General features: G+C 59.9%; 48 protein-coding genes and 2 pseudogenes (1 of these 50 cut by a window edge). 18 read left to right on the forward strand and 32 right to left on the reverse strand.

All coding sequences use genetic code 11. The features are described from left to right. From CQ009_RS11880 to CQ009_RS11895, 4 genes are all read left to right on the forward strand, one after another. Positions 1–1,567, forward strand: the 3' portion of a protein-coding gene (locus CQ009_RS11880) for a TonB-dependent receptor (protein ID WP_105706318.1). Its footprint begins 731 nt before the window's first position; 1,567 of the gene's 2,298 nt are visible here — the last part of the coding sequence; its start codon lies beyond the left edge, outside the window; the stop codon is at positions 1,565–1,567. 84 nt (positions 1,568–1,651) lie between these two features. After that, entirely contained in the window at positions 1,652–2,941 is a 1,290-nt protein-coding gene (locus CQ009_RS11885) for an FAD-binding oxidoreductase (protein ID WP_105706320.1), read from the forward strand. 25 nt (positions 2,942–2,966) lie between these two features. Beyond that, a complete protein-coding gene (locus CQ009_RS11890; RefSeq protein WP_105706322.1) occupies positions 2,967–3,524 on the forward strand; it encodes a helix-turn-helix domain-containing protein in 558 nt (185 codons plus the stop codon). Positions 3,525–3,546: 22 nt separating this feature from the next. Continuing rightward, positions 3,547–4,893 carry a glutamine synthetase family protein gene (locus CQ009_RS11895; protein WP_105706324.1) on the forward strand — a complete coding sequence of 449 codons (1,347 nt, stop codon included), beginning with the start codon at positions 3,547–3,549 and terminating at the stop codon, positions 4,891–4,893. 119 nt (positions 4,894–5,012) lie between these two features. On the opposite strand, the gene CQ009_RS11900 is transcribed toward CQ009_RS11895, so the two are convergent. After that, positions 5,013–5,429 carry a hypothetical protein gene (locus CQ009_RS11900; protein WP_105706326.1) on the reverse strand — a complete coding sequence of 139 codons (417 nt, stop codon included), beginning with the start codon at positions 5,427–5,429 and terminating at the stop codon, positions 5,013–5,015. Between the two features lie 60 nt (positions 5,430–5,489). Beyond that, a pseudogene (locus CQ009_RS11905) lies at positions 5,490–5,700 on the reverse strand (LysR family transcriptional regulator); the annotation flags it as partial. A gap of 146 nt (positions 5,701–5,846) precedes the next feature. Here CQ009_RS11905 and CQ009_RS11910 point away from each other — a divergent pair. Then, the gene (locus CQ009_RS11910) at positions 5,847–7,706 is read left to right on the forward strand and encodes an ABC transporter ATP-binding protein (protein WP_105706328.1); all 1,860 of its coding nucleotides are present in this window, start codon (positions 5,847–5,849) and stop codon (positions 7,704–7,706) included. Positions 7,707–7,766: 60 nt separating this feature from the next. Here CQ009_RS11910 and CQ009_RS11915 read toward each other — a convergent pair whose 3' ends face one another. Continuing rightward, entirely contained in the window at positions 7,767–9,065 is a 1,299-nt protein-coding gene (locus CQ009_RS11915; protein WP_064389946.1) for a carbohydrate porin, read from the reverse strand. 105 nt (positions 9,066–9,170) lie between these two features. Further along, positions 9,171–11,576: a glucose/quinate/shikimate family membrane-bound PQQ-dependent dehydrogenase gene (locus CQ009_RS11920; protein ID WP_105706330.1), complete on the reverse strand. Its 2,406-nt coding sequence runs from the start codon at positions 11,574–11,576 to the stop codon at positions 9,171–9,173. Positions 11,577–11,949: 373 nt separating this feature from the next. Here CQ009_RS11920 and solA point away from each other — a divergent pair, with 373 nt between their 5' ends. Continuing rightward, positions 11,950–13,128: an N-methyl-L-tryptophan oxidase gene (solA, locus tag CQ009_RS11925; RefSeq protein WP_105706332.1), complete on the forward strand. Its 1,179-nt coding sequence runs from the start codon at positions 11,950–11,952 to the stop codon at positions 13,126–13,128. Then, positions 13,125–13,904 carry a MetQ/NlpA family ABC transporter substrate-binding protein gene (locus CQ009_RS11930; protein WP_095112128.1) on the forward strand — a complete coding sequence of 260 codons (780 nt, stop codon included), beginning with the start codon at positions 13,125–13,127 and terminating at the stop codon, positions 13,902–13,904. The genes solA and CQ009_RS11930 overlap by 4 nt, the downstream gene beginning before the upstream one ends. A 43-nt stretch (positions 13,905–13,947) precedes the next feature. On the opposite strand, the gene CQ009_RS11935 is transcribed toward CQ009_RS11930, so the two are convergent. From CQ009_RS11935 to rfaH, 16 genes are all read right to left on the reverse strand, one after another. Continuing rightward, positions 13,948–14,850, reverse strand: coding sequence for a bestrophin family protein (locus tag CQ009_RS11935; RefSeq protein WP_064389959.1), 903 nt, complete (start codon positions 14,848–14,850; stop codon positions 13,948–13,950). Between the two features lie 100 nt (positions 14,851–14,950). Further along, a complete protein-coding gene (locus tag CQ009_RS11940) occupies positions 14,951–16,000 on the reverse strand; it encodes an acyltransferase (RefSeq protein ID WP_105706334.1) in 1,050 nt (349 codons plus the stop codon). Between the two features lie 123 nt (positions 16,001–16,123). Then, on the reverse strand, positions 16,124–17,590 hold the full coding sequence (locus tag CQ009_RS11945) for a family 16 glycosylhydrolase (RefSeq protein ID WP_105706336.1): 1,467 nt from the start codon (positions 17,588–17,590) through the stop codon (positions 16,124–16,126). After that, positions 17,587–18,642: a UDP-glucose 4-epimerase GalE gene (galE, locus tag CQ009_RS11950; RefSeq protein WP_105706338.1), complete on the reverse strand. Its 1,056-nt coding sequence runs from the start codon at positions 18,640–18,642 to the stop codon at positions 17,587–17,589. Before galE ends, CQ009_RS11945 begins: the two co-directional genes overlap by 4 nt. Positions 18,643–18,671: 29 nt before the next feature. After that, entirely contained in the window at positions 18,672–20,090 is a 1,419-nt protein-coding gene (locus CQ009_RS11955; RefSeq protein WP_105706339.1) for an oligosaccharide flippase family protein, read from the reverse strand. 13 nt (positions 20,091–20,103) lie between these two features. Then, positions 20,104–21,057, reverse strand: a complete 954-nt coding sequence (locus CQ009_RS11960) for a glycosyltransferase family A protein (RefSeq protein WP_105706340.1) — start codon at positions 21,055–21,057, stop codon at positions 20,104–20,106. A 17-nt stretch (positions 21,058–21,074) separates the two neighbouring features. Then, positions 21,075–22,388, reverse strand: coding sequence for an O-antigen ligase (locus CQ009_RS11965; protein WP_105706341.1), 1,314 nt, complete (start codon positions 22,386–22,388; stop codon positions 21,075–21,077). Continuing rightward, positions 22,385–23,497 carry a glycosyltransferase gene (locus tag CQ009_RS11970; RefSeq protein ID WP_105706343.1) on the reverse strand — a complete coding sequence of 371 codons (1,113 nt, stop codon included), beginning with the start codon at positions 23,495–23,497 and terminating at the stop codon, positions 22,385–22,387. Before CQ009_RS11970 ends, CQ009_RS11965 begins: the two co-directional genes overlap by 4 nt. Beyond that, positions 23,494–24,573, reverse strand: coding sequence for a glycosyltransferase (locus CQ009_RS11975; RefSeq protein ID WP_105706345.1), 1,080 nt, complete (start codon positions 24,571–24,573; stop codon positions 23,494–23,496). The genes CQ009_RS11970 and CQ009_RS11975 overlap by 4 nt, the downstream gene beginning before the upstream one ends. Before the next feature lie 2 nt (positions 24,574–24,575). Beyond that, complete coding sequence (locus tag CQ009_RS11980) at positions 24,576–25,280, reverse strand: WecB/TagA/CpsF family glycosyltransferase (RefSeq protein ID WP_105706348.1); 705 nt, start codon at positions 25,278–25,280, stop codon at positions 24,576–24,578. A gap of 12 nt (positions 25,281–25,292) precedes the next feature. After that, on the reverse strand, positions 25,293–26,633 hold the full coding sequence (locus CQ009_RS11985) for a UDP-glucose/GDP-mannose dehydrogenase family protein (protein ID WP_105706352.1): 1,341 nt from the start codon (positions 26,631–26,633) through the stop codon (positions 25,293–25,295). 71 nt (positions 26,634–26,704) lie between these two features. After that, complete coding sequence (locus CQ009_RS11990; protein WP_105706356.1) at positions 26,705–28,096, reverse strand: undecaprenyl-phosphate glucose phosphotransferase; 1,392 nt, start codon at positions 28,094–28,096, stop codon at positions 26,705–26,707. A 149-nt stretch (positions 28,097–28,245) separates the two neighbouring features. Next, the gene (locus CQ009_RS11995; protein ID WP_105706359.1) at positions 28,246–30,561 is read right to left on the reverse strand and encodes a GNVR domain-containing protein; all 2,316 of its coding nucleotides are present in this window, start codon (positions 30,559–30,561) and stop codon (positions 28,246–28,248) included. 2 nt (positions 30,562–30,563) lie between these two features. Then, entirely contained in the window at positions 30,564–31,097 is a 534-nt protein-coding gene (locus CQ009_RS12000) for a polysaccharide biosynthesis/export family protein (protein ID WP_064389972.1), read from the reverse strand. A gap of 12 nt (positions 31,098–31,109) precedes the next feature. Then, positions 31,110–32,294 carry an outer membrane beta-barrel protein gene (locus CQ009_RS12005; RefSeq protein WP_330219028.1) on the reverse strand — a complete coding sequence of 395 codons (1,185 nt, stop codon included), beginning with the start codon at positions 32,292–32,294 and terminating at the stop codon, positions 31,110–31,112. Between the two features lie 13 nt (positions 32,295–32,307). Then, complete coding sequence (rfaH, locus tag CQ009_RS12010; protein WP_105706362.1) at positions 32,308–32,844, reverse strand: transcription/translation regulatory transformer protein RfaH; 537 nt, start codon at positions 32,842–32,844, stop codon at positions 32,308–32,310. Positions 32,845–33,446: 602 nt separating this feature from the next. On the opposite strand from rfaH, the gene CQ009_RS12015 reads away from it, so the two are divergent. Beyond that, complete coding sequence (locus CQ009_RS12015) at positions 33,447–34,424, forward strand: NAD-dependent epimerase/dehydratase family protein (protein WP_105706365.1); 978 nt, start codon at positions 33,447–33,449, stop codon at positions 34,422–34,424. A gap of 97 nt (positions 34,425–34,521) precedes the next feature. Here the strand turns inward: CQ009_RS12015 and CQ009_RS12020 are convergent, their stop codons facing one another. The 4 genes and pseudogenes from CQ009_RS12020 to CQ009_RS12035 all read right to left on the reverse strand — a co-directional run bounded on the left by CQ009_RS12020 (position 34,522) and on the right by CQ009_RS12035 (position 37,951). Then, positions 34,522–35,520: an NADP-dependent oxidoreductase gene (locus tag CQ009_RS12020; RefSeq protein WP_105706368.1), complete on the reverse strand. Its 999-nt coding sequence runs from the start codon at positions 35,518–35,520 to the stop codon at positions 34,522–34,524. Positions 35,521–35,566: 46 nt separating this feature from the next. Then, positions 35,567–35,848 (reverse strand): annotated as a pseudogene (locus CQ009_RS12025) (alpha/beta fold hydrolase); the annotation flags it as partial. Between the two features lie 175 nt (positions 35,849–36,023). Further along, positions 36,024–36,812 carry an SDR family oxidoreductase gene (locus CQ009_RS12030; protein WP_064389977.1) on the reverse strand — a complete coding sequence of 263 codons (789 nt, stop codon included), beginning with the start codon at positions 36,810–36,812 and terminating at the stop codon, positions 36,024–36,026. A 38-nt stretch (positions 36,813–36,850) separates the two neighbouring features. Then, positions 36,851–37,951, reverse strand: a complete 1,101-nt coding sequence (locus tag CQ009_RS12035; RefSeq protein ID WP_105706371.1) for an alkene reductase — start codon at positions 37,949–37,951, stop codon at positions 36,851–36,853. Between the two features lie 149 nt (positions 37,952–38,100). Between CQ009_RS12035 and CQ009_RS12040 the strand changes: the two genes are divergently transcribed. Beyond that, positions 38,101–38,688 (forward strand): TetR/AcrR family transcriptional regulator, encoded by a 588-nt coding sequence (locus CQ009_RS12040; RefSeq protein ID WP_177430981.1) that lies wholly within the window; start codon positions 38,101–38,103, stop codon positions 38,686–38,688. A gap of 9 nt (positions 38,689–38,697) precedes the next feature. Here CQ009_RS12040 and CQ009_RS12045 read toward each other — a convergent pair whose 3' ends face one another. From CQ009_RS12045 to CQ009_RS12065, 5 genes are all read right to left on the reverse strand, one after another. Next, on the reverse strand, positions 38,698–39,702 hold the full coding sequence (locus tag CQ009_RS12045; protein WP_105706375.1) for an XdhC family protein: 1,005 nt from the start codon (positions 39,700–39,702) through the stop codon (positions 38,698–38,700). Positions 39,703–39,714: 12 nt separating this feature from the next. Continuing rightward, positions 39,715–41,067 carry a cytochrome c gene (locus CQ009_RS12050; protein ID WP_105706378.1) on the reverse strand — a complete coding sequence of 451 codons (1,353 nt, stop codon included), beginning with the start codon at positions 41,065–41,067 and terminating at the stop codon, positions 39,715–39,717. A gap of 17 nt (positions 41,068–41,084) precedes the next feature. Further along, entirely contained in the window at positions 41,085–43,337 is a 2,253-nt protein-coding gene (locus CQ009_RS12055; RefSeq protein ID WP_105706380.1) for a molybdopterin cofactor-binding domain-containing protein, read from the reverse strand. Then, positions 43,337–43,792, reverse strand: coding sequence for a (2Fe-2S)-binding protein (locus CQ009_RS12060; RefSeq protein WP_007915396.1), 456 nt, complete (start codon positions 43,790–43,792; stop codon positions 43,337–43,339). The genes CQ009_RS12055 and CQ009_RS12060 overlap by 1 nt, the downstream gene beginning before the upstream one ends. Positions 43,793–43,879: 87 nt before the next feature. Continuing rightward, positions 43,880–44,812, reverse strand: a complete 933-nt coding sequence (locus CQ009_RS12065; RefSeq protein ID WP_105706382.1) for an AraC family transcriptional regulator — start codon at positions 44,810–44,812, stop codon at positions 43,880–43,882. Between the two features lie 230 nt (positions 44,813–45,042). Here CQ009_RS12065 and CQ009_RS12070 point away from each other — a divergent pair, with 230 nt between their 5' ends. Next, a complete protein-coding gene (locus tag CQ009_RS12070; RefSeq protein WP_105706384.1) occupies positions 45,043–46,287 on the forward strand; it encodes an MFS transporter in 1,245 nt (414 codons plus the stop codon). A gap of 16 nt (positions 46,288–46,303) precedes the next feature. Here CQ009_RS12070 and CQ009_RS12075 read toward each other — a convergent pair whose 3' ends face one another. Then, entirely contained in the window at positions 46,304–46,765 is a 462-nt protein-coding gene (locus CQ009_RS12075) for a hypothetical protein (RefSeq protein WP_105706386.1), read from the reverse strand. 463 nt (positions 46,766–47,228) lie between these two features. Between CQ009_RS12075 and CQ009_RS12080 the strand changes: the two genes are divergently transcribed. The 3 genes from CQ009_RS12080 to CQ009_RS12090 all read left to right on the forward strand — a co-directional run bounded on the left by CQ009_RS12080 (position 47,229) and on the right by CQ009_RS12090 (position 51,224). Further along, complete coding sequence (locus CQ009_RS12080) at positions 47,229–48,566, forward strand: aromatic acid/H+ symport family MFS transporter (protein WP_105706388.1); 1,338 nt, start codon at positions 47,229–47,231, stop codon at positions 48,564–48,566. Positions 48,567–48,590: 24 nt separating this feature from the next. Then, on the forward strand, positions 48,591–49,853 hold the full coding sequence (locus CQ009_RS12085; protein ID WP_105706391.1) for a gallate dioxygenase: 1,263 nt from the start codon (positions 48,591–48,593) through the stop codon (positions 49,851–49,853). A 123-nt stretch (positions 49,854–49,976) separates the two neighbouring features. Beyond that, positions 49,977–51,224, forward strand: a complete 1,248-nt coding sequence (locus CQ009_RS12090; protein WP_105706393.1) for an OprD family porin — start codon at positions 49,977–49,979, stop codon at positions 51,222–51,224. Here the strand turns inward: CQ009_RS12090 and CQ009_RS12095 are convergent. Next, on the reverse strand, positions 51,199–52,434 hold the full coding sequence (locus CQ009_RS12095; RefSeq protein WP_105706395.1) for a LysR family transcriptional regulator: 1,236 nt from the start codon (positions 52,432–52,434) through the stop codon (positions 51,199–51,201). The two genes, CQ009_RS12090 and CQ009_RS12095, sit on opposite strands and share 26 nt — an antisense overlap. A 155-nt stretch (positions 52,435–52,589) precedes the next feature. Here CQ009_RS12095 and galB point away from each other — a divergent pair, with 155 nt between their 5' ends. From galB to CQ009_RS30195, 4 genes are all read left to right on the forward strand, one after another. Beyond that, on the forward strand, positions 52,590–53,324 hold the full coding sequence (galB, locus tag CQ009_RS12100) for a 4-oxalmesaconate hydratase (RefSeq protein ID WP_105706397.1): 735 nt from the start codon (positions 52,590–52,592) through the stop codon (positions 53,322–53,324). After that, positions 53,321–54,037, forward strand: coding sequence for a 4-carboxy-4-hydroxy-2-oxoadipate aldolase/oxaloacetate decarboxylase (locus CQ009_RS12105; RefSeq protein WP_105706399.1), 717 nt, complete (start codon positions 53,321–53,323; stop codon positions 54,035–54,037). The genes galB and CQ009_RS12105 overlap by 4 nt, the downstream gene beginning before the upstream one ends. A gap of 2 nt (positions 54,038–54,039) precedes the next feature. Further along, on the forward strand, positions 54,040–55,167 hold the full coding sequence (locus tag CQ009_RS12110; RefSeq protein WP_105706401.1) for a 4-oxalomesaconate tautomerase: 1,128 nt from the start codon (positions 54,040–54,042) through the stop codon (positions 55,165–55,167). A 342-nt stretch (positions 55,168–55,509) separates the two neighbouring features. Continuing rightward, positions 55,510–55,728: a hypothetical protein gene (locus CQ009_RS30195; protein ID WP_241091093.1), complete on the forward strand. Its 219-nt coding sequence runs from the start codon at positions 55,510–55,512 to the stop codon at positions 55,726–55,728. Between the two features lie 307 nt (positions 55,729–56,035). Here CQ009_RS30195 and CQ009_RS12120 read toward each other — a convergent pair whose 3' ends face one another. Next, positions 56,036–56,944, reverse strand: coding sequence for a LysR family transcriptional regulator (locus CQ009_RS12120; RefSeq protein ID WP_105706403.1), 909 nt, complete (start codon positions 56,942–56,944; stop codon positions 56,036–56,038). Between the two features lie 87 nt (positions 56,945–57,031). On the opposite strand from CQ009_RS12120, the gene CQ009_RS12125 reads away from it, so the two are divergent. Continuing rightward, complete coding sequence (locus CQ009_RS12125; RefSeq protein ID WP_105706405.1) at positions 57,032–57,544, forward strand: polyketide cyclase; 513 nt, start codon at positions 57,032–57,034, stop codon at positions 57,542–57,544. Positions 57,545–57,671 lie beyond the last annotated feature (127 nt).

The following is a 57,671-nucleotide window of genomic DNA, read 5'->3' on the forward strand; positions in this document are numbered from 1 at the left end:
GCGCTGGCTCGCCGATTATCATGAAGAGGATTCCAGCGCTGGCACGCGCTCGTTGTTCAGCACCGGGCCGACCATCAACGGCGTCAACCGTTATGAGCAACGCGCCGCCGCGGTCGGGGCGACGCTGGTAGACGGGCGTCGGGTCAATCTGGACGCCGATCAGAACGTCACGGTGTTCCAGGGCGGCACGTCACTGGAGGCGAACTGGAATCTGCGCAACGATTACACACTGACCTCGATCAGCGCTTATCGCTGGTGGGATTTCACCCCGCGCAACGACGATGAGTTGAACGTTGATGTGATGCACAACGTCGGGCAATCAGCGCGGGACAAACAATACTCCCAAGAGATCAGGCTGGCCTCGCCGGTTGGCGAACACTTCGATTACGTGCTCGGCGCTTATTACTTCCGCCAGGAAATGAGCAACAAGGTCTTCACCGATTACGGCCCGCTCGCGGACACCTGGAACGGCACCCCGCAAGGCGCGCTGAACAACGTCACCAGCGTCGGCCACGGCGATGTCGACACCGACAGTTTCGCCACGTTTGCCCAAGGCACTTGGCACCTGACCCCGGTTTTGGATTTCAGCCTCGGTGTGCGCGGCACTTATGAACGCAAACTGGCGCAGGTCACGCGCAACGCTCCGGTCGGAGGAGCCGGGGTCAGCGGCGCAGCAGCGGCTGCCAGGGCAGGGCGGAGCGGTGCTTACGATTCCGGGGATCTGAGCCTTTATAGCTTCAGCCCTTCGGCGCTGGCGAGTCTCGCCTGGCATGTCAGCGATGAGGTGCTGGCGTATGCCTCGTTATCCCACGGCGAGAAATCCGGAGGGGTCAATCTCAGTGTGGCGAGCGCGCCAGTCGCCGGGGCTGATTCGCTGTTGATCGGCAGCGAGCGGGCCAATGACGCCGAACTCGGCATAAAAACCACGCTGCTCGATCAGCGTCTGTTGCTCAATGCCAACCTGTTCTGGACCGTGGTGCACGGCTATCAGACCAACGCTTATGACGACGTCAATCTCACCAGTTACCTGACCAACGCCGGCACCGTGCGCAGCCGCGGTCTGGAACTGGACAGCAGTTGGCGGCCAATCTCGGGGCTGACGATCAACGTCAATGGCTCGTTCAACGACGTGCGCTATCTGTCTTACGACGAGGCGCCGTGCCCGGCGGAAGTCGCCTTGCGCCCAGGCGCGCCGGCCGCTTGCGATTTGAGTGGGCACGCGGTGGTCGGTGCGTCGAAATGGATTTTCAACAGCAATGCCAGTTATCAATGGAACCTGCAAAACGGCCTGCAGCCCTACGTCAATGGCAGTTACGCGTGGCGTTCCCATGCGGTCGGCACCGTCGATGATTCCCGCGAGGCGCAGTTGCCGGGCTATGGCCTGGTCAATCTGTCCAGCGGAGTGCGCGGCGATTGGGGCAAAGGCCAGTGGGACGTGTCGCTGTGGATGAAAAACGCCTTCGACAAGACGTATTACACCACGCTGTGGAATTCACCCAACGGCGCTTACACCGGGGTGTTGGGCACCCCGCGCACAGTGGGCATGACGGCGCGATATGACTTTTGACCGGAGCAACTGCGGGTTGCCTGCGTGAAATTATTTCTGTAGATTTTCATGAAATTATAAAAAGATGATTTCATGAGGTCGCGAATGTTTCAGCAGTCCAGCCAGCACGTCGACAGTTATTACGCTCATAGTTGCGCCGATATTCTGCGCGATCGGCCGGTTCTGGAGGGCGAGCAGAACGCCGATGTGGTGATTATCGGCGCCGGTTTCAGCGGGCTGCACACGGCGCTGCGACTGGCGCTGGCCGGTAAGCGCGTGACCGTGCTCGAGGCCAGCCGTGTGGCGTGGGCGGCCTCGGGGCGTAACGGTGGGCAGGCGATTCTCGGCTGGTCGTGCGATATGCCGCCGCTGGAAGCTGCGCTCGGCCATGAACGCGCCAAGCGTTTGTGGGACGGCATGCGCTGGGCGTCTGAAGAACTGCGCGAGTTGCCGGGTCGGCATGGCTTCGATTGCGACTATCGGCCAGGGCACTTGTGGACGTCAGTGATGCCGCGTCGGGTCAGTCTGCTGACCGAATGGCAACGCGAGGCCAGCCACAAATGGGGCCACGATGACTTGCAGTTCATCCCCCGCGAACAATTGTCCGAATGGGTCGCCAGCGATCGCTATCAGGCCGGGTTGTACGACCCGCACGGTGCGCACCTCAATCCGCTGAAACTTGCATTGGGCCTCGCTGCCGCCATCGAACAGGCCGGCGGGCGCATCTACGAACAAAGCAAAGCCTTGAGTTATTCGCGGGAGGGCGCTGGCTTCCGGGTCGTCACTGAACGCGGTTCCGTCCGTGCCGATGTGCTGGTGCTGGCCTGCAACGCTTACCTCGATGAACTCGACCCGCAACTGTCCAGTTGCATTCTGCCGGTGGGAACTTATCAAGTGGCCACGGCGCCACTGACATCCGAGCAAGTGTGCGCATTGCTGCCGAGTAACGTTTGCGTGACCGACAACCAGTTCGTCCTCGATTATTTTCGGCGCACCCCCGATAACCGCTTGTTGTTCGGCGGCGGCTGCACCTATCTGGGCGGCATGCCCAGGGATATCGGAGCGGCAACCCGGCCGTTTCTTCAGCGCGTGTTCCCGCAGCTCAAAGGCGTCGAGGTGGAATTCGCCTGGGGCGGGCACATCGATCTGACTCTTAAACGCACGCCAGATGTCGGTTGCGAGGGTAACCGTTACTGGCTGCAAGGTTATTCCGGTCATGGCGTGTTGCCGACGCTGGCCGCTGCGCTTGCAGTGTCCGACGCGATTCTCGGCAACACGGACGAATTGACCTTGTATCAGGGCCTGAGCAATGGTCGTTTCCCCGGCGGCAAACATTTCGCAGCACCGCTGGAGGCGATCGGCAAAGCCTGGTATCGCCTGCGTGACAGCATTTGAAGAGGCCATTTCTGGATACCCGACGATGAACAAGCAAGAAGAAATCGCCGCGCTGGCGATCCTCATCCACGACCTGCGCAAGCACAAGAAGTGGACCCTGAAAGAACTGGCCGACAAAATCGGTCGTTCGGTGGGCTTCCTCTCGCAGGTCGAGCGCGGCTTGTCGCGGCCCACCGTCGCCGATCTGACCGCGATCAGCGAAACCTTCGGCGTGCCAACCACCTATTTCTATAGTTTGCCCAAGCCTAAAGAGCTGCCGTGGGTTACCCGCCCGGACGAGCGCCGCACGCTGTATTACGCCAACGGCATCACCGACATTCTGGTGTCGCCGCAGATCCGCGCCTCGTTCTCCATGCTCGAAAGTCATCTGGAAGCCGGTGCGAGCAGCGGCGAGCGCCATCTGACCGACAGCTCGGAGCAGGGCGGTTACGTCCTCGAAGGCGAACTGACGCTGTGGCTGGGCGACGACGAAGACCCGGTCACCCTGAAGGCCGGCGACAGTTTCCAGTTCGACAGCCATACCCGCTGCCGCTACGGCAACCTCACCGAGCAGCTCACCCGAGTGCTCTGGGTCTATACCTGAGAATAATAAAAGGATGAACACGATGGACGCTGTCTGCGCCGGTTTGCTCGCTGAAGTACGTGCGTTTCGCCAACGCTACCCCGAGGTGCGTTATGTCGACCTGATCTCCCTGGACATTCCCGGGCACTTCTACGGCAAACGCTACCCGGTCGACATGCTGGAAAAAGTCGCCGCCGGCAGCGCCCTGAAACTGCCGCAAAACTGCGTATTGCTGGGCGTGCAGGGCGGTTTGTTCGAGATCGGCGATTACTGCTTCCACGACGGTGACCCCGACGCCGTGCGCCGTCTGGTGCCGGGCACACTCAAACCGGTGAGCTGGGAAGCGCAGCCCTTGGGGCAGATGCTGATCACCTCGGACGGCACTGAAAAACCGATCGAATTCGAACCCCGCGAAGTCCTCGCGCAAGTGCTCAATCGGCTAGCGCGCAAAGGCATTCACCCGGTGGTCGCGTTCGAACTGGAGTTCTACCTGTTCGATAAAAAGCTGCGCGACGGCCTGCCGCAATTCCCCCGCGATGAACTGAGCGACGACGCCGACGATCAGCCGAACATGCACATCGAACGCCTGTCACGCTTCGCCCCGGTGCTCGACGAAATGGTCGAAGCCACACGCGCCCAAGGCATCGACGCCACGGTGATCACCGCCGAACTCGGCCCGGGTCAGTTCGAAATCAACTTCGGCCACCTCGACGACGGCCTGCGCGCAGCGGACTGGGCCGCCTTATTCTGCCGCAGCACTCGTGGCGTCGCGCTGAAACACGGCTACCGCGCCAGTTTCATGGCCAAGCCGTATCTGCAGCACCCCGGCAGCGGCATGCATGTGCATGTCAGTCTGTACGATGCCGACGGCAACAACTTGCTGGCGGCCAACGAACAACAAGCGCTGCGCCACGCCATCGCCGGCTGCCTGGAACTGCTGCCACACAGCATGCCGATCTTCGCCCCGAACCAGAACGCCATGCGCCGCCTCGGCGGCACGGTGAACACCGCGACCAAAGCCAGTTGGGGCTTTGAGGATCGCGATGCGTGCTTGCGGATTCCCGAGTCGGATGAGAAGAACCTACGGGTTGAATATCGACTGGCGGGAGCGGATGCCAACCCTTATTTGGTCCTGGCAGCGATCCTGGTGGGCTTGGAGCATGGGCTGGAGGCGGGCAAGGAACCGATTGCGCCGCTGAACGAAGATCGCAACAGCGGCATTGATTTCCCCAGGGAAATGTTCGAAGCCGTGCGCGCGATGCAGCATCAGCCGCAGTTGCGTGAGGGATTGGGCGCTGAGTTCGTCGACGTGTATTGCGAGAACAAACGCCAGGATCATCTGGCGTTCATGCAGGAGATTGGGGCGCGGGAGTATCGCTGGTATTTGTGAGGCGGGGAGAAAGGGTAGGGTGAAATCGTCAGTGGTTGTTCTCGGCCACACGCAGCCATGCGAAGAATTTCCTTCGCCGGAAGGCTTAATTGGGAGTGTATGGGCCCGGCATGCCTGTCTCAGTCGCTGCCCATGCCTCTTTTGCGCACCCAATTGATCACCAGCAAAACCCCTGCCGCGATCCCTTGCGTCCCGCACATGACCCAGATCAGAGCTGTGTGAAAAAGGAACCAGGAACTCAACCCCAACAGCATTGACAGCACGACCCCCAGCAAAAGCAGTGGCAGGTACCGTACCGTGGGGGCGTCTTCCAGTGCGTCAGCGAAGATGCTCCAGCAGGCCCATTGTGAGTACAGGGCGAGAATCAATACCAACAGAACCCGCCACCCGCCTGTTATTGGTTCTGAAGTGAACACGGCGATCAGAAACGCGATGACACTCCACAGGGTAAAAACAAACGTGGTGCTGGCCGGCACGGTGTAGGCGGGAAGGGCCAGGGCGATCTGGATCAGCTTGAGAGTTTGCAGTCGAGTCATCACTACGCGCTCCTTGCGAGAACATTGAACAACGCCGATGGCTTGCGAAGTGACTATAGATCAGCGCTTCACCGGGTGCGTGCGTGCTGACGGTGTCACGAGATAAAGCCCGCCGCGCATCATGTGCCACTGTGGCAACAACGCGACCAGACGCCCGTCCGCCAGGCATTCACTGGCGATGAACTCGGGAAGTTCGGCGAGGGCCGAGCCGTCCAGCAAGGCTGGCATAAGCGTCAGCGTTGGTCGCCCGCAGCGGACCGTCAGTGAGCACAGTTGTGTAGCGCTCACATACCTTACAGTTGTACACGAGCCAATCATCGGCCGTGTTGAACACACACACACACACACTTTTTCACAATGACCTCCTACCCACCAATCAATGGCAAAATCCCCCTTTGATCGGTTTGGAGACCCCACATGCTTCGTCTATTCGAACGAAGACTCGACCCTTTCCCTCCTGACGAGGTGCCGCCACCGCCCACCGGTCTGGCGCGGTTCCTCTGGGCTTGCACCCGTGGCGCGCGTGGTTATGTGCTGGCCTTGGCGCTGCTCAGTGCCGCGGTGTCGATTTATGAGGCGTGGCTGTTTTCCTTCCTCGGGCAGGTGGTTGATTTGCTCTCGACCTGGCAGGCCGGCGGGGAAGCGGCGGCGCAGGAGACGCGGGTGTTGTGGGGCATGGGCATTGTCATGGTGCTCAGTGTCGGACTGGTCGCGTTGCGCACCATGGTGCAGCACCAGATTCTGGCGATTAACTTGCCGTTGCGGCTGCGCTGGGATTTCCATCGGTTGATGCTGCGGCAAAGCCTTTCGTTTTTCTCCGACGAGTTTTCCGGTCGGGTCACGACCAAGGTGATGCAGACCGCTTTGGCGGTGCGCGATGTGTTGTTCACGCTGATCGAGATCCTGCCGGGGATCGGTGTGTATTTCATTGCGATCATTGCGCTGGCCGGCGGCTTTGCGCTGAAGCTGATGTTGCCGTTCCTCGCCTGGGTGATTTTGTTCGGGCTGGCGATGTGGTACTTCGTGCCGCGTCTGGGCAAGGTCGGGCAGGAGCAGGCCAATGCGCGGTCGATGATGACCGGGCGGATTTCCGATGCCTACACCAATATCACCACGGTGAAGCTGTTCTCGCACTCCAATCGTGAAGCGCATTTTGCTCGGGCGGCGATGGAGGATTTCAAGCTGACAGGGTTTCGCCAGATGCGTCTGGTCAGCCTGTTCGAGATCGTCAATCAGGCTCTGGTGGTGGCGTTGATCATGTCGGCGGGCGGTTATGCGCTGTGGCTCTGGCATCAGGGCGAGGTCGGCGCCGGTGCGGTGGCGGCCATCACGGCCATGGCGTTGCGCATCAATGGCATGTCGAACTGGATCATGTGGCAGATGACGTCGCTGTTCGAAAGCATCGGCACCCTGCACGACGGCATGGAGACGCTCACCCAGGGCACCAAGGTGCAGGACGCGCCGGATGCCGGCGTACTGAAGACGTCCGGCGGCGCGGTGACGTTCGACAACGTCAGCTTCAATTACAACGGCGAACGGCAGGTGCTCGATGGCCTGAACCTGAGCATCCGTCCGGGGGAAAAAATCGGTCTGGTGGGCCGCTCCGGTGCCGGTAAATCCACGCTGATCAACTTGCTGCTGCGCTTCTATGACGTCGACCGCGGGGAGATTCGCATCGACGGCCAGAACATCGCGCAAGTAACCCAGGACAGCCTGCGCAGTTGCATCGGCATGGTCACCCAGGATACGTCGCTGCTGCACCGTTCGATTCGCGACAACATTGCCTATGGCCGGCCCGATGCGACCAACGCGCAGATCCGTAGCGCGGCGGCCAGTGCGCAGGCCGATGAGTTCATCAGCCAACTCAGCGACCGCCAGGGCCATACCGGCTACGACACCCTCGTCGGTGAGCGCGGGATCAAGTTGTCCGGTGGCCAGCGTCAGCGTGTGGCGATTGCCCGGGTGATGCTGAAGAATGCGCCGATCCTGCTGCTCGACGAAGCCACCAGCGCGCTGGATTCAGAAGTCGAAGTGGCGATTCAGGAAAGCCTCGACGAGATGATGCAGGGCAAGACCGTGATCGCGATTGCTCACCGCTTGTCGACCATTGCAGCGATGGACCGCCTGATCGTCATGGACGAAGGGCGCATCATCGAACAAGGCACCCACAGCGAACTGCTGGAACGCAACGGCGTGTATGCGCGGCTCTGGCAACATCAGAGCGGCGGGTTCCTCGGTGAGGATCAAGGCGTGGCGGAGGTTCTGGATCAGGCCTGATGTTCGAACACAAAAAAACCGGCATTGCGCCGGTTTTTTTGTGCCTGCAAACCCGAGGGTTTACAGCGACGCTTTCACCTGCAGACCAAACACCAACGCATTGTCGATGTCCTGCCCGGAGAACGCGCCCGGCTCGATGATGTATTGCATGTTCGGACGCAGGGTCAGCCATGGCGTGGCTTGATAGCCGTAGCCGAGCTCGATCAGTTGTTCGGCGCTGTCCAGGTTCGGGAACGCGGCGCCATTGTCCAGCGCGGCGTCTTGCTGCACATCGCGGCTGCGCGGGTTCGGCACGGCGCGACCGTAGCCCAAAGCGACGGTGTCACGCGGGCGACCTTCGAACGGTTTATACAAAACCACGCCGGTGCCGTACCACTTGCTGAACGGCGAAGCCGCTTCGCTGGCCGCCGAGTACTGGCCGAAGGCATGCAGGCTGCGGCCTTCGGACGACTCCGAGCGCCACACGGCTTGATCGACCAACAGATAATGACCACCGCGACCGGACACTTCTTTACTGCTGCCGATGCGTTTCACGTCGGAGCTGTCGTAGTAGTAACCGACTTTATATTCACCCGGCAGCTCGCCCGCGTGCTTGTACACCAGCTCGATCGGCACCACGGTGCCGGTGGTGTGTTTCGGGCCCAGGTGCCAGGCACGGCTAGAGTTGCCGTTGCTCTCCGGATCGACGTTGAACGCTGCCACGCGCAATTGCCACGACGGCGACAGATCGTATTTCACCCGCACACCCAAGTGCGCGTTGGGGTAGTTGGTCCAGCCGCTGCCACCGGACATGTTCAGCGGGTGACCGCAGAAACCGGCGTTCATGAAGTTGCACAGAATGCCGCTGTCGAGGCCACCGAGGTCATTGCCCATGGCCATGTAACCGAGTTTCACGTTGAGCGCCGGGGTGAACAGGCTGCGCTCGTAGCTGAGTTCGGTCAGGCGCGTGTACAAGCCGCCGTAGTTTTCCTGGATCGGCAAACGGTTGCCGACCAAGTCTTCCGAAGCGCTGTTGCCGCGACGGTCATTGATCGTCAGTTGGACTTTACCGGCGTTGTCGAAGCCATACAGTTTGCTCAGATCGAACTGCACGCCGAGCTTGATGTTCTGCGAGTAGCGCGCCGAGCGATGCAGGCCACCGTCAGCGTTGTAGGCTGTTTCGCCGCTGTAATCGCCGGTGAACTTGATGCCTTGTTCATCCATCTGGTGACGCAAGCCACCCCAGTCGCCGGTCAGGGTGCTGCGGCTCAACAGATCGGCATCGTTGTCCGCCAGCGCGGGGAGGGTGGTGGTGCACGCGACGCCCAGCAACAGGCCTTTGAACAGGTCGGAACGGGAAAAACCAACAGCCGATAGCATGTAAATCTTCCTGCAGAAAACATGAGCAATAAGGGGGAAAGCAGCGCGGCACCCGAAGGTGCCGCGCTCGAAGCAAGCGTCCGCGCTTAACGTGGACGCAGTGGTTTACGGCAAGGCGTAAGCCATCACGTAGTCGCCGCGATCGGTCGACTGACGCGCGCCACCGGCGGTGATGACGATGTATTGCTTGCCGGTTTTCGGCGAAACATAGGTCATCGGGCCGCCCTGGCTGCCGACTGGCAGACGTGCTTTCCAGACTTCTTCACCGTTGCCGCTGTTGAACGCGCGCAGGTAGAAGTCCTGGGTGCCGGCGATGAAGATCAAACCACCTTGGGTCGACAGGGTGCCGCCGAGGGTTGGCAGACCAATCTTGATCGGCAAGTGCATGCGGATACCCAGTGGACCGGTGTCTTCAACGGTGCCGACCGGAACCTGCCAGGCGATTTTCTGGGTCTTCATGTCGATCGCCGTCAGCGTGCCGAACGGTGGTGCCTGGCAAGGAATGCCGGCTACCGACAGGAAGCGGTTTTTGTTCACGGCGTAAGGCGTGCCTTTCAGCGGAACGGCGCCCATACCAGTGTTCAGCGCTTCGCCACCGCCAGCGGCCTGGCCTTTGTTCTGCGACGGGATCATTTGAATCCACAGACCCAGGCGCATGTCGTTGACGAAGATGAAACCGTGTACCGGGTCAGTGGAGAGGCTGCCCCAGTTCATGCCACCCAGCGAACCCGGGAAGCTCAGCGATTTGTCCATGCCCGGCGCGGTGTACAGGCCGTCGTAGCGCATGCCTTTGAAGTCGATGCGGCAGAGCAATTGGTCGTACGGGGTGGCGCCCCACATGTCCGACTCGGTCAGGTGCTGAGCACCGATTTCTGGCATGCCCACCGATTTCGGCTGAGTCGGGGAGTACGGTTCGTTCGGGATGTTCGCCGCTTTCACCGGTACTTCTTTAACGTCAGTCAGCGGTTTGCCGGTGGCGCGGTCGAGCACGTAGATCTGCCCGGCCTTGGTGCCGATGACCAGCGCCGGAATGCTTTTGCCGTCCTTGGTGAAGTCGATCAGGCTCGGCTGCATCGGCAGGTCGAAGTCCCAGAGATCGTTGTGCACGGTCTGGAATACCCAACGCTCGTCACCGCTGGTGGCGTCCAGCGCGAGGATCGAAGCACCGTAGGTGTGATCGAGTTTGCTGCGCTCGACACCATAGATGTCGGTCGACGAACTGCCCATCGGCAGGAAAACCGTGTTGGTCGCCGGGTCATAGGACATCGGCGCCCAGCTGTTCGGCGTGCTGCGCACATAAGTGTTGCCTTCGGCTGGTGCGTTTTTATCCTGTGGGTTGCCCGGGTCGAACGCCCAGCGCATGGCGCCGGTGATCACGTCGAAACCACGGATCACGCCGCCGGGCATGTCGGTCTGCACGTTGTCAGCCACGCGACCGCCAACCACCACGGTGGTGCCGGCCAGCAGCGGAGCGGAGGACAACTGATAGTAGCTGTCCGGCACGTTACCCAGACCGGCCTTCAGATCAACCTGGCCGTTGTTGCCGAAACCCTGGCAGAACTCGCCGGTGTCCGCATCGACCGCGATCAGGCGGGCATCGATGGTGTTGGTCAGCAGACGACGCTGGCAATTGGCGGCCGGCGCAGGCTTGGCTTCGATGATCGACGAGTTGCTCGGCTGAGCAATCGCTTTGGTGGCGTCGAAATAGGCCATGCCACGGCAGCGCTGCCAGACTTTCGACTGCGCGTTGATCGCGTTCTTCCACAGCTCTTTGCCGGTGTCGGCATCCAGCGCAATCAGGTTGTTGTGCGGGGTGCAGATGAACACCTTGTTGCCAACCTGCAGCGGAGTGAGCTGGTCTTCGGCGCCGTTGCCATCGCTCTCGGCGACGTCACCGGTGTGGTAGGTCCACGCGACTTTCAGCTTGTCGACGTTGTTGCGGTTGATCTGGTCCAGCGCGGCGAAGCGGCTGCCACCTTCGGTATTACCGTAGTGCGCCCAGTCTTTTTGCGCCTTGTCCGGCTCGACCGGGGTCAGGCCCGGGCCGGTGCCGGTTGCGGCAACGGTCGGGTGCGCGACAAACATATTGCCGGCCGCGACAACCACGCCGACCGCCAGCACCGCCGCCACAGCGTAAGCGCCGCGACCGGCAACGCCACCGTTGGCACGCTTGAGCAGCGGATAGACCAGCGCCACGACCAGGCCGATCACGCTGAACATGAACAGGCGCGAGAACACCGGCCAGAACGCCAGGCCAGCATCGATCACTGCCCAGATCGCGGTGCCCACCAGGAACGCGGCGAACAACCACGCACCGGCAAGCTTGAAGCGCGCGATCAACAGACCGGAAACGGCCATGACCAGGCCACCCAGCAGGAAGTACCACGAGCCTCCCAGGCTGACCAACTTCACGCCGCCCGCAGCCAGCGCCAAGCCGAGCAGGGCGATGACGACGCCCAGCCCGATCAGAATGAATTTTGATATGCCCGAGAGGCGTTGACTCTGCTTCACGTTGAGTGTCCCGTTGAAATGAGACGCGCATTATATAGTTAGGTAACTACCTAGTTAAATCACAAATTTCAACGTGAAGCGTAGTTCGCGGATTCGACTCGCGCCTGAGGCGGTCTCAGATGCGGAAATGTCTGTCGAAATGCACACAAAAATTACGGTTCTGCCAGATTTGTTGTGAGTTTTGACAGATGCCTGAGGTCGTGTCCTCAGGCGTAAATCATTTTCTTCGGGTTGTAAATGCGACGAATAACCGCCCAATGTACCGAGACAGAGCGGTTGGCTGCTGCGTCGAGCTATATGGATATGCTTTTTTAATCTTGGAATTCGCCGTGTTTTACCGCTCAACTGGCGCCTTTTTGATAGGTGGCTATTGATGTCCGAGCGATGTGAGGTGTTGGTTCTGGGCTTGGGTGCCATGGGCGCGGCCACGGTTTATCAGTTGGCGAAAGCGGGGGTGAATGTCGTCGGCATCGACCGCCATCACCCGCCGCACAACCTCGGCTCCAGCCATGGCGACACGCGCATCACTCGGCTGTCGGTCGGCGAGGGCGCGCAATATGTGCCCATTGTGCGCAATTCTCATCGCATCTGGCGTGAACTTGAGGCGCTCACCGGTGAGTCTTTGTTCGAGCAATCGGGCCTGTTGGTGCTGACGTCGAGCGCCGAGTTCGATCCCGAAGATCCATCCGACTTCACCTTGCGCACCATCGGTCTGGCGCAGACTTACGGCATCGAGCACGAAGTCCTGTCCGCCGAACAGATTCGCCAGCGCTTCCCGCAATTCGCCAACGTGCACGACTCGGCCATCGGCTATTTCGAACCGGGTGGCGGCTTTGTGCGCCCGGAGCGCTGCATCGATGTGCAGCTCAAACTGGCCGAGCAACACGGTGCGACGCTCTACAAAGGCGAGACCGTCACCGGGATCAGCTCGAACGAGGAGGGTGTCACGGTCAACACGGACCGGCGCACGCTGTTTGCCAACAAACTGGTGATCAGCGCGGGCAACTGGAACGGCGAGTGGCTCGGTGAGCCGTATGAGAACCTGCTGAGTGTTTACCGGCAAAAGCTGTTCTGGTTCGAACTGGAAGAGAACGCCGGACTGGTCGGCCACTCACCGACGTTCATCTTCACCCACGGCCGCGGCGACGACAAAATCAACTACGGTTTCCCCGCGTTACCCGGCGAAAGCAGCATGAAAATCGCCACCGCGCAGTACCACACCTCAACGTCAGCGCAGGCCATCGACCGTACGGTTTCAGCGGCCGAAGCGCAGGACATGTATGAGCACCAGGTGCACAACCGCATCGCTGGCGTGACCGCGAAAGTCGTCAAGTCCGCCGTCTGTGCCTACACCGTGACCCCGGATCGCCATTTCATCATCGACGAGCATCCGTCGCTGCAACACACCCTGTTCGTCTCGGCCTGCTCCGGGCACGGCTTCAAGCATTCCGCCGCGCTCGGCGAAGCATTTGCCCAGTGGTGCATGCGCGGCTCGAGCGACCTGGATCTGACCTCTTTCTCCCTGAAACGCTTCGAAGGAAAACTATCGTGAAACGCGTCGCGCTCTCCGTAGCACTGCTGGTCGCCGCCATGGGCAATGCCTATGCCGAAACCCTGAAAATCGCCGTGGTGCCTGTGCCCCACGCCGAAATCCTCGAGTTTTTGAAACCGGAGCTGGCCAAGGAAGGGGTGACGCTGGATGTCAAAGTCTTCTCGGACTACATTCAACCCGACCGGCAGACCGATGAAGGCTTGCTCGACGCCAATTACTTCCAGAGCAAACCATATTACGAGGCCTACAAAAAAGACCGCCCGAGCAGCGATCAAGTGCCGATTGTGGCCGTGCACATCGAACCGTTCGGCGCCTATTCGAAGAAGATCAAAAACATAAGCGAACTCAAGGATGGCGCGACCATTGCCATTCCCAACGACCCGACCAACTCCGGCCGTGCGCTGCTGCTGATCGCCAAACAAGGCCTGATCACCCTGAAGGATCCCGACAACATCATGGCCACGCGCCTGGACATCGTCAGCAACCCCAAGCACCTGAAGTTTCAGGAACTCGAAGCGGCGATGTTGCCGCGGGTGTTGAATCAGGTCGACATGGCGTTGATCAACGCCAACTACGCGCTGGAAGCCAAACTGGTGCCGCACAAAGACGCGCTGTTTATCGAAAGTTCGGAGTCGCCGTACGCCAATTACCTGTACGTGCGTCGCGACAAGGCCAATGCGCCGGCGGTGCAGAAGCTCGGCGCGCTGCTCAATTCACCGCAAGTGAAGCAGTTCATTCTTGAGCGTTATCACGGCGACGTGGTGCCGGCGTTCTGACTCCGTCGGGAGCCGGCAGAAATGCTGACGGCTCCCGACATCTTCAAGCGTTCTCTTCAATCCGGCGCACGTCACCCAAAGAGTCACGCTGCATTGACTGCAGGTTCTTCTCGATGGTTTCGCACAACGCTTCCATCTGAATCTGGTGTTCGCTGTGGCGAAACGGGCTTTGCAGATCGGTGCCGATGCGTTCGATGGCCAGCAGCATGAAGCCGACCACGGTCGAGGCCAGCGGCGTAAACCAACCCAGTGACTCGACCAGGCCGATCGGCACGATCAGGCAGAACAGCGAAATAAACAGTCGTGGGAAATACACGTAAGGGTAGGGCAGCGGCGTATTGGCAATCCGCTCCATGCCACCCTGACTGTTGGAGAGGTCTACCAATGTCGACTCAAGCCGCGCCAGGCGAATGCTGTCCAGACGCCCGGCCTTGTACTCCCGGGCCAGCAGTGCCGCAGAACCGGTGAGGATGTCATTGGCGAAGTTATTGGTCGTGCCACTGCGGGCGAACTCGTCAGCCGGAATGAACGCCCGAACTTCCTCAGGGCAAGGCTGGCCTTGCAGATGCGCCGCGAGGCAATTCACATAGGCGACGTGGCGGCGTAACAGGGTCGATTTGACCGGATTGACCTCGCCATCGGGATCATCCAGCAGCGTCAGCACCTGGCGGGCGAAGCTGCGCGAATTGTTGATCATCGAACCCCACAGCGTGCGTGCTTCCCACCAGCGGTTGTAAGCGCTGCTGTTGCGAAAACTGATCAGCACGATCAATGCGGAACCCAATAACGTCAGGGGCATCAATGGCAGATTCAGCTTGGCGTTGAGGAACAGCATGAAGTCGACGGTGACGGCGATGTCCCAGAGCAGCAGCCAGAACAACGCCCAGCCGACATAGCCCAGAGTCTTGATGATCAAACGGTATTTTCTGACGATGGCTGCTTTCAAACGGAAACCTCATAGCGAGCGGTAAGCGTTAACGCCTTGACTCGGACGCTGTTTTCGCGGGAAAGGTTCGCTAAATCGCTTCAGCTTTCGTCGCCACGGGCTAATTAGCCCGGAGACGATTGAATGAAAATGACAGGGACCTTTTCATCAGTCTGGCCATCGGCGTTTCGATCTTTTCGTGAATGACATAGGACGCAGCGATCATCAAAGCCACGGTGCCCCACAGCAGCAGGTGCGCATTCACCGCCGGATAGGCCATGTTGAAGATGATGAAACCGATCATTTGATGGAGCAGGTAAAGCGGGTAGGTGAGGGCTCCCAGGGACGTCCAGTTCATTTCTCCGATGGCCGCTGTTTTGTTGGTTGCGATCAACAGGAAGGTCATGAAAAACACAATAATGACGCTGCCGATGATCGACGGATCGTACTCCGTCGCATATTTGCTTTCGATCGACTCGGCCCAGGTAATGGCGGTGAAGGTGGCCAAGGCCAATGCTCCCGCCACCAGGGCGATGCGGGGTTTTGTCATACCCTTTGCCCAGATCAGGTAGAACGTGGCACCGGCGATAAAGTAGGCCGCGTAATCGGTGATCAGTATCGAGCGCAGCTTCTCAAAAGCGAGGACTTCCGCGGTGGCCGACACCAGTAGCCACAGCACGAGACAGGGTTCGATTTTGTCTATTTTCTTCAAGGCCAGGAGAATCGAGATCATCAGGTAGAACTTGATCTCTACAAACAGTGACCAATACACGCCGTCGATGGGCGGGACGCCGAGCAGGTCGCCAAGGAACGTCATGTTGATCAGGTATTGATAAAGATCAGCGCTGAATCTGGGCTGCCCGAAAGCCAGTGTGATCAAAAACGTGAGCGTGCAGCACACCCAGAACGCCGGGCACAGGCGCACCACGCGGGAGATGAAAAACACCTGCAGATTGTTGCTCGAAGCGGTCATCAGGATGACAAATCCGCTGATCATGAAAAACAGTTCCACGCCCAGGTAGCCGTACTTGGCCACCTCGGCCAGCAGCGGATAGGGCATGACCGACATGTCGCCCCGCGCATAGCCGCGAAACGCGTAGTGAAAAATCACCACGGCGAGCGCTGCGAGGAAACGCAGCAAATCCAGCTCCTTCAGTCGTCGGTTGTTCATGTATGGGCGCTCCGGAGGTGTTAGCGCTGATCGAGAACTGACGACTCTGCCGAGTGAAATTCGACTCAAGGCGCAAGCTTTGGCAGCAGGAGGGCGTCGACTGTCCCTGGCTTGGTGTGACGGTTATGGACCGCGTTGCCACATGCGGATGTAGTCGACCTCGAAGGTGGACGGCAGATCAGCGTCATCGACCACGCCGAACCATTTCCACATGGCCTCACTGTCAAAGACGATTTGCATCGGGAAGAAGAAGTAGCGGTTCTTCGATTCCCTGACCAGCACGCCATCGACGTACCAGCGCAGGGTGTCGGGCTGCCAGTCGAAGCCGTAGACATGAAAGTCGCTGGCCAATCGCCAAGGGCTGATCCAGGTGCTGCCGTTGGCGATATGTTCTTTACTGTGCGGCGTTGCCCATAGGTGGGCATTCATATTGTAAGAACGGTCCGAGGCTGCGCCTTTGGTTTTACCGCCAATTTCAAAGATATCGATTTCGGTGGCGTTGTCCGTGAAGCCCGTCCACGCCAGCCAGAACGCGCTCGACGCTGCGGAGTTCATCGGTTTGGCGCGTGCTTCGTAGTAACCGTAGAAACCGCGTTCACGGGTACGGACCATGGCTGAGGTGTAATCCTTGAAGCCAAGCTCGACGTACTTCTGCGGCAAGGTTTCCTTGCGAAAGACAATGTTCAGGTTGCCGTTGCTGACGCTGGCATTGCGTGGGGTGAACAGCGCCGGTTTGCGCCCGAGCGATTCGTTGCCGATGGCATTGTTGACGTGCCATCGCGCGGGGTCGAGGGTGTTGCCGTTGAAGTCGTCGGACAGCGTCGTGTTGAATGCCCAGCGCCCGGCATTGGCCTGGTCGGACAGCGGCAGATAGGCATGCTGATGCGTCGGTACTTTGCCCAGTGGACCGACGCGGGTCCAGGTATCGGCATGGCTGGGGACGGCCACTGACCACTTGTGCGCAAGGTACTGGAAAGCCTGCTGACGCTCGGCGAGGGACGCAAACGGGCGGTCGTAAACCAGCACCTCGGCGATGTCGCCGCGAAAGTTTTCTGAAGTACCGACGGCATTGCGCCCGACGGCATACGGGCCGATCGGCACATCCTGCAGTTCCAGGACCGACACCGTCGGTTCATACGCGCTGGTTTGCGCCAGGCTGATGGCGAAGTTCGGCAACACGTTATCGTTGTCAGCGGTTTGCGCACGTGAACTGAACAACCGCTGCCACGGATCGACCCCGGCCTGTTCGGGCAATCGGCGGGACACGATCAACACCGTGACAGGTCCTTTTGCGCTACGAATGCTTTTGCCCAGAAACGCCGACCCACCACTGAAACGCACGATCGCATGGCCATTCACGGCATTTTCCAGGCGTTGCGGCTGTTCGGCACCTTCGTCGACCCTGGCGTCATGGGACTGGCCGGATTTATCGCCCCAGCGCTGCACACGGTTCTGCGCATTCAGGCTCAGGCTGGACGCATCGGCCGCGTCCAGCCACAGCACCAGCCCGGCAGTCGGCGGCGCGGGTGCTGCGTTGCAAGCCAGTGAAAGCCACAGCAGCAGCGCTGGCAGCGATCGTAAGAACATCATTTGAGGGCAAGCAGCGCTGGAATTTCGAAGGACGACTGATACCCCTGCGGATTGCACGACTGCCAGCGCCAGGCATCGACAATCATTTGTTGCAGGTCGCGTTGCGCGGTCCAGCCCAGCTCGCGTCCGGCCTTGGCCGGGTCAGCCCAGCACTTGGCAATGTCACCTTCGCGGCGCGGTGCAAAGCGGTACGGAATGCTGATGCCGGTGATGTCCTCGAAACTGTGGATGATCTGCAGCACGCTATAGCCAACCCCCGTGCCGAGGTTCCAGAAATGGATGCCGTGGTTGTGCTGCAACACCAGCAGTGCCTTGAGGTGGCCAATGGCAAGGTCGACCACGTGGATGTAGTCGCGCACGCAGGTGCCGTCGACGGTGGGATAGTCGCTGCCGTACACCGTGAGTTCCGGTATCCGGCCAATGGCGACTTGGGTCAGGCACGGCAGCAGGTTGTTGGGGCGGCCGCGCGGGTCTTCGCCGATCATCCCGCTTTCGTGGGCGCCAATCGGATTGAAGTAGCGCAACAGGCCAATGCTCCAGCGCGGATCGGACTCGCACAAATCCGTCAGCAACTCTTCGATCATCAGCTTGGTGCGACCATACGGATTGACCGGTTTACCGGTGCCGAAGTCTTCGGCAATCGGCGTACGGGTCGGCTCGCCGTACACCGTGGCCGATGAGCTGAACACCAGGCGGAAGACGTTGTTGCGCGCCATGGCCCGGCACAGGTCCAGCGTACCGGCGACGTTGTTGGCGTAGTAGTCGAGCGGTTTGCGCACGCTTTCGGCGACGGATTTGAGGCTGGCAAAATGCACCACGGCATCGATGTCGTAACGCTGGAAGATGTCGTCCAGCAGATCGGAATCACGGATGTCGCCCTTGATGAAATCGACCCGGGTCAGGGTCAGTTGCTCAAGGCGCGCGATGCACTCCTGACAGCTGTTGCACAGGTTATCGAGCACCAGCACCCGGTGCCCGGCATTGATGAGCGCCAAAGCGGTGTGCGAGCCGATGTAACCAGCCCCGCCAGTAATCAACGTGGTTTTGCGCATGGTGAGGTCTTCCTGTCTCAGGGACTGAATCAGCGGGCGGTGAAAACCGATTTGAATTCCTGCGGCCAGTGCGGGTGGATGAGGCTATACGCCACGGCGTAGCTCAACGCGCCCAGCGCGATGTTGCCGATCAGGTGCAGGTAGCCTTGAAAGCCCAGTTGCGGTGACACCAGCAGCACGGTCGCGGCCATGACCAGCGCGGCAATCACGCTGCGGTAATTGGCCTCGACAAACCGTCGCCAGCTGTAACCGATGGCCAGGTTGAGGCCGCGGATCTGCAGCGGCGTGATCAGCAGCATGCGCGTGAGCAGAGCGGCAGCTGCGGCCATGCCGCCATAAACGTTGCCGAGGCTGTAAACCAGCGCCAGTGCCAGAACCGTGGTGAGCACTTCCGCCTTGATCGTCAGGTGGCTGCGGTTGACCGCCACCAGTGCGGTGGTGGCGTACATCGCGGTGTTGCCGATGGCCGCCGTGCAGGCCAGCACTTGCAACAGAGGAATGGCGTCAGCCCACTTGGCGCCGAAGATCAACAGGATGAGGTCGTTGGCCGTGAGCGCGAGGCCAATGAACAGCGGCGTCAACACAAAGCCGCTGACGGCGGTCGAGTCGCCAATGATCCCGAGCAGGCGCTTGGGTTCCCCACTGCGTCGGGCGAACGCCGGCAGCGCATAACTCAGCAGGCCGTTATAAATCGCCGTGCGCGGCAGTTCGATGATGCGCATCGCCATGTTGAACATGCCGACTGCGTTCGCCCCGGCCGTCATGCCCAGCACCACGTTGACGCCGCGCTGCAAGGTTTGTGAACTCAGGGAATTGATGGCAACCGGCGCACCGGCCTTTAACAGTTCGCGCAAGACCGCCCGGTCGATGGCAAAGGCGATGCGGCGCCGGTCTGCACCCATCAGAACAATGATCGACACCCATTCCATGATCAGCGCCTGGGCAATCACCGCCCACGCACCCCCTCCGCACAGCGCCACCGCTATGCCGCCGACGCCGCCCGCGACTTTGCCCAGTAACGTGCGCGACGCGAGCATCTTGAAGTTGCCGCTACGGCGCATTTGCGCCACATAGACCCGCGCCATCATGGTGAAGAGGATTTTCACCGAGGCCACCGCCGTCAGCCATTGCAGCAGTGGGTCGGCTGTGTAGAGGAATGCCGCGAGCGAAATGATGACAATCGACACCAGGCTGACGAGCACCCCGGCCCAGAAAGCCGTGCAGATGTGTTTGTCTTCCAGCCGTTCAAGGCGTACCAGCGGATCTTCCAGCACCGATGAGTACACCAGGCCAATCAATTCGACGATGGCAATAATGATCGTGCCCACACCCAGCTCGGCCGGCGACAGCAGCTTCGCGTAGACGACAAAGGTGATCATCGACAGCAGGATCAGGCCGAATTTCTCGGTGAAGATCCAGCTCAATGTCACCAGACGGTGATTGGCCATGGCGGTTACCGATTCAATGAGCTGGAGTTGACGCCGTTGCCTTGCGCCACGTTCTGGCGCGGGCATAGAGATAGCGCAAGGTCGGTTTACCATTGGCGAAGATCAGCGCTTGCCAGGAACACTCGAGCATTCGCCGGTACACACCGAGCACTTGGTCATGCTCGCCGCGCCGGGAAAACGCTTCGAGAAAATCGGTGTGGTTGCTCAGGACGAAATTGATCCGTTGCTGCTGGCTGAGCATCTCGCCGTAGCGGGCGAGGTACACCTCAATAAAATGGATCTTGTTCTGGTAGTACTTCTTCGGTTGCGCGGTCATGTTGCCGCCGTTGACCGTGCGCTCCAGCAGTACCTGCGGCACTGTGTGGACCTCCCAGTGTTCGGCGATCCGCGTCCACATGTAGCGGTCTTCGGAGTAACGCAGGCTCGCATCGAAGCCACCGAGCTGCATGATCACTTCACGCCTGACCAGCGCAGTGGAAACGCCATTGACGACGTTGGCGTGGATGAAGTCGTAGAAGTGCCTGCCGCTTTTGCGCCGGTTGTCCAGTTGCCGCCGGCCGTCGCTGTAATTGACCTGCGCATAGCAGTCGATCAACCCCACCGGCCGCCCCTGACGACTGAGTTCTTCGTACAGGGCCAGTTGCAGTTCGAGCTTTTGCGGGTGCCACTGGTCATCGGCATCGAGCATCGCCACAAACGTCTCTTGCGAATGGCGCATGCCGTGATTACGCGCGCTGGCCTGGCCTTCGTTGGCTTGCTGCAGCAGCGTCAGGCGAAACGGCGCGACGAAGTCTCTGACCCGTTGTGGGCCGTCATCGGTGGAGCCATCGTCAATGACGATGACGTGATCCGGCAGGCGGGTTTGCCCGACCAGCGACGCCAATGTCTGCTCGATGCTGTCGGCGCCGTTGTACATCGGGATGACGACGCACACTGAATCCACGGAAGGGGAGGCTTGATTGGGCACGGGTGATTCTCCTTGGGTTACGCGTTGGCTGAATCGCGCGGCACTGCTCTGCCAGACACACGCTGACGCTGCGCTGCCGGTGAGGTTGCGGGGTAGGCCGCGAGGTGATGGCGGAAAGACAGGGCCAGGGTGCAGAACACCAGAAACTCGGCGGAGCGATAGTTGGGGATCACGTACGCCACATAATTGGTGACGGCGAACAAGCCGATGATCACCAGCGCACTGGCGCGAAACTGCGCCGTCTGGTTGGCGGTCACGGCGCGGTATTGCTTGAGCAGTGCTTCGCCGAACATCAGGGCCAGCGCGCTCAGTTGGATGATTCCGCCGTTGAGCAGGGTTTCGACGTAGCCGCTGTGGGCGTTACCGATATAACCCCAGCGGGTAATGAAACCATCGGCATCGGGGCTGGACCAGAAGGCGCCGAAGCCGTAACCCTTGAGGAACTGCCCGTCGATAAACGGCGCGAGCAGTTCCCAGATCAAGGTGCGGTCGGTCAGTGACGGGTCACGACCGGCCATTTCCAGCAGCACCGCGAAGTTGCTGTAGAGGAACAGGCACACCAGTAGATAGAGGAGGGTGCAGCCGAGGAACATCAGCGGCGAATGGTTGATGCGCAAACGGATCAAGGTCAGGAAGTACCAGTAGCTGATCGCGCCGGAAACAATCAGCGCCACCCCGGTCGCCGACTGCGCGAGCAGGATCGCGATCAGCGAGAAAAACGCACAGAACAGCGCCCAGTGATTGCGTCGGCGAATCATCGGTAGCAATAACAGGATGGCGATCGCGTTGAGCCGGGCACCGGCATTCTTTTCGGCAAAAATCCCTTTGAAGGCGCCGTCGCGAATCCCACCGGACAGGAACGCGACGTCAGGCATGACCACCGCCAGGATCAAACCGATCAACGCCGCCACGCCGATGGCGCAGCCGAGCATGAAGGTGATTTTTTCCAGCGAATAGTTGTAGGCAATGAAACCGGCGAAAAACACCATGCTGAGCATCGCGATAAAGCGCTTGAAACTCAGCATCGGGTCGTGGGACCAGCCGATCGAGGCGATGACAGAAAACATGAACAGCAACAAAAAGAAGTTGCTGCGATAAAAGGTCTTGCTGAGGAACACCTTGTTGCGGATGAAGAAGAATAACGGCACCAACAGCGTGATCAGCCCGCAGATCTGATTGGCCACGTTGCCTTCGAGGTCTTTATTGATATCACCGAAGCTGGCGGCTCCACCCAGACCAAGGACAAAGGTAATCACCTGGATGTAGAACAGCACGCCGAACAAGGTGAAGCCGTCGCGTAATGTCGAATACCTGATCGCCAGTGTGCTCATGATGACGGGCTCCCGATCAACGCTTTGAGGTAGGTCTGCACCGCGCTGGCATTGATGAACCGGGCGGCGGCCTCCAGGCGCAAGTGACGCTGAAAGTTGCGCGGTGTGGCCAGTTGCAGGGTGATCGCCTGCGCCAGGGCGAGTGGATCGTCGACGTCGACCAGCGGTGCGACCAGACCGCCGACGAGGATGTCTTGCGGGCCATGGGGGCAACGGGTTGCCACCACCGGCGTGCCCGTGGATAACGCCTCTACCAAAGCGTTGGGACTGCCTTCGAAGCGCGACGACAGCACGAAGCAATCGGCGGCGGCGACCTCTGCCAACGGGGCATTGGCATAGCCCGGCAGATCGAAACGCTCCGCCACGCCCAGTGCGCGCGCCTGCTCCAGTAGATTGGGCCTGAGTGCACCCTCGCCAAAAATGATCAGGCGGGCGCGGCTGTCCGGCAATGCCGCGAACGCGCTGATCAAGGTGTCGAAGCCTTTTTGCGGGGCCAGGCGACCCACGGCGACAATCACTGGGGCGGATTTTTCCAGCAGCCAGCGGTGGCTGGGCAGGCCCGGTGTTTTCTCGCGAAAGTCGTTGTCGAGCACCGGGTTATCGGCAATGGTCACGTCTTGGCGGCGGGCGACGGTGGTGTCGACCAGGTCCTGGGCAACACCCCGCGAGACACAGATCACCGGGTTGGGAATCAGCCGATACAGCAGCGGCGCCAGCAGGTACGCGACGCGCACCATGAAGTCGGGGTTGACGTGCTTGTCATGGGAAAAGGCATTGCGCTCGCTGACGTGCAGCCGTGCCAGCGTGCCGGACAACGCCGCCGCCGCAATCGCCACCACGTTGACGTGGGTAAGGGCTGCCAGTTGTGCGTCAAAGCGATTGGCCCGCAGAAATCGCGTAAGAGCCGGCACTGCACGGACGCTGCGCGGACTATTCAACTCAACCTTCTTCACGCGAGGGTCGAGGTGCGCGGCGTGAATGCCGCCGCCGGTGAGCATTAACAAGGTCACGTCATTGCCCGCGTCCACCAGCGCTCCGGCCAGGCGCGCCATCATTTTTTCAGCCCCGCCGGCGCTGAGGTCATGCAGGATAATCAGCAGCTTTTTCATTGATTCCATACCTGGTAATACGCCTGCGCCGCGTACTGGCTGGTGTACTGACGCAGGGTGTCGGTGAGTCTGGTTTCGCTGAAGGTGACGTCATCGCGTGGGGTCAGGCTGCGCAGCATGCCGGCGGCCAGCGCCGGTACGTCGTTGACCCTCACCAGTTGGCCAAGTCGGCCGTTGTCCAGCAGTTCTCTGGGGCCGGTTTCGCAATCGCTGGCCAGCACCGGCGTGCCCAGTGCCAGCGCCTCGATCAACACCGTCGGCATGCCTTCTTGCACGGAACTCAAAATGAACAGTCGGGCGTGCCGGAGCAGCGGATAGGGGTTGCTCAGGAATCCGGTGAAATGCACCCGCGGGGCAATGCCCAGACGGCGGGCCTGAGCCGTCAGTGCCTCGCGCAACGGGCCATCGCCGACGATCACCAGATCCGGCAGCGCTGCACTGCGCAGTGCCAGCGCGTAGGCCTCGAGCAAAAGATGAAAACCTTTCGGTTCGACCAAACGGCCCAGACCCAACCAGTAAGCGCCGGGCAATCCGCCGGGTAGCGGCGCCTGCGAGGCTTGAAACAGCTGATCGGTGACCACCGCATTGGGGCAATACCGGATGCGCTGCTGACCCCAGGGCATCAGTTCGATAAGCGTCTGACGCAAGGCATTGGAAACGGTGACGACCTTGCCGCTGCCACACAGGTACAAGCTGTAGAGCAAGCGCAGGCTGGCGGGACCGGTGTTCTGTTCACTGCAATCAAGGGTCGCGTGGCGGCAATAGATGACTTTGCAGACATGGCCCAAGGTGGCGAACCAAGTGCAGAGGTTGGCCTGCTCCTTGGCGGCAATCAGGTGGGTGACGCCTTCACGCTGTATGAGCTGGCGCAACAAAACGATCGACTTGAGCAAACCGACGAGACCGCTGCCGCCGCCGTTGAAGCGCTGCACATCGGGGGTGTCGGGCACGTCTGCGTTGATAACGAAAAAACTCACCCGGCGGCCGTCCTTGAGAAACTGCTCGGACAGCCGTTGCTGAACGCGCTCGACGCCACCGCCCAGCTTGAAATCCTTGAGGATAAAGAGGATGTGCATGGTCATTCCCCCACACTGATGGCGACTTTGTGCCGGGCGAGCATTGTCAGCAGGTGCAAGAAGTTGCTGGGGTAATCGACGAGGTAGCGTTTGATCGTATGCGGCTCGCGGTACATTCGATAAAACGCGCGCAGGTGCAGGCGATTGATCAGCGCCGGGTAGTATTGCCGCGTGGCCAGCGCTTCCTGACGGATGAAACCGCCACAGGTGAAGGCAACGCCGCGAAAGCCTGCGCGCAGGGCGTCCTGTTCGAACTGTTCTTGCAGCCCGGCGCCCAGGCCAACAATGAGAATGTCGGCGGCGCTGCGACAGATGTCCGCTTGAATGTCTTCGGCCTCGGCAGCGTCGAAATAGCCGTTGTGATAACCGGCGATGGTCAACTGCGGATAAAGCGCCCCGATCTTGACGATGAACAGCTCCAGTTCGGCCTGCCGGGCACCGACGAAGTACACGCGCTTGCCCAGTTGCTCGGCACTGCCGAGGACAAGATCAGCGATCGAGGTGAAGTCAAAGCTGACCCGGCCAATCGTCCTGCCGGTGACGCGCGACATGAAGGTCGACATCAGCATGCCGTCGCAGAAATAGGCGACGCTGCTTGGGGTCTGCGCGAAAACGCTGCCGATGGAGGCAAAGTTGATAAAGGAATAGGCCTGGTTGGCCTCCAGTAATTTCGCCGAGTAATGCCCGACCAATTCCAGCTTCAGCATGGCGCGGCTCCTTCAAATGACTGAAGGGGTTGGCCGCCCCACGGAGATGTAGGTGAAGCCGCGTTTGCTCAAACGCTGCGGATCGAACAGATTGCGCCCGTCGAAAATCAACGGTTGTTTGAGCTGCTGGCTGAGCAGATCAAAGTCCGGCGCGCGGAACGATTGCCACTCGGTGACGATGATCAACGCGTCGGCATTTTTCAGCGCCGCTTCCTTGGTGCCGGCCAGCGTCAGGTCATCGCGCGCGCCATACAGGCGCTGGGCCTCTTCCATGGCTTTGGGATCAAATGCCTGAACGCTGGCGCCGGCGTGCCACAGAGCCTCCATCAATACGCGGCTGGGCGCTTCGCGCATGTCGTCGGTGTTCGGTTTGAAACTGAGCCCCCACAGGGCAAACGTCTTGCCGCGCAGGTGGCCGTCGAAGTGATTGAAAATCTTGCTGTAAAGACTGGCTTTCTGGTCCTGGTTGCGCGCCTCTACAGCCTTGAGCAGCCGGGCGTCGATATCGACACTTGTTGCGGCGTGGATCAGCGCTTTGACGTCTTTGGGAAAGCACGAGCCGCCGTAGCCCACGCCCGGGTAGATAAACTGGTAACCGATGCGCGGGTCGGCGCCGATGCCGTGGCGGACTTTTTCGATGTCGGCGCCGAGTTTTTCCGCGAGGCAGGCCATCTCGTTCATGAAGCTGATCTTGGTCGCCAGCATGCAGTTGGCGGCGTACTTGCTCAGCTCAGCGCTGCGAAGGTCCATGACGATGATTTTTTCGCGACTGCGATTGAACGGCTCATACAGTTCGCGCATCACCGCTTCGGCATGCGCGCTGTCGGTGCCGATGATGATCCGGTCCGGGCGCATGCAGTCTTCGACCGCGCAGCCTTCCTTGAGAAATTCCGGGTTCGACACCACGTCGAACGTCAGGTGGCTGCGATCGTTGCCGGCCAGCACCTGCTCGATACACGCACGCACCTGATCGCCAGTGCCGACCGGTACTGTGGATTTGTCGACGATGATTTGATGCCGATCCATGTTCAGCGCGATGGTCTGTGCCACGCTCAACACGTATTGCAGATCGGCCGAACCGTCTTCGTCTGGCGGTGTGCCGACGGCGATCAACAGCACATCGCCATGCTGAACGGCCTCGACCAGATCGGTGCCGAAGCGCAGACGACCACTCTGATAATTGTCGCGCACAAGGCTTTTCAGGCCCGGCTCGTAGATCGGCAGCGAGCCTTGTTTCAGCGCCTCGACCCGGGCCGCGTCGACATCGACGCAGAGCACGTTATGCCCGACCTCGGCCAGTGCGGCGCCCTGGACAAGGCCCACGTAACCAATACCGAATACGCTCACATTCATGGTCAAACCTCAGCTCGTTGTGAAGGTTGTCAACGCAGGGGCAGGGCGGGGATCAAGCGGTCGGGCAGGGGTCAATAGATGTTTTTCGAAAACAGCGTGAAGGGCGTCTTGATGAGAATTTTGATGTCGAGCCACAGCGACCATTGGTTGATGTAGTTGAGGTCTTGGGCGACGCGCAGTTGCATCTTTTCCACTGTCTCGGTTTCGCCGCGATGGCCGGTGATCTGGGCGAGGCCGGTGATGCCCGGCTTGAGGCGATGGCGGGCCATGTAGGCGCGCACCTTGCCGGTGTAATAAATGTTGTGGGTGACGGCATGCGGGCGCGGGCCGACCAGGGCCATCTGCCCGGAGACGACATTGAACAGCTGCGGCAATTCGTCGATGGAACTGCGGCGCAGGAAGCCGCCGATCGGGGTGAGGCGGGCATCGTCACGGGTGGCCTGGCGTACCTCGCGATCGTCGTGGATGTGCATCGAACGAAACTTCCAGACCTTGATCACTTCACCGTTGCAACCGTGGCGGGCCTGCTTGAACAGCACCGGGCCTGCGGAGGTGAGCTTGACGGCGACAGCCACCACCAGCAGCAAGGGACTGAGCAGGATAATGGCCGCGCCGGCCAGGCTGCGTTCAAACAGGTCCTTGCAAAACAGACTCGCCGGGTGCGAGCTGATCAGGCTTTCATTGAGGTAAATCGCCGGCATCCGCTCGATTTCCGAGATCGAATGGTTGAGCAACACCATGCTGCCGAAATCCGGAATCCACACCACGTCGACATTCATGTCCAAGAGGTCGATGTACAGCGCTTCGATGGTCGCCGCATGCGCCATGGTCAGCACGATGTAGACGCGGCGCACCTCCAGACGCGTGATGATCTCGCGGATCGCGGCAACGTGGCCGAGCAGCGGCAGAATGCTTGGCGCCGGGCCGCTGTTGTCGGCAGCGGCGATGAAACCGAGCACCAGCGCGCGGTTCGGTCGCGAGAGTTTTTTCGCCAGCTCATGAGCCGTCGGGCAGGTGCCGATGATCACCGAACGGCGCTCTTTGCAGACCCTGCGCGAGTGCAATCGGGCCAGGTAATGCAGGGGCAGAAAGCTTGCTGCCTGGACCACGAAACCCAGCACCGCCCAGACCATGATCACCTGCCGCGAGTAAATCGCGCTGGTCTGGGTAATGAAGGCAATCGCCGCCAGCACGGCCAGCAGAATCAGCCACGCTGCGAGCAATCGGCCGAGGCCGACCAACAGACCATGGCGCTTGTGGTAGACCTGCATCACGCTGTAAATCGGCACCGAACCGAGCACGGCGAGAATGATCAGGATGCGGTATTCGCTGTTCAGACTGCCGACGCGCCAATGCACGAGCAACATCAGCAGCGACGTGGTCAACGACAGCGCACACAGCCACTGGCCCCAGAAGGTCAGGCCTCGGCGGTGCGTCATGTGAGCGGTATAGAGCGGCGTCATGGGCTTAACCTCAAGGCAGCAGTCATGCATCAGCGCTAATCGAACGGACAGGACGTGTCGCCCGATGGCTATTCCGTAGCTCGGCAGAGGTGAAGCGGGTTGTGCGATGGCAGAAGGAGGCGTAGCGGCTGGCGTATTCGCCTAAGGTGTTACCTGGGCGCGAAATCGTAGTTATAGAACGCCCGGGAGTGTTGATAGCCGTACTTGCGCGCCTTGCGCAGGTCGACCTGGTTGAGCACGGTGCCAAACACCGGCACATGGCTCTGTTGCAACATGGCCAGGCCGCGCTGCACCTGGCTGATCGGCGTGCTGTCGGCCTTGACCACGTAGATCACGGCATCCGAATGCCGCGCCAGCAACAATGCGTCGCTGATCATCTCGGCTGGCGGTGAATCGATAATGATGTGGCGGTAACGCGACCTCAGTGCTTCAAGCATGCGCGCCATGCGCGGTGAGCTGAGCAGATCCTGCGGCGGTGGCTGTAACGGATTGAGCGAATCGGCCGGCGACGGCAGGCGCGGGGCGGCGAACATGTCCAGTGGTGGCGGCAGGACCTTGCCCGCCGGCAACATGTCCAGATTGCCCACCGAGACAATGCAGTCTTCAAGCCTGGCGGTGCCGGCAATGACATTCGCCAGCCCCGGGCTGTCTGGTGGGAAGTCGAAGTTCAGCGACAGGGTTGGCTGACGCATGTCGGCATCGATCAACAGCACACGCTCGAGTGATGTCAGCGAGCTGGCCAGATTGTTGGCAATGGTGCTTTTTCCCTCTCCGGCAACCGTCGACGTCACCAGCACCACCTGCGAGGGCATTTCGCTGCTTTGCAGCATCAACCAGGTACGCAGGTTGCGAATGGTCTCGGAAAAACGCGGGTTGTCGTTATCCTCGAACAAGCGCGCCAGTTGCCGACGGGTTTTCTTCGTCACCAGTGGCACGACGCTGAGCAGTGGAATGTTCAGCGCGCTTTCGATCGATTCGTCGGTTTTGAAGGTATTGCTCAGGCTCTCGAAGAGTAGCGCCAAGGCAACGCCGATCACCGCAGCGATCAACCCGACGATCGCGACAATCAAGGTTTTCCGCGGTTTGCTCGCGTCGACCGGAACAATGGCCGGGTCGACGATGCGCACCTTGGTCGAGTCCATGTCGGCGGTGGCGGTGGTTTCTTTCAAGCGAGTGACGAAGGTTTCATACAGCGCGCGGGAGCTGTCGACCTCACGCTGGAACTCGCGCAACTGGAACTCTTTACGCGCAATGTCCTGGATCTGCGCCTTGTTGCTGTTGAACGACTGACGCAACGAGGCTTCGCTGGCGGTGGCGAGCTGGTATTGCCGTTCAATACCGGCGACCACTTGCTGCACCTGCAATTGCAGGCTGGTGGTAGCGGTGCGCAATTCGGACTGCGCAGAAAGCAGGCTCGGGTGTTTTGGCCCATAGCGACCCGCCAGTTCATCCACCTTGGCTTGCGCTACGGCCCGGTCGGCCTGAAATTTCTGCACCAAAGGATTGCTCAGCACCGCAGGCACGCTGGAGAGCCGGCTCAGATCGCCGTTGCCCAAGGCCTTCGCCTGACGGTACTCGCTCTCGGCTTCAGCGCGGTTGCGCCTTGCGTCGACCATGCGATTGCCGGTCATTTCCAGTTCGTTGGCGCTGATGGTGGCAACGCCGCCAACGTCGACCAGACCTTGTTCTTCGCGGTAGCCCTGAAGTTTTTTCTCGGCGACGCGCAAGTTGTCGCGCAATTTGACCAGCCGTGTGTTCATCCAGGCCGTAGTGGTTTGCGAGGACTTTTCGCTGGTGTCGAGCTGGCTGTCGGTGAAGCCTTGGGCCAACGCATTGGCCGCCGCAGCGGCCAGAACCGGGTCGGGCAACTCGACCTCGATTTCGAGCAACTGGCTCTTGCCGACGAACTTGACGCTGGTGTGCAGCATGAGGTTCTGCGTGACCTGATTGAAGACGTCCTCTTCAGTGGGCTCGTCTATTTTGCTCAACGGCATCAACCGGCTCAGCCCCGGGATCCATTGATCAAGGTCGAGATCAGCCAACCACTGGCGCGGTGTAAACCAGGGCTTTGCTTGCTGACGCGGGTCGGTAACCGGGTGGGTGGTCAGGCCGAGTTTTTTCACTGCGCGTTCGGCAAGATCGCGCGATTGCAGGAGCGCCTGCTGGGTCTGCAAGTAATCCGTGGCGTTGCCGCCGGAATCCTTGACTTGCTGGAACGACATCAGCGGCGGGGTTTTATCGTTGAACAGCAAGGTGGTGCTGCCGATGTACTGCGGCGTGATGTTCGAGACCACAATCGCGGCCAGCGCAGCGCTCGCCAGCACCAGCCAGGCGATGCTCCATTTGGCGCGCCAGATCACTCTCCAGAGCTTTAACAGGTCAAGGGTGTCCTTGTCTTCGCTGTACTGCTGATGCAGATGCGCTTGCAGAGGACGTTCGACGTAGGTGCTAGGGCTGTTGTCCATGATTAGAAAAAGCCTTGTGCAATGGAAATGGTGTCGCCGGGGGCAATCGTTGTGTTGCGCGTCACGTCATCGGTGAGCGTCGCGCCGCCATCGCCGCGCAAAATGGTCACGCGTTTGATCGAGGCTCGCTCGGTCAGGCCACCACCCAGGGCAATGGCTTTCTCCAGGGTCAGGCCGGGCACGAACGGGTAGCTGCCGGGCTTCTTGACTTCGCCATTGATGTAGAAAGAGCGGTATTCGATCTGGCTGAGGCTGACTTTCGGGTCGATCAGGTAACCCTGTTTCAGCCCGTCGACGATGATTTTTTCGACTTGGCCGGGGGTCAGTCCCTTGGCGGAAATCTCGCCCAGAAACGGATAGGAAAAAGTGCCGGCATCACTGAGGCGGATCTTTTTCAGGCTCAATTCTGGCTCACCGAAGACGATGATGCGCAAGACATCGCCAGCGGCCAGTTTGTATTGGGTGCTGGGGTCTGCGGCAAAGGTATGAGGTACAAAAATCAGGGCGAACAGCAAGACGAGTGTGCGTGTGTTCATGTCGAGACCCTCTTAAAGGCTGACGTTGAAACTGATCTGGAACACGTTGCGGGTGAAGCTTTCATCGTCGGCATCGGAATCGTTGTCGCGGTACCGATAGCCCAATTCGATATCCAGCCAGCGGCGCATCGCGTACACCACGGCCAGGTTGTAGTCCTGCAGATCGTCGGTACGGCTTTGGCCTTCGTAGACATAACGGCCAAACCCGGCTTGTGCCACCGTGGTGATCCGTTCGGTCCAGCCGTGACGCCAACCGACCTGAGTGAACGTCGACTTCACGGCATCAGCGCCATCGTCGCCTTCGGCGAGGGCCTGACGAGCGACAAAGGTAAACGTCGAATAGGTTCGCGGTTTCCATTGCAAGTCCACTTGCCAGGTCGGGTTGTCGAGGTCTTTGGATTCGCTGTTGTCGAAGTTCTTGCGCTCATAACCGAGGCGTACTTTGCCGGTTGTACGTGCGGTGAAGTCCCACACGGCACCGGCCAGTACCGCATCGGATTTACTGCTGCGCGGGCTGTTGGCTTGCTGATAATCGAAGTCGGTGTGGTCATATTCCAGCAGGCCGCGAGTGTTACTGCCGATGCGGTGGTACCAGGTGCTGGTGAGGGCGGTGGTATTGCGTTCCTTGTCATCGTTGATGCCGTCGGCATTGTCGTAACGAAGTTGCGCGTAACTGGCGCCGACATCGATTTGGTTGTCGGCACTTTTAGCGCCGAAGGTGTAGAGCCCGCCCACGCGTTTATTGTTGAGCTTGTCGTTGATGCCCTCGACTGCCGTCGACTCGGTGCGCTCCCATTTACGGTATTCGGCGTCGAGCTTGAGACGATGGCGGTCGGTGAACTCCATGATGCTGTCGGCACGCACGCGCTGAGCGGTGTTCGAGGCATCCGAGTCGTCGTGATAGATATAACGCGTGGGCTGCCAGATCAGTCGAGTGGCGCTGTTGCGATCTTCCGCCTTGAGCTCGAAGGTCGGCGCCAGTTTGGTGATCATCGATGACTGTTTACTGTTTTCCACTTCGCGAAAGTTATCGTCATAACTTTCTGAAAACAAAAAGGATGGCGTGAAATCGAATCCGTAAACATTAATGGCCTGCGGATCGATACTCCACGCCATTCCAGGATAGAGCGAGGCCATCAGCAGTGCGACAGGGCATCGTGACTTCAAAGCCATGTTATAGCTCCTGAGCAAAGGCATATAAGGCAAGGGGTTAGTGATAGTTCTGAACGTTGGCTTGTTGGCGTTCGATCACGCTGAGTGGCAAGCAAACCGATTGTTCGCGATTCAGAAATTGCAGGAGGATCATCACGCGGTCATTGCCGTGCAAACCGAGAAACACGCCCTCCAAGGGTGCCAGCGGGCCGCTGACGATCTGCAGGTTCTGCCCCGGTTTCAGCGCCTCGTCCGGCCCCGACAGCGATGATTCGATACAGCGCACACGCAGGTGCTCGATGACGTGCTCTGCCACCGTCGCCGGCCCGTGATTGAATTCGACGATACGACTGACCCCGCGTGTAGAACGCAAGGGCCCCCAATTGTCGTTACGACTGAGTTGGATAAATAAATACCCGGGAAATAGCGATTCGCGCACTCGCTGTCGTTTCCCGCGAATGATGCGTTCACTGAGGAACTGCGGATGGAATACCACGTAATTCTGTTGAAGCAGATTGAGGTGAGCGCGCTCATCCTGACGTGGCTTGCATTGCAAGAGGTACCAAAAGGGACGTTCGGAGCTGATAACTGGCATGCTGGTAAACTCTGTAATGATCGAAAGTTTATGCAGGCAGAAGCTCTATCGAGGGCTAAGTAAGGGCAAATGGCGAAAGTCTGTTGTTATTTTATTAACACTGAGGTGTTTCAATCTTGAATCACACAGCGTTTCATTAAGGTGCGTCCAGCTGAGGCGTGACGCTATAGTGTGCGGCGCATAGGGAATAAGCCGCGGCTTAACTTTTCAGAAGACAAAGCTACCGCACGGTCTGCTCATGCAGCTTTAAAGATAGGTAACTAAGTAGTTGTCTCTGAAACGACAGGGCGCGAGTAGAAGTTGCTCGCGCCCTGTAAAAATGAACCTTGGTAGTTATCGGCCAGTCTTTGCGGTCTGTCAAACGTTCCCAGTCAAAAAACACGCCATTTATCTGCTAATGATGGCACTCGCGCGCAGGTTATTGTTTTCTAAGGCGTCATCCTTTTGTCGGAAGGCCAGAAACTTTACTGTCACTTCAGAGTCGTCGCTCGCTATTTAGATCGGAGGTTAATCCCCATAGTTGGGGAAGTTATAAAGTCTGGACTCCGCAAGTCGACCAACGCTATAACTAATCGCCTGGCGACTTGGCTGGAGAGGCGAATATGTCCGTTCTTGTTACAGGTGCTGCAGGCTTTATCGGATATCACACGGCCAGACATTTGATACTGCAAGGCCATCAAGTAATCGGCATCGACAACCTCAACGATTATTACAGCGTGGAACTCAAACAGGCACGCCTCAAGCAATTGAGCGACCTGCACGGCTTCCATTTCCTGATCATGGACATTGTCGATAAGCCAGCCTTGATGGCTCTGTTCGAAGAGCAGGGGTTCACCGAGGTTGTGCATTTGGCCGCTCAGGCGGGTGTGCGCTATTCACTCGACAACCCGGATGCCTATGCGCAATCGAATCTGCTGGGCTTTCTCAATGTGCTGGAAGCCTGCCGCCACTACCCACCCGCGCACCTGATCTACGCGTCGAGCAGTTCGGTGTACGGCGCCAACAGCAAGTTGCCATACAGCGTCGATGACGCGGTCGAGCATCCGGTTTCGCTGTATGCCGCCACCAAACGCGCCAATGAATTGCTGGCCGACAGTTACTGCCATCTCTACGGTCTGAAGGCTAGCGGGCTGCGATTTTTTACCGTCTATGGGCCATGGGGGCGACCGGACATGGCGTTGTTCAAGTTCACCGAAGCGATCCTCCAGGGACAGCCGATTGACGTGTACAACCAGGGCCAGATGGCGCGGGACTTTACCTACGTCGATGACGTTGTCGAAAGCATCGTCCGCCTGTGCCCGAAGCCGCCGGTGCCGAACGAGGAAAGCGAGGGCAGCCACCGGATTTTCAACCTCGGACGTGGCAGGCCGATAGCGCTGCTGGATTTTGTCGACTGCCTGGAGACAGCGTTGGGCAAAAAAGCTGTGCGCAACTTGTTGCCGATGCAGGCCGGCGATGTGGTCAAGACCTGGGCTGATGTTTCGGCGCTGGCAGACTGGATCGGGTTTTCACCGCAGGTCGAGGTTGAAACCGGTGTGGAGCAGTTTGTACGCTGGTATCGCGAGTATTATCGGGTGTGAGTAATCCGGTGGGGAGTGGCCAGAGCAACTGCCATCTCGGGCGCCTGAAAAGGCGCCCTTTTTATGCATTCGCGCTTTTCATCAATAGGCAGCGTCTTCATTTGATCGAAACAACAACCTTGCCCTTGGCGCGTCCCTGCTCGACGTATTTCAGCGCCTCTGCCGCTGATTCAAAGGGGAACGCTTGATCAATCACCGGATTGATGATGCCGGCTTCTACCAGCGCGCTGATGTGTTGCAGTTGGGCGCCGTTGGCGCGCATGAACACGAACGTGTACCTGACGTCTTGCTTGCGTGCCTTGCGCCGAATGCCGAGGCTCAGCAGACGCATGACCTGCTGCAAAGGCCAGGACAAGCCTTGCTCTTTTGCGAATTGCGCGGTGGGTGGCCCAGAGATGGAAATCAGCTGGCCACCGGGCTTGAGTACCTTGAGTGATTTCTCCAGGACATCGGCGCCGAGGCTGTTCAACACCACGTCGTAGCCGTGCAAGGCATTTTCGAAGTTGTGCTTTTTGTAGTCGATGACCACGTCAGCCCCCAACGCCTTGACCCATTCGACATTTGCGGTGCTGGTGGTTGTGGCGACAAAGGCACCGAGGTGTTTGGCAAGCTGAATGGCAACGCTGCCGACGCCGCCGGAGCCCGCGTGAATCAGCACCTTCTGGCCCTGTTGCAGGCGGGCGGTGTCGACCAGCACTTGCCAGGCAGTCAGTGCCACCAAGGGCAGGGATGCGGCTTGCGCCATGCTGGTGTTGCGTGGTTTCAGGGCGATCGCGTTTTCGTTCACGGCGATCCACTCGGCGAAGGTGCCGATTCGCGCTTGCGGCGGGCGAGCGTACACCTCGTCTCCGGGTTTGAAGCGTGTCACTTGCGAGCCGACCTCAGTCACCACGCCTGCCAGATCGTTGCCCAGAATCAATGGAAACGAGTAGGGCAGGATCAGCTTGAATTCGCCTGTGCTGATCTTCGAGTCCAGCACGTTGACACTGCTGGCATGGACCTCGATCAAGACATCGTGAGGCCCCACTGCAGGGGCTGGCGCTTCGCCGAGGCGTCCGGGGTGCTTGCCATAGCGATCAATCAGAAAGGCTTTCATCGAGGTGCGGCTCTTGTCGGTTGTAGGGAGGGTAGCCGGGGCGTGTTCAGGCATCGAGGAACGCCTGCGCCTTGGCCACAAAATCAACGTGGTGCTGGAAAATCCCGCCGTGACCGGCATCCTGATAAATCACCAACTCTGCGTTGGGGATACGCTTGGCCAGTTCAAAAGAATTGACGCTGGGCACCATGATGTCGGTGTCGCCGTTGACGACCAGCGTCGGCGCCCGCAAGCGTCCAAGGTCTTGCGGCGGCTGTTTGCCCCACGCGGTGATCGCTTTCAACTGGCGCAGGAAAGCGCGGGGCGTCGGGCCTTGGTCGCGATAGGCAAAGCGAACGCCGTTGGCGGTGACGGACTGGTTTGCCGCGTCGATGAATGACGTTGGCGAACCCGAAGGGGGATTTGTCTGTATTGAATTCATGACTACTCCGGATTGCAGGACGGATTCGATGCAATGCCTTGCACTTGCATCGAATCCGCCGCACATGCTCGCTCCCTGAAGATCACTCAGGCGTCTGGTAGCGCTGGGCAACCGCTGACTGGCGGATTTGCCCCAGCAGGCCCTGACGCGCGGTCTGCAAATCGTCCCAGCGTTGCGCTTCGTGCAGCGGCGGGATGGTGACCGGTTCGCGACGATCGAAACCGACCAGGGCAGCATCCACCAGATCGCCCACTTCCATGATTTCGCTCAGGGTGTTGATGTCGACGCCGGAGCGATCCCAGATTTCCGTGCGCGTGGCCGCCGGCAGCACGGCTTGCACGTAGACGCCCTGAGGCGACAGCTCCAGGCTCAAACCTTGGGACAGGAACAGCACGAATGCCTTGGTCGCACCGTAGACCGTCATGCCGAATTCCGGAGCGAGGCCCACCACCGAGCCGATGTTGATGATCGCACCGTCACCGGCTTTGGCCAGGCGTGGAGCGATGGCGCTGGCGAGCCGCACCAGCGCGGTGGTGTTGAGGGCGACCAGTTGCGCCACTTTGTCGGTGCTTTGCTCGACAAAATGGCCGGACAGCGCGGCGCCAGCGTTATTGACGAGGATGCCGATGCGGGCATCGTCGCGCAGGCGGGTTTCCAGCGTTGTCAGGTCGCCAGGTTGGGTCAGATCCGCCGGGATCACATCGACGGCGACGTCATGCTCGCTGCGCAAGCGCGCGGCCAGTGCATCCAGACGCGCCTGATCGCGGGCGACCAGCACCAGATCGTGACCGCGTTGCGCAAAGCGCTCAGCGTAGACCGCGCCAATGCCGGTGGAGGCGCCAGTGATCAGAACAGTAGGGCGAGTGCTCATGGGTATCTCTCTTTCAGGACGTTAGAAACAGAACGCGTTCAGCTTGCGCTGACGCTCGATTCAGCCAGTGTCGGATAATCGATGTAGCCTGCCGCGCCGCCGCCATAGAGGGTGGCGGGATTGAACGCGGACAACGGCGCGCCATGTTTCAGGCGCTCCACCAGATCCGGATTGCCAATGAACGGACGACCGAAGGCAATCAGGTCGGCCTGGTCTTCAGTGAGCTTCGACGTCGCCAGATCGAGGTCATAGCCGTTGTTGGCGATGTAGGTGTTTTTGAAGCGCTGGCGCAGGGCGGCGAAATCGAAGGGCGCCACGTCACGCGGGCCGCCGGTCGCGCCTTCGACCACATGCAGGTAAACCACGCCGAGGACGTCGAGTTGTTCGACGAGGTAATCGAATTGCGCCTGCGGATCGCTGCTGGAAACGCCATTGGCCGGCGACACCGGTGACAGGCGCACGCCGGTGCGATCTGCACCGATCTCACTGACTACAGCCGCCGTCACTTCGAGCAATAGCCGCGCGCAATTTTCAATCGAGCCGCCGTAAGCATCGGTGCGCAGATTGGCGTTGTCCTTGAGGAATTGATCGAGCAGGTAGCCGTTGGCACCGTGAATTTCCACGCCATCGAAGCCCGCGGCGATCGCGTTGGCTGCCGCCTGACGGAAGTCGTTGACGATGCCCGGCAGTTCGCTGCTGTCCAGTGCGCGCGGCTCGGAGACGTCTTCGAAACGGTTGTTGACGAACACTTTGGTAGCGGCGCGCAGCGCAGAAGGGGCCACCGGGGCGGCGCCGTTTTCTTGCAGGTCAACGTGCGAGACGCGGCCGACATGCCACAGTTGCAGAAAGATTTTTCCGCCCTGGGCATGCACCGCATCGGTCACGGTGCGCCAGCCGTCGATCTGTGCCGGCGTGTAAATCCCCGGGGTGTCCTGATAACCCTGGCCCTGTCGGGAGATTTGCGTGGCTTCGCTGATCAGCAAACCGGCGCTGGCGCGCTGGCTGTAATAGGTCGCCGCGAATTCGCTGGGGACGAAACCTTGACCGGCGCGATTGCGTGTCAGCGGCGCAAGAACGACGCGGTTCGACAGCGTGAGATTGCCCAGCGTGTAAGGGGAGAACAGGGTTTGCTCGGTCATCTGATGTTTCTTCCGTGCCCGTTAATGAAGATCGGTGGTACGAGCAATTAGGATGATGATCGAAATCTAAACTGTCAACGGTTTTGATTATGGCCAACATCTATGTATCATCGGACCCAGGATTTCCCCGGTAACACGAGGTATTGCACGTGAGAGTGACCAAGGCCCAGGCGCAGGCCAATCGAGAGCACATCGTTGAAACCGCCTCAGAGCTGTTCCGTGAGCGCGGCTTTGACGGCGTCGGTGTGGCCGATCTCATGGCGGCCGCCGGTTTTACCCATGGCGGTTTCTACAAACACTTCGGGTCGAAGGCCGACCTGATGGCCGAAGCCTCGGCGTGCAGTCTGGGCAAATCGCTGACCGGCGCCCAAGCGCTGGATGTTCCGGGCTTCATCAACGTCTACGTGAATAGAGAGCATCGCGACGGACGTGGCGACGGTTGCACCATGGCCGCGCTGGGCGGCGACGCGGCGCGCCAGTCGGATGAGGTAAGAGCGACGTTTGCCGAGGGCATTGAGCAAACCCTGCAGACTCTGGGAGAGAAATACCCGACGGCGCCGGAGGCCGAGGCGGGTGAGGGGCGCAAGAAGATGATCGACCTGCTGTCGCGTGCCGTCGGCGCGATTATCCTGTCGCGTGCCTGCCCGGATGATTCCGCGTTGGCAGACGAGATTCTTGAGGTATGCCGCGCAGAAATGCTCGCTTCGTTGCCGGCCGATAACGCCGACGCAGAGTAGCAGCGCGGCTCACTCCGTCAGCGCTTTGGCCTTGGCAATGGAAAACGCTTGCGGCAGGCGGGCGCCATTCTTCGCCGCAAGAATCTCGGCCATTACGCTGACGGCGATTTCCGCAGGTGTCTTGCTGCCAATGTAGAGGCCGATCGGCCCGTGCAGGCGTTCAAGCGACGCCTCGGTTTCACCGAAATGCTCGATCAGGCGTTCGCGGCGCAGTTGGCTGTTGCGCCGCGAGCCGATCGCACCGATGTAGAACGCCGGGCCGTGCAGCGCTTCCAGCAATGCCAGATCGTCGAGTTTGGGGTCATGACTCAAGGCGACGATGCAGGTGCGCAGATCGACCGCGAAGTCGCGGACCACGTCGTCCGGCATGCCGACGATGCGCTCCACGCCATCGACCGCCCAGGTTTCGATGTACTCGGGACGCGGGTCGCACACCGCCACTTTGAAACCGTTGAACAAGGCCATGGTCGCCAGATACTCGGCCAGCGCGCCGGCACCGATCATCAACATCCGATAGCCCGGCCCCAGAGTGTTGAGCATCTGCGCGCCATCGAAGCTGAATTGTTCCGGCGTCGCGGTCGGTTCGAGCATCACCTGACCGGACTCCAACGCCAGACGCCGACGCACCAATTGCCCGGCGTCCAGTTGCACCAGCAACGCGTCAAGCGACTGCCACGCCGGGTTGAACTCAAGGATCAGTTCCAGCGTGCCACCGCACGGCAAGCCGAAGCGATGCGCTTCATCGGCACTGACGCCATAGCGCACCACTTGCGGTGCGCTGTCGTTAAAAGCGCTGCCGCCATGGGCCGTGGTGTAGCGATGGATCAGATCATCCTCAATGCAGCCGCCGGACACGCTGCCCACCACGCGACCATCGTCACGCAACGCCATCATCGAACCCGTCGGACGCGGTGAAGAGCCCCAGGTGCGCGCCACCGTAGCGAGCAACACACGCTCGCCAGCGGCAAGCCAGTCCCGCGCTGTGCGCAGGACCAGCAAGTCGATGCTTTCCATCAAAACCTCCTCTTAGCGCATCTGCAGGATGATCGGACTGCTGCTGGCCGGATCAGTATGTTCACGCAGTTTGCCCACCGCCTGCACATCGACCGCAGCGCCCTGATTACCCCAAGTGCTGCGCATGAACGTCAGCACTTCAGCGATCTGCTGATCCGACAGCTGCTCACGGAAGGCCGGCATGCGATAGGCATCCGGCACCCCGGCAGCCACGACGCGCTGCGAACCATTCAGGGTGATGTTGATCGCCGAGGCGTTTTCCTTGGCCAGTGCAGAAGTCGCGCCGGCCAGTGGCGGCATCCATTCAGGTTGTCCCTTGCCGTCGAGACCGTGGCAGGAAGCACAGCGCGTCACGTAGGTATGGGCACCGGGCGAGTCCAGACGTTGCGCTGCCGACACCGCTTGATACTGCCAAGGTGCGCCATCCCGTTCGCGATCCCCGGGAAGCGACTTCAGGTAGTGGGCAATCGCGCTCAAATCATCATCGCTCATGAACTGCGTGGAGTTGTTGAACGCCTCAGTCATCGAGCCGTAGACCACCGCGTGTTTATTGCGACCGGTCTTGAGGAACTGCACGATCTCCGGTTCGCTCCAGCGGCCCAGGCCAGTGTTGTGATCATCACGCAGGCTCGGTGCGTACCAGCCATCGAGCAAAGCACCAGCGAGGTATGGCTTACCGGCCTCATCCAGTGCCTTCTCGTTGAACGCCAAACCGCGCGGCGTGTGGCAACTGCCGCAATGCCCGGCGCCCTGAACGAGGTAAGCGCCACGGTTCCACTGTTCATCCTGCGAAGGTTTCGCCACATAAGGCTCGGCGTCGACAAACACGCCATTCCACAGTGCAATCGGCCAGCGCAGGTTCAGCGGAAACGGAATCGCGCTGGGGATGTTCGCCTGTTTCACCGGCGCCACGCCTTTCATGAAGAACGCATACAGCGCGCGCACGTCATCGTCACTGAGCTTGGCGTAGGACGGGTAGGGCATCGCCGGATACAGACGGCGACTGTCGGGCGCCACGCCGTGGCGCACCGCTCGGTCAAAGTCCGCCAGGCTGTAGTGGCCGATGCCGGTTTCCGTGTCCGGGGTGATATTGGTCGCATGGATCGAGCCCAGCGGCGTGGCCATTTCCAGGCCGCCGGCGAACGGCGCACCGCCCGGCACGCTGTGACAGGCCACGCAATCGCTGAGCCTGGCGACGTATTCGCCACGGGCGACCAGTGCCGGGTCGATATCGGCCACGGCGATCTGAGAGGTTTCAAGGCGCGAGACGGGCTCGCGGGTGACATACCAGGCCAGCAGGCCTGCCGCGACCAGGCACGGCAATGCCAGCCAGCCAGCGGTTCTTGCGAATCGGCTGTTGTTCATGGACGCTCCGGCGCTGATCAAGTGAAGGTGTGTCGGCTCATGGGCAGGCTGCGCACCCGCTGACCGGTTAGTGCTGCCACCGCGTTAGCGACGGCGGGCGCGACCGCTGGCAACGGCGGTTCACCGATGCCACCCATTTTTTCTCCACTCTCGACCACCCGCACATGGACCCGAGCCATCCGCGCAGGCGGCAGGATCTGATACAAGTCGTAGTTGCGCGCCCGGGGTTTGCCATCAATCCACACGGCTTCTTCCACCAGGGTTTGCGACAGTCCCAGCGCCACGGCGCCATTGACCTGAGCCTCGACAATCGCCGGGTTGACGATGCTGCCCGGGTCAATCGCTTGCCAGATGTCATGCACCTTGACCTGGCCGTTCTCGATGGACACCTCGGCGATCACCGCCGTCTCGGTACCGAACGGCGAAGCCATGGCCACACCGCGCGCACGTTTGCTGCCATCCTCGGCGGTAAACGGCCCGCGCTTCCAGCCGCCCGACAGTTCACCCACCGCTTGCAGCAAAGTGGTCAGGCGTTTGTTGTCGCGCAGCAGATGCAGGCGCAAGTCGAACGGGTCTTTGCCACCCTTGTCGGCCAGTTCATCGAGGAACGATTCATAAAAGAAGTCGTTGAGCGAATTACCCACCGAACGCCAGTAACCGAGCATCGCCGGGCCTTTGGCGTAGATCTGCGCGATGCGTTTGTTGGGGATCGCGTAGGATTTGCCTGACAACCCTTCCAGCGCCGTCGGGTCGAGTTTTTCTCCTTGCTTGCCGGCGAGGGCTTCGGTCGGGCCTTCGGTGGCACTGATCGCTTCGATTGCCAGCGGCCAGCCGTCACTGTCCAGCGCCGCACGGAAATTCACCGCGGCCACGGGACGGAGCACGTCACGCAGGAACTCTTCCTCGCGACTCCAGATCAGCTTGACCGGACGGCCAACGGCCTTGGACAGCGCAATCGCCTGCGGATAGGGACTGGCCGAGTCGTAGAGAAAATGCCGGCCGAAGAACCCGCCCAGCAGCGGCGAATGCAAGGTGATGCGCGACGGGTCCAGCCCTGTGCGTTTGGCGATGTCGGCGCGGAACATGTCCGGCGCCTGATTCGGCAACCAGACTTCCAGCGAACCGTCCGGGTTGAATCGGGCCAGTGCCGAAGGAGGTTCCAGTTGACCGTGGTTCAGGTATTGATTGTGGTAAGTGGCGTCGATCCGGGTTTTGGTTTCCTTGAGGATCGAAGCCACGTCGCCTTCATGTTCATCATCTTTGGCCGGGCCTTTATCTTCAGCAAGGCGCTTGAACCAGGCATCGCTGGAAAAGTCGGCGGGCATCGGACGCACTTTGCTCTCAGCCGTTGGTTCTTGCCAGTCGACCTGAATCGCCTCGACCGCACGTTTGGCGTGCCACCAGCGCTCGGCGAGCACCGCCACGGCACCCGGCAGACGGTGCACGGAATGCACGCCTTTCATTGCCTTGACCTGCTCTTCGTTGCGCAGGTTGCCCACGGTCATGCCCAGGCGCGGGGCATGTTGCACGGCAGCATGGAGCATGTCGTCGACCTTCAGATCGATGCTGTACAGCGCTTTGCCCGTGGATTTGTCGTAAGCATCGAGGCGCTTCACCGGTTTGCCGATCCAGCGGAACTGGCTCGGATCACGCAGCTTCACGGAAGCCGGATCAGGAACCGGCAGATCCATCGCGCGCTCGGCCAGTTCACCGTAGGCCAGCGAGCGGCCCGACTTGGCGTGCACGACTTTTCCGGGCTCGGTGGTCAATTCACTCACCGGCACGCCAAGTTGCTGCGCACCCGCCTGCAACAACATGGCGCGGGCGAGGGCGCCGAGGCGACGCATGACCGGGTAACTCATGCGCACCGACATGCTGCCGCCGGTGATGCGCATGCCGTTTTCCAACACCACATAGGCCTCACCGGGCGGTGCGGCTTCGACCAGAAAGGTCGATGGATCGGCATCCAGTTCTTCACCGACAATCTGCGCCATCGCGGTGAACGTGCCTTGTCCGCCTTCCATGAACGGGCAGAGCAGACGCACGCGGTTGTCCGGGCGGATCTCGAGAAACGCCGGCACCTGCGTGCCGCGCTCGGCCGTCGCCGCTGCAACGGCAGCTTGCACCCGCGTCGCACCCAGCGGCAGGCCGAAGCCGAGGACCAGTGCGCCGACGGCGGTACCGGTGAGAAAACGTCTGCGCGATACATTGATCGGCTCGTGCAGATCCAGCACCGAGGCTTGCTGTGAAGGGTCGATTCGAACGTTCATCACGCGTCTCCCTTGCCGGCCAGCTCATGCACGGCAGCATGAATGGCGTTGTAGGTACCGCAGCGGCACAGGTTGACCATCGCCGCTTCGATCTGCGCATCACTCGGTTTCGGGTTTTGCTTGAGCAGCGCGGTGGCGGCCATCACCTGCCCGGACTGGCAGTAACCGCACTGGGCGACCTGCAGATCGACCCAGGTCGCGACCACCCGTTTGCCCACGTCATCGCTTTCGATGGCCTCAATGGTGGTGACCTCGCGGCCAACCACACCGGCCACCGGCGTGACGCACGAGCGCACCACATTGCCGTCCACCAGCACCGAGCATGCGCCGCATTGCGCCAGCCCGCAGCCGTACTTGGTGCCGGTCATGCCCAGGTCATCGCGGATCACCCACAGCAAGGGCGTATCGGCGTCGGCATCGACCTGATAGGTCTTCTGGTTGATTCGTAGTTCCATGGTTCACCCGCTGATCATCGGTTGACGTGCATTGTTATGAGCGGTGACACGCGGCGAGGCGGATCACCGGTGAAGCTGGTTGTTCGTTTAATTCGCTAGGCTGCCGAGCGCTTCTGCCTCGAATGGCTGCCCGCGCAGCAGGGCGATGTCACGACTTGGCGCGGTGCCGAACAGCCGGCCATATTCGCGGCTGAACTGCGAAGGGCTTTCATAGCCCACCGCAAACGCCGCCCGCGACACGTCGAGGCGCTCGACCAGCATCAGCCGCCGCGCTTCGTTGAGCCGCAGCCATTTCTGGTACTGCAGCGGACTCATGCCGGTGAGCTGGCGGAAATGATGGTGAAAGGTCGGCGCGCTCATCTGCACCCGCGCGGCCAGATCGTCGATGCGCAGGGCATCTGCGTAGTTGAGCTTGAGCCAGTCAATCGCCTTGGCGATGCGATAACCCTGACCATCGACGGCCGTGATCTGCCGCAGCCGTGCACCTTGATCGGTATGCAGCAGCCGATAGTGGATCTCGCGCAAAATCAGCGGCGCCAGCACCGGGATCGCCTCGGGTTCGTCGAGCAATGCCAGCAGGCGATCGAGCGCGCCCGCCAACGCCGACGACAGACTGCCAATCGCGGCGCCCGTGCCCGTTGCTGGCTGCCGCTTGGCCGGTAAGCCGCTTTTGGTGATGACCTCGGCGAGCATGCTGACATCCAGTTTCAGTACGAGGCCGACACAGGGCTGTGCGGGACTGGCGAGTGTCACTTCGGAGTTGGCGGGCAGATCCAGTGAGGTCACCAAAAACCGCGAAGGGTCATAGCTGTAACCCTCGCCACCGACCCATAAGCGCTTTTCGCCGCGACCGACGAGAATCAGGCTGGGTTCGATCATGCACACCACCGGCGGCGCTGGTTGGTCGCGACGAAACAGCGACAAGCCGGGTATGGCCGTGGCGAAATCGCCCGGTGCGCTCACGCGCGGGTCTATGTGCAATGCCAAAGGCGATTCCTCGGGCAGAGGGGTAGGGATCATGTCGGGTCACTCCTGTTGACCGAACTCTAATCCGCGCGCGAGACGTTTCCTATCCATCACCCTGCATCGCCAGAGGATCAGGCAAGCATTCAAGAGGAATGCACTAGGGAAGGGGCGGATTGACCGGGAGAATGTGTCTATCTGTTACAGGGGCAGTGCTCGCAAGAGCGACAAAATGCTTGCCCCTGCGCATCACACCCTTACGTTTTTTCGCACCACAGGTCGTTCCAATGACATTTCCTTCTACAGATCCTTCTAAAAGAACAGGCGGCTGGAGCGCGGTGCTGGCCATGTCGCTGGCCGCATTCGCTCTGGTCGCTTCAGAATTCATGCCGGTCAGTCTGCTGACGCCGATTGCGGCAGAACTGCACATCACTGAAGGCCAGGCCGGGCAGGGGATTTCCGTGTCGGGCGCCTTTGCCTTGATCACCAGCCTGTTGATCGCCTCGGTCGCCGCGCGCATCGAACGCAAGAAATTGCTGCTGGGCCTGACCTTGCTGATGATCGTCTCCGGTACGGTCGTTGCGGTCGCGCCGGGTTACCCGTCATTCATGTTTGGGCGTGCCCTGATCGGGATCGCGATTGGTGGTTTCTGGTCATTGTCGGCGGCGACTGCGATGCGCCTGGTGAAGCCCGAACAGGTTTCGCGAGCGCTGGCCATCGTCAATGGCGGTAACGCCTTGGCCACGGTCATCGCCGCTCCGGCGGGGAGCTTTCTTGGCGCGCTGATCGGCTGGCGCGGCGCGTTCTTCTGCGTGGTCCCAGTCGCAGTGCTGGCCGCCGTGTGGCTGCTGATCAGCCTGCCGTCCTTCAAGGTCGAGCGCCAGGCAGGCAGCGGCAACGTTCTGCGGTTGATGACACAATTGCCAGTGGCCTTGGGCATGGTCGCTGTCAGCTTATTTTTCATGGGCCAGTTCATGCTGTTTACCTACCTGCGGCCCTTTCTTGAAGGCGTGACGGGCGTCAGTGTCTCAACCTTGTCGTTGATGCTGCTGGGGTTGGGACTGGCCGGTTTTATCGGCACCTTTCTGATCGAACGGTTTATGGGTCGCGGCCTCTACCGCACGTTGACCGTCATCCCGCTGATCATGGCGGCCATCGCGCTGGCGTTGGTCAGCTTCGGCAAATCACCGCTGCTGACCGCCGTGTTGCTCGGACTTTGGGGACTGGTTGCCACGGCCGCGCCGGTCGGCTGGTGGACATGGCTGGCGCAGACGCTGCCGGATGATGCGGAAGCCGGAGGCGGACTGCTGGTAGCCATTGTGCAACTGGCAATCGCGGGAGGCGCAATCATTGGCGGTCTGGCTTTTGACCTGAGCGGTTACAAAGCTACATTCGAGCTTAGCGCTGCGGTGTTGGTCGTCGCGTCTGTGCTGGCCTGGTTGGCGGGGCGCAATGCCACTGAAATTCATCTTGTTGAGTCGGCAGCTCATTCGAACGCTGTTTCCGGCGATCCTGAGACCCGATTTGTCTGATCAAGCAGAAGGCTGCTTAGTGCACCAATGACGGTTGGGTCGCGACCGAGACAGTGAAGACCACGACAAACAGCACGACGATTCCCCAGAACAACACCATGACTGTCAGCATGACGACCCTAAGGCCTTGATAAAGCCTGCGCAGCCAATGGCCTTCGGGTTTTGCGTCTGCGCGGGTTCTGAGTACGCCTTTCAAGTAAAAACCGAGGAGCGCCAACAGCGCGCCATCAACCGCCAGCGCAGGCAAGCCGGCTATGGGGAAAATGCTTTCCCACCGATAGAAAGAAGACCGGCTCAGAAAGACCACATAACAAGTCAGACTGCCGTAGGGCAGTGCTCTCCACCATTTGCCGGCCAGCGCCCCGACCATCAGGCACATGATCACCATGAACGGGCTGAGGAGAATATGGATCATCCATTCCAGTACGTTGGGCAAGTAGTCCGGGGAATGGATGTTGCGCCAGAGGTATTCCAACATTGATCGGGTTCCTTCCTTCCAGGGAGTCAGTGTTGCAGCGGTGCTTCCATGCTGCTGCACGGTATCGGCGTGTTTTTGGGTTACATAAGGGCTGTTGTGTAAATCAGGGGCTTGCGGACTACGCCGGAGCATGTCCGGGCGCTGGAGGGATTCAAGGTCGCGCGCAATGGCGTGCCGTCCGTCGTGCGTGAGAAACGGTTGAGCGAACCGATTACGCAACAGTTATTAGCGTTTCGTCATCCTCTAGCGGCCGCTCGCGCCACGGTCATCAACCCCTCGCTCTACCACTGCTCTATTTTTATCTCTGCTCATCCCCCGATAAGAAAAACCGATACCTGCTTAAGGATTTCCCAGAGGCGGGCGGTATACCTGCGGCTTTACAGTCACCTCCATCGTTCAGCGTGGACGGTCTACTTACAGGCCTTGTCCGTCGGGACTTCTACAAAAATAAGAAGGTGACAGCATGAGTAGTGAAACGGTCGATATCAAAGCATGGATCGACAACCGCAAAGTGGTCCCGTACCAGTGGCTGATTATGGGTTTATGTTTTTTTATCGTGCTTTTCGATGGCTTCGACGTCGCGGTGATGGGGTTTATTGCCCCCTCGCTGATTCAAGATTGGGGATTGTCGAAAGCGGCGTTCGGCCCGGTGATGAGCGCGGGCATGATTGGGCTGGCGATCGGCGCGCTGACCGCTGGCCCTTACGCCGACCGAATCGGCCGCAAAAAGGTACTCCTGACGGCGGTGACTGGCTTCAGCGTGCTCAGCCTTGCATGCGCCTTTGCACGTAATCCCTACGAGCTGGCTGCCTTGCGCCTGCTGACCGGTGTGGCGCTGGGCGCAGCGTTGCCAAACACCACCACACTGCTTTCCGAGTATTTGCCGGAACGCAATCGGTCACTGTTCATCACGATCATGTTCACCGGATTCAATATGGGGTCGGGGTTGGGCGGATTTCTCGCCGCGTGGTTGATTCCCCATCACGGCTGGCAGTCGGTGTTGCTCGCCGGCGGGATTCTGCCGATGTTGCTGCTGCCGTTGATGTGGCTGTTGCTGCCTGAGTCGGCGCGTTTTCTCGCCGCACGCAACGCGCCCGCCAGTCAGATTGCCAAGGTGCTGAACAAGCTGGGCGGCACGTTCAGCGCAGCGACGAAATTCGTCATCGCCGAACCGCAGGCTCAGCAAAAAGCACCGCTGCGCTTGCTCTTCACCGATCGCTATCGTTTCGGCACTCTCGCCTTGTGGGCAACTTACTTCATGGGGTTGCTGGTGATCTACCTGACCATGGGCTGGATGCCGACCCTGCTGCGTGAAGGTGGGTTGTCCATCGAACGGGCCGCGACCATCACCGGACTGTTCCAGATTGGCGGTACTGTCGGCGCCATCGTGGTTGGGTGGGCGATGGACCGGCGCAATCCGAACGCGGTGATTGCCACGTCTTACGCTCTGGGTGGCGCTTTCATTCTGCTGCTGGGCGCCTTCAGCCTTGAATCGGGCCTGCTGGCATTCGGCGTGGTGGCGGCAGGTTTCTGTATGAGCGGCGCGCAAACCGGCCTCAATGCTTTCGCGCCCGGTTACTACTCGACGGACTGCCGCGCCACGGGCGTCAGCTGGATGCTGGGTATCGGCCGCTTCGGGGCTATCTTTGGTTCACTCATCGGTGGCGCGGTGCTCAGCCTCGGGCTGGGGTTGCCGCTGCTGTTTGCCCTGTTGAGCGTGCCTGCCTTTATCGCTGCACTGGCGATCCTGGCCAACGGTCATGCACGGCGCCGAGTCAGTCGGGCCTTGCTGGCGCATTAATCTTTTTCAACAAAGGAACTCGTTATGGCACGCATCATTGGTGGCCTCGCTGTATCTCACACCCCGACCATCGGCTTTGCGGTCGATCACGACAAGCAGCATGAGGCCGCCTGGGCGCCGATCTTCCGTGGCTTTGAGCCGATCAAGGTGTGGCTGAAGGAGCAGCAACCGGATGTGCTGTTCTATATCTTCAATGACCACGTGACGTCGTTTTTCTTTGATCACTATGGTGCCTTTTCCCTCGGTGTCGATGAGCGTTACGAAGTCGCCGATGAGGGCGGTAATCCACGCGAGTTACCGGGGATCGCTGGCCATGCGGCGCTGTCACGGCACATCGGCGAGAGCCTGGTGGCGGATGAATTCGACATGAGTTTCTTCCGTGACAAGCCGCTCGATCATGGCTTCTTCTCGCCGATGTCGGCGCTGTTGCCGTGCGAGCCTGACTGGCCGGTGGAGATCGTGCCGCTGCAGATTGGCGTGTTGCAGTTCCCGGTGCCGAGTGCGCGGCGTTGCTACAAGTTGGGTCAGGCGCTGCGCCGGGCGATTGAAAGCTACCCCGAGGACTTGAAAGTGGCCATCGTCGCGACCGGCGGCGTTTCCCACCAGGTGCACGGCGAGCGCTGTGGTTTCAACAACCCGGAGTGGGACCAGCAGTTCATTGACCTGTTGGTCAATGATCCCCAGCGCCTGACCGAAATGACCCACGCCGAGTACGCCGCGCTGGGGGGTATGGAAGGTTCGGAAGTGATCACCTGGCTGATCATGCGCGGCGCGCTGTCGGCCACGGTGAAAAACCTGCATCAGGATTACTACCTGCCGTCGATGACCGGCATTGCCACACTGCTGCTGGAAAACCAGGATCGACCCGTTCCCGTCGACGTCGTTGCGCGGCACTTGCAGCACATGCAGCATCAGTTGGCGGGTATCGAGAAGCTTGAAGGCACCTATCCGTTCACCCTGGAACGCAGCGCCAAGGGCTATCGGTTGAACAAGTTTTTGCATCGCATGATCGAGCCGCATTGGCGTCAGCGTTTCCTCGACCAACCCGAGGCGCTGTTCGATGAAGCAGGGCTGAGCGATGAAGAGCGGGATCTGCTGCGATGCCGCGACTGGCGCGGATTGATTCACTACGGGGCGATTTTTTTCGTGCTGGAAAAGCTCGCTGCCGTGGTTGGGGTGCCGAATCTGCAGATCTACGCGGCGATGCGCGGACAAAGCCTCGATGAATTCATGAAAACCCGTAATCAGCAGGTGCTCTATTCGGTAGCGGGCAAGGCCCCACGCTAACGACACGGCGTCATCGGCGGCTCGTTCCGGGCCGCTTCGCAACACCATTGAATGACTTCACTGCGCCCGGCTCATGCGGGCGTAGCGGACTGCTTCATCCCAAAAAAATGGATAACAATAACAATGAAAATCACCGCCAATACCCGCGTAGTCTTCACGCTGTCCGTCGTTTGTGCTCTGCCTGTCGAGGCGAGCGCCGCAGGCTTTGTGGAAGACGCCAGCGCCAATCTCAACCTGCGCAACTTCTACATCAATCGTAATTTCACCAACCCGGCCAATGCGCAGGGCAAAGCCGAGGAATGGACGCAGAATTTCATTCTCGATTTGCGCTCCGGATTCACCCAAGGCACCGTCGGCTTCGGTGTGGATGTGCTGGGCCTGTATTCGCTGAAGCTTGACGGCGGGCAAGGCACGGGTGGTACGCAATTACTGCCGCTGGACAGTGATGGCCGACCGGCCGATCAATTTGGTCGCCTGGCTGTCGCCGGGAAAATGAAAGTCGGCAAGACCGAAATCAAGCTCGGCGAGTGGATGCCAGTGTTGCCGATATTGCGTTCCGACGACGGTCGCTCGTTGCCACAAACCTTTCGTGGCGGCCAGGTCACTTCTCAGGATATCGCCGGGTTGACCCTGTATGGCGGTCAGTTCCGGCAGAACAGTCCGCGCAACGATTCAAGCATGGAAGACATGTTCATGCAGGGCAAAACCGCGTTTACCTCTGACCGTTTCAACTTCGTCGGTGGCGAATATGCATTCAACGAAAAACGCACGATGATCGGCGTGTGGAATGCTCAGCTAAAGGACATCTACCAGCAACAATATCTGCAATTGGTTCATAGCCAACCACTGGGTGACTGGACGCTGGGCGCCAATCTTGGCTACTTCTGGGGGCGCGAGGATGGCGGTGCCCGCGCAGGCGATCTGGACAACCGCACGTTCTCGGCATTGCTGTCGGCACGCTACGGCGGCAACACGTTTTACCTCGGTTTGCAAAAGCTCAGCGGCGACGATGCCTGGATGAGAGTCAACGGCACCAGCGGCGGAACGCTGGCCAACGACAGCTACAACAACAGCTACGACAATGCGCAGGAGAAATCCTGGCAACTGCGCCATGACTACAATTTCGCCGTGCTCGGCGTGCCCGGTCTGACCCTGATGAACCGTTACATCAGCGGCGACAACGTGCACAGCGGGGCCGTCACCGACGGCAAGGAATGGGGGCGCGAATCCGAGTTGGGCTACACGCTGCAAAGCGGTGCGTTGAAGAACCTCAACCTGCGCTGGCGCAACTCGAGCATTCGCCGCGATTACAGCAGCAATGACTTCGACGAGAATCGCTTGATCATCAGCTATCCGTTGAGCCTGCTTTAACCGCTTCATTGGCCTGAGTTCGGATCACCCGGCGGATCATTTCCATCAACGCCTGCGCGACGGGTGAGTGCAGGCAGCCGCTGCGGTAGGTCAGGCCAATGGCTCTGGCGGTCTGTTTCAGCTCCAGCGGCAAAATGCACAACTCGCCGGACGCGATCTCCTGTTCCAGTTGATGCGCTGAAACGGCCGCGAGCATGTCCGAGCGTAACAACAGTCCGCGAATGATCGCCATGTCGGCGCTTTCCACCACCGGGGAAGGCGCCGGAATGCCGAAACCGGCGAAGCAGTCGTCGAGCATTTTGCGCGCCGGCGAACCGGCGCGCGGCAATACCCACTGCGCGTTAGCGAGACGATCTTGCAGGCCGGTTTTGCCGTAGAGCGGATGATCACGCCGCGCAAGCACGACCATTTCCTCTGTCAGCAGTGACTCACCGACCAAGTCGCTGGCATAAGTCGATGAACGCAGTGCACCCAAAATGAAATCCACATCGCCGGCACGCAACTCGGTAGCCAGCAGGTCGAAGGGACTCTCATTGGTGATCACTTGAATGCCGGGATGCTCTGCCATCAGGCGCACGATGGCCTCGGGCAGGATGCGGGTGCGGCCGAGGGGCAGGGCGCCGACGTGCACAACACCGTGCAAGGCACCGCGAAGGGCGGTGATGTCGCTGTCGATATGGCGCAGTTCGTTCAGCGCACGGCGGATTGCAAACAGGATGTCATGACTCGCGCGGGTCGGTTGCAAACCACGCGGCGTGCGCTCGAACAGCGATTGGCCGCAGCCATTTTCCAGCACTTTCAGCGTCGAACTGACCGCGGGCTGACTCAGCCCCAGCAGGTTGGCCACTGTCTGCATGTGCTGGGTTTCACAGAGTTTGACGAACACTTGCAGGCGTCGCGCCTGGAACAGATAAAGCGGTTCAATCGCAGCTTTCTCACCTTGGCCGAGCAATGTCGGCACGCTCCCAAGCTCCGCCAATACCCTTCGCGCACGGGGTAGCAAGCGTTCACCGAAATCGGTCAGGCGCATACCGTTGGCGTGGCGCTCGAACAGCATCACGCCCAGCCGTTCTTCGAACTCGGAAATGGAGCGGGTGACCACCGATTGCGCCCGGTACAGCGCGATTGACGCCTTGGAGACGCTGCCGTGATCAGCCACGCGGACGAAGGCGCGCACGTGCATCAGGCTCGGCAGTTCAAGGTTTTCCATGGGCAAGGGCTCTGCGGGTCGGCGAATTCGACGACTATGCCGCCGCTATTTTCGAGTGGCAATAAAAAAAACGCATACCTCGAACACTCGAACGCATTACTCCGTCGGCGGGGTGCGATGCGATGCTCTTTCGCAACGCAAGAGGAGAATCCGCAATGATCGATTCAACCAAAAACGCGCTGGTTGTCAGCGCCCACTCAGCCGATTTTGTCTGGCGTGCCGGTGGCGCCATCGCCCTGCATGCACAGCAGGGGTACCACGTTCACATCGTCTGCCTGTCGTTCGGTGAGCGCGGCGAATCCGCCAAGCTGTGGCGCAAGGGCGAGATGAGCGAAGACAAGGTCAAAGCCGCACGTCGCGAAGAGGCTCAGGCCGCCGCCGACATTCTCGGGGCCAGTGTCGAGTTCTTCGATATCGGCGATTACCCGATGCGCGCCGACAAGGAAACCTTGTTCCGTCTTGCCGATGTGTTCCGCCGGGTGCAACCGGAGTTCGTCCTCAGTCACTCGCTCAAGGACCCGTATAACTACGATCACCCGCTGGCCATGAACCTGACCCAGGAGGCGCGCATCATCGCCCAGGCCGAAGGCTATAAACCGGGTGAGAAAATCGTCGGCGCGCCGCCGGTCTACAGTTTCGAGCCGCACCAGCCCGAGCAATGCGAATGGCGCCCCGATGTGCTGCTCGACATCACTGATGTCTGGGACAAGAAGTACGCGGCCATCCAGTGCATGGCCGGGCAGGAGCATTTGTGGGAGTACTACACGCGCGTCGCCCTGCAACGCGGTGTGCAAGCCAAACGTAATGTCGGGATCACCTCAACCCGCAACATCGTCTATGGCGAGGGTTACCAGAGTATTTTCCCGCGTGTCACGGAGAATCTGGGATGAGCGAACATATCGGCAAGACTGGCGTTGTCGTGCGCAATATTCAGCGCGCCGAAGCAGCGCTAATCGATGAGTTGAAACGCTTCGGGGTCGCGACCATTCATGAAGCGCAGGGTCGCAAAGGACTGTTCGCGACTTCGATCAGACCGATTCAACAAGGCACGGTGATCAGTGGTTCAGCCGTCACGGTGCTGGTTGCGCCGGGTGACAACTGGATGTTCCACGTGGCCGTCGAACAATGCCGGCCCGGCGATATTCTCGTGGTTGCACCGAGTTCGCCGTGCACCGACGGCTACTTCGGCGACCTTTTGGCCACCTCGCTCAAGGCCCACGGCGTTCGGGCGCTAGTGATTGATGCGGGCGTGCGCGACACCCACACCCTGCGCGAAATGGGCTTCCCGGTCTGGTCCCGTGCCATCAGCGCGCAAGGCACAATTAAAGAAACCCTGGGCTCGGTCAACCTGCCGCTGGTGTGCGGCGGGCAACTGGTGCACCCGGGTGATGTGGTTGTTGCTGATGACGATGGTGTGGTGGTCGTGCGACGCACCGAGCTGCAGCAAGTCGTCGAAGCCAGTCGCGCCCGCGCCGACCTGGAGGAACAGAAGGCCCTGCGCCTGGCCAAGGGCGAACTGGGTCTGGACATCTACAACATGCGCGCGCGCCTGGCGGAAAAGGGTTTGCGTTACGTCGACAGTCTTGAAGAACTGGGAGACTGAGCATGGCGCAGACCCGCATTCCCTGTCTGCTGATGCGCGGCGGTACGTCGAAAGGCGCTTACTTTCTGGCCGACGATTTACCGCACGAGCCCGCGCTGCGAGACCGCGTGCTGCTGGCGGTGATGGGCTCGCCGGATGCGCGGCAGATTGACGGCATTGGCGGCGCTGATTCGCTGACCAGCAAAGTGGCGATCGTCAGACCGTCGAGCCGCGCGGGTGCCGATGTCGATTACCTTTTCGCCCAGGTGCTGGTGGATGAGCCGCGTGTCGATTACGGTCAGAACTGCGGAAACATCCTCGCCGGTGTCGGTCCGTTCGCCATCGAGCGTGGGTTGGTAGCAGTGACAGCCGATGTCACCCCAGTGCGGATCTACATGGAAAACACCGGACAGATCGCCATCGCCCATGTGCCAACGTCTGATGGTGAGGCGCGCTACGACGGCGACGCGCGTATCGACGGCGTGCCGGGGCAGGCCGCGCCGCTGATTGTCGAATTCGAGGATGTCGCTGGCGCCAGCTGCGGTGCCATGTTGCCGACCGGCAACGCCCGGGACGTGATCGACGGCGTCGAAGTGACCTGCATCGATAACGGCATGCCCGTGGTGCTGATCAACGCGCAAGAGCTTGGTTGCAGTGGCTATGAGAGTCCCGCGCAACTCGACGTCAATGCTTCACTGAAACAGCGTCTGGAGTCCATCCGCCTGCAAGCGGGACAGCGCATGAATCTGGGTGATGTGAGTCAGCGCAACGTACCGAAGATGTGCCTGATTGCACCGCCGCAGGTAGGTGGGGCCATCACCACACGCAGTTTCATTCCCCATCGCTGCCACACCAGCATTGGCGTGTTCGGCGCGGTCAGCGTGGCTGCCGCCTGCCTGATCAAAGGCAGTGTGGCGGCGGTCATGGCCGTTGTGGAGGAGGGCGAGGTGAAACGCCTGTCGATCGAACATCCGACGGGCGAGTTCACTGTGGAGTTGCGCTTGCAGGACGAGCGATTGCTCGGGTGCGGACTGATGCGCACGGCTCGGTTGTTGTTTGATGGCCTCGTCTGCATTCCATCAGCGATCTGGAGTGGCAAAGCCGTTGGTCAATCAGGAGAGTGCTTCTCGCAAGTACGCGTAAAGAGCTGAAAAAACGCGCAAGCGATCCACCCATGTGGAGCAGGTCGCGCGTGCCCAGAACCGACAAAGCCCTGAATAGTCAGGGCTTTGTTGTATGCAGTGGAAGCTCGGCGGGTGAGTCGCTTTGATCTGCCAGACCCTGTGAAAGCTCGTTGATCGATCGCCACCTTCTTTCTGTCGACCATTTTTGTCGAACTCATGGGCTCCCGACACTCGACAGCCACACTCAAGCACCTGATTGTGAGTCCCGGGCTTTGGATACTGGTACCGGCAATGATTGCGACCGGTGCAAGTGGAGTGTTAATGAGTCGGAAACGATAAGGACGACTGGTCGCTTTGAAGAAGAAACGCATGCCATTCATTGCCGCCAATGGCCTGTTGGTTCTGCTGCCGTGCGCCATAGTGCTTAATCAATGGGCGTCGGCGGGAAGCCTGGATACGCGTTTTTACTTCGTGCAGGTAATCGAACTGATCGCAGGGGCCACCAATCTCGCATTAATGGGGATGAATATGCGTGACGGCCTGCGCCTGAGCGGCCGACTGCTGCGGGTTGCACCTCACAGACAGTAAGCTGAATACTTGCTTCCGTTTGTTTTAAAAGCTGGGGCGAAATTTGCCATTCGTGATCAGCTGCTATCGGCCATAAGCAGTCATTAGCATGTGGTCGTTACCTACCCATTGCTGTCGCTCGCAAGGGGCGGCTATCAGTAGCAGACAATAACTCGAAGGTGCCCCACGAGCCCAAGGACGATTCCGTCACAGACTGTCTGGAAACTGAGCTGGTTATGGACACCGAGCTTGGGTTTTTGACACAACGGGACGGGTCTCTAAACCGCAGCTGCCACGACGACTTCGCATGTTTGGCCACCCGTTTGCTTCAATCGAGTGTCCGTAGTGTTTCAACGATAAGTGAACGCACCCAGCGATGGCCTGCGTCTCGCTGAGTTCGTTCATGCCAGACCAGGATTTTTCTGAAGCCTGGAATTTCAACAGGCGGCTCTATTGATGTGAGCCCGATGTTGTTCACTGCCAATCGACGCGGCACGACAGCGATTATGTCGCTGTACGTTAGAATCTCTGGAAGTACCAGAAAGCTGGTCACCGACACTGTCACTCGACGTGATCTTCCAAGTTTTTCAAGAGCATCATCCGTCACTCCATGAAAACCACCCCCTGCCGGCGAAACCAAGGCGTGATCCAATGCGCAGAATCGATCCAGTGAAAGCTTGCCATTCAGCGCATCTGGGTGATCAGCGCGCATCACGCATACATAGCTTTCATCAAAGAGTGCCATCGCATGCAATCCTGGTGTTACCGCTTCAGGGGTAACCAATGCGAGATCGATCTCACCTCGATCTAGCTGATTTTGAAGCTCTTGATGATCCACTGGCTGGACACTAACGCGGATGTTCGGCGCTTGTATCCTTAGCGCGCTGAGAAATGGTACGACTACAGCGCGCAATGCATAGTCGGTCGAAGCAATCCTTATTGTCATGCTCGCCGTCAACGGATCAAAGCTTTGCGGCTGAAGCATGCCTTCAATATCTGCCAGCAATTTCTTAACCGGTGCTGCAAGTTGCTCAGCGCGCAACGTTGGCACGATGCCGCGTTGGGCGCGCACGAAAAGCGGATCGGCGAAGCTTTCTCGGAGCCTGTTAAGCATGCCGCTCACAGCAGGCTGGGTGAGCGATAGTCGATTTGCGGCTCGCGTAACACTACGTTCGTCGAGCAACGCATCCAGTGCTTTGAGCAGGTTGAGATCGAGAGTTCTGATATCAGGATTCATGATGTGCGAAATAAAACATAGCGATTGGTCTTATTTCTAGCCTACACCCATCATGGTCTCAATTCATCAACTGAGCGCTGCATAACCATGAACGAGATCATTTGGCCTGAAGGCTACCTGCCAGGGTTTACCGAAAACTTTGTCTCTAACGAGGTCATCATCGCGGGATTGAGTGCCGCACACGTATGGCCTCTGCTCAGCCAGGCGCAGAGATGGCCCTCGTACTACGCCAACTCGGCAAACATCCAGTTTCATGATCACATCGGGCCGGATCTGCAAGACGGGGTATCTTTCTACTTTGAAACGTTCGGCTTTCCGGTCGAGGCTTTATGCAATGAGTACGTGCCGCCAACCCTAACCTCTCCAGGACGAATTGCGTGGCATGGATGGTCGGGTGAGGGTAACGCTCGGCTTGACGTTCACCATGCCTGGCTTATTGAAGACCTCTCTGGTGGACGAGTGCGCATCCTGACTCAGGAAACACAGAAGGGTAAACCAGCGGAGGATCTCGCCAAGGCCAAACCCAATCCGATGATCAACGGTCATCAGGACTGGCTGGACGGCTTGGTGGGCGCGGCACGCTTGTCTTCCGGCATGTAACCTCTGAATTTAGTCTTTAGCCGTGGGCTTCAGAGGCGGTCAGATCAGGCATTCCAAGTGCGGCCCCAAGGCATCCGTATCTTAGCTTTGGGGCGATTCGACAAAAGCCTGACGGCTTCCCTACGTT

This window comes from Pseudomonas sp. MYb2, from assembly GCF_002979955.1.
Lineage (GTDB): Bacteria > Pseudomonadota > Gammaproteobacteria > Pseudomonadales > Pseudomonadaceae > Aquipseudomonas.

Coding starts and splice junctions, on each gene's coding strand:
- CQ009_RS12055 (WP_105706380.1), bottom strand. CDS start 43,337: ATGAACGTTCGAATCGACCCTTCACAGCAAGCCTCGGTGCTGGATCTG.
- CQ009_RS12045 (WP_105706375.1), bottom strand. CDS start 39,702: ATGGAAAGCATCGACTTGCTGGTCCTGCGCACAGCGCGGGACTGGCTT.
- CQ009_RS12105 (WP_105706399.1), top strand. CDS start 53,321: ATGAGCGAACATATCGGCAAGACTGGCGTTGTCGTGCGCAATATTCAG.
- CQ009_RS12095 (WP_105706395.1), bottom strand. CDS start 52,434: ATGGAAAACCTTGAACTGCCGAGCCTGATGCACGTGCGCGCCTTCGTC.
- CQ009_RS11945 (WP_105706336.1), bottom strand. CDS start 17,590: ATGATGTTCTTACGATCGCTGCCAGCGCTGCTGCTGTGGCTTTCACTG.
- CQ009_RS12120 (WP_105706403.1), bottom strand. CDS start 56,944: ATGAATCCTGATATCAGAACTCTCGATCTCAACCTGCTCAAAGCACTG.
- CQ009_RS12020 (WP_105706368.1), bottom strand. CDS start 35,520: ATGAAAGCCTTTCTGATTGATCGCTATGGCAAGCACCCCGGACGCCTC.
- CQ009_RS11955 (WP_105706339.1), bottom strand. CDS start 20,090: ATGGCCAATCACCGTCTGGTGACATTGAGCTGGATCTTCACCGAGAAA.
- CQ009_RS11885 (WP_105706320.1), top strand. CDS start 1,652: ATGTTTCAGCAGTCCAGCCAGCACGTCGACAGTTATTACGCTCATAGT.
- CQ009_RS11965 (WP_105706341.1), bottom strand. CDS start 22,388: ATGAGCACACTGGCGATCAGGTATTCGACATTACGCGACGGCTTCACC.
- CQ009_RS11995 (WP_105706359.1), bottom strand. CDS start 30,561: ATGGACAACAGCCCTAGCACCTACGTCGAACGTCCTCTGCAAGCGCAT.
- CQ009_RS11970 (WP_105706343.1), bottom strand. CDS start 23,497: ATGAAAAAGCTGCTGATTATCCTGCATGACCTCAGCGCCGGCGGGGCT.
- CQ009_RS12080 (WP_105706388.1), top strand. CDS start 47,229: ATGAGTAGTGAAACGGTCGATATCAAAGCATGGATCGACAACCGCAAA.
- CQ009_RS12065 (WP_105706382.1), bottom strand. CDS start 44,812: ATGATCCCTACCCCTCTGCCCGAGGAATCGCCTTTGGCATTGCACATA.
- CQ009_RS12030 (WP_064389977.1), bottom strand. CDS start 36,812: ATGAGCACTCGCCCTACTGTTCTGATCACTGGCGCCTCCACCGGCATT.
- CQ009_RS12090 (WP_105706393.1), top strand. CDS start 49,977: ATGAAAATCACCGCCAATACCCGCGTAGTCTTCACGCTGTCCGTCGTT.
- CQ009_RS12060 (WP_007915396.1), bottom strand. CDS start 43,792: ATGGAACTACGAATCAACCAGAAGACCTATCAGGTCGATGCCGACGCC.
- galB (WP_105706397.1), top strand. CDS start 52,590: ATGATCGATTCAACCAAAAACGCGCTGGTTGTCAGCGCCCACTCAGCC.
- CQ009_RS12000 (WP_064389972.1), bottom strand. CDS start 31,097: ATGAACACACGCACACTCGTCTTGCTGTTCGCCCTGATTTTTGTACCT.
- CQ009_RS12075 (WP_105706386.1), bottom strand. CDS start 46,765: ATGTTGGAATACCTCTGGCGCAACATCCATTCCCCGGACTACTTGCCC.
- CQ009_RS11975 (WP_105706345.1), bottom strand. CDS start 24,573: ATGCACATCCTCTTTATCCTCAAGGATTTCAAGCTGGGCGGTGGCGTC.
- CQ009_RS12125 (WP_105706405.1), top strand. CDS start 57,032: ATGAACGAGATCATTTGGCCTGAAGGCTACCTGCCAGGGTTTACCGAA.
- CQ009_RS11990 (WP_105706356.1), bottom strand. CDS start 28,096: ATGACGCCGCTCTATACCGCTCACATGACGCACCGCCGAGGCCTGACC.
- CQ009_RS12015 (WP_105706365.1), top strand. CDS start 33,447: ATGTCCGTTCTTGTTACAGGTGCTGCAGGCTTTATCGGATATCACACG.
- CQ009_RS11985 (WP_105706352.1), bottom strand. CDS start 26,633: ATGAATGTGAGCGTATTCGGTATTGGTTACGTGGGCCTTGTCCAGGGC.
- CQ009_RS12035 (WP_105706371.1), bottom strand. CDS start 37,951: ATGACCGAGCAAACCCTGTTCTCCCCTTACACGCTGGGCAATCTCACG.
- rfaH (WP_105706362.1), bottom strand. CDS start 32,844: ATGCCAGTTATCAGCTCCGAACGTCCCTTTTGGTACCTCTTGCAATGC.
- CQ009_RS11895 (WP_105706324.1), top strand. CDS start 3,547: ATGGACGCTGTCTGCGCCGGTTTGCTCGCTGAAGTACGTGCGTTTCGC.
- CQ009_RS30195 (WP_241091093.1), top strand. CDS start 55,510: ATGCCATTCATTGCCGCCAATGGCCTGTTGGTTCTGCTGCCGTGCGCC.
- galE (WP_105706338.1), bottom strand. CDS start 18,642: ATGCGCAAAACCACGTTGATTACTGGCGGGGCTGGTTACATCGGCTCG.
- solA (WP_105706332.1), top strand. CDS start 11,950: ATGTCCGAGCGATGTGAGGTGTTGGTTCTGGGCTTGGGTGCCATGGGC.
- CQ009_RS12110 (WP_105706401.1), top strand. CDS start 54,040: ATGGCGCAGACCCGCATTCCCTGTCTGCTGATGCGCGGCGGTACGTCG.
- CQ009_RS12085 (WP_105706391.1), top strand. CDS start 48,591: ATGGCACGCATCATTGGTGGCCTCGCTGTATCTCACACCCCGACCATC.
- CQ009_RS11890 (WP_105706322.1), top strand. CDS start 2,967: ATGAACAAGCAAGAAGAAATCGCCGCGCTGGCGATCCTCATCCACGAC.
- CQ009_RS11980 (WP_105706348.1), bottom strand. CDS start 25,280: ATGCTGAAGCTGGAATTGGTCGGGCATTACTCGGCGAAATTACTGGAG.
- CQ009_RS11910 (WP_105706328.1), top strand. CDS start 5,847: ATGCTTCGTCTATTCGAACGAAGACTCGACCCTTTCCCTCCTGACGAG.
- CQ009_RS11900 (WP_105706326.1), bottom strand. CDS start 5,429: ATGACTCGACTGCAAACTCTCAAGCTGATCCAGATCGCCCTGGCCCTT.
- CQ009_RS12070 (WP_105706384.1), top strand. CDS start 45,043: ATGACATTTCCTTCTACAGATCCTTCTAAAAGAACAGGCGGCTGGAGC.
- CQ009_RS11940 (WP_105706334.1), bottom strand. CDS start 16,000: ATGAACAACCGACGACTGAAGGAGCTGGATTTGCTGCGTTTCCTCGCA.
- CQ009_RS11915 (WP_064389946.1), bottom strand. CDS start 9,065: ATGCTATCGGCTGTTGGTTTTTCCCGTTCCGACCTGTTCAAAGGCCTG.
- CQ009_RS12005 (WP_330219028.1), bottom strand. CDS start 32,294: ATGCCTTTGCTCAGGAGCTATAACATGGCTTTGAAGTCACGATGCCCT.
- CQ009_RS12050 (WP_105706378.1), bottom strand. CDS start 41,067: ATGAACAACAGCCGATTCGCAAGAACCGCTGGCTGGCTGGCATTGCCG.